Below are 57,671 nucleotides of genomic sequence, written 5' to 3'. Positions count from 1 at the left end.
CCACCACGCGTTTCGCACACCGGCCTTCACCAGATTAAGCGTGCCGGAACTTTGTGCACCGAAGTCAACGTCAATTCCCGTGATCTTCTTCCCCACACTGACGCCAAACAGGCCTTCACCAGCTGCTTTATAGAGGCCAAGCATGGCGAAAATAACCAACGCGATGTTCGCTGGCGCTTGCCACCCCATCATGTACCGCCACATATTTTCCACCAACGCCGTTGCCGTAGCCACGATTACGAGATCAATGATCAGCGCCGCGGCCCGGCGCGTCACCAGCGCTGGGGTTGATCCGAGTGCGCGTACCCATGGGCGTGTTGATTGCCGCCTGGTCGTGGAATCGTGAACTGGTTGAGGCTGATGGGGGTGTTGTGAGGGGTCGGCATCAGAATTCATGAGTGTTCTCCCCCTTTTGTTTTTTAATCTTGGTCGCAATGGTTGAGTGCCAGGTTAATATACCCGGTTGGTTTTTCGGGATTTTTACCGGCTTTCGCCCCATGTTGGGGTTGTGTTTTATGGTGGAACCATCCCCCATTCGCTCTGGTAGTTGATTGTTAGGTCAAGGAAGCAATGATGAACATCCCCACTGAACTGTTGCGCACGCAGTTTGATCCGATGAAGGTGTTGAGTTTCGATTTAGAAACTACGTCGGCTAATCCGTTTGAAGCCCGGATTGTTACGTCGGCGTTAATTCGAGTCGATTCTGAGGGAGCCCACCCGTACGAGATGTTGGCTGATCCTGGAATTCCGATCCCGGAGGCCGCCGCAAATGTGCATGGAATCACCACTGAGTATGCGCAGCAGCATGGTCGTCCGCACGCTGATGTGTTGGCGGAAACCCTTGAGAAAATTACGCAGGCGTGGGCTGATGGATACACGTTGATTGTGTATAACGCGGCCTATGATCTTACGGTTTTGCATTCGCTTGATCCGTCGTTTGTGGTTACCGGCCCGGTTTATGATCCGTTTGTTGTGGACAAGGTGCTTGATCCGTATCGCAAGGGTAAGCGCACGTTGACAGATTTATGTGAGGAGTACAACGTCCGGTTGGATAATGCCCATGAGGCGACCAGTGACGCGTTGGCTGCCGCGCGGATTGCGTGGGTTCAGGCGAAACGGCGGTTTGCGGCGCGGATTAAGGATCTCACGTTGGAAGAGCTCATGGAGTTTCAGGCGGTTGGGTATTACAACTCCCAAACGGATTTGAAGAAGTATTTGGAAAGTCGGGGGCGGGATGCCTCTGATGTTAATACCGCGTGGCCGATGCAGAATGCGGACTAGGTGGTGGTTAAAGGTTCCCGGCGTCGCGGCCTAGGATTTCGGCCGCTAGCCGCACGGTTTGCAGCGTGTGGGCGGCGTCGAAAAGTGCTAAGGAATCTACAAATGCGGCGGTGGTGAGTTCCGCTTGTTCGGTGATGGCGGTGCGGTCGAAGGATAATTCGTCGAAAAGCGAGGCAATCTTCTGCGCTACTTTCCGTGCGGATTCCGGGCGGGCGCCGGGTGACACGCATCCGAGGCTGAGTGAAATGCCGGCGGTGAGGAATTCCCCGACGCTATCCAACGTCTCGGTACCACGAATGGCCTGAAGCCCCAGCACCATAGCGTCGGGTCTGGCTAGCTGTGCGATATCGAGGACTGGGGTTGCACCAATTTGGGAAATTCGCACAGATCGGATCGTCTCATTCTTCAGTGTTGAGCACACCTCGAATAGCCGTTGCCCAAGCTCTTTGGTGTGGATTGGGGCGATCGTATCGAAGTCGGAGGTTCCGGGTACCGTTCCCGTTTCAAGCGCGTGAAGGCACGATTCCACCAGCAACACGTCGACCATGCCGCCGAACCTGCGGTTGAGTTGGGCGGCGTGTTTGGTAATTCCGTGACTGAGTACCTCAGTGATGTCGCGTAGTGCACCAGTGTCTGTGACTGCTCGGTGCCCATTGGGCAGTTCGACTGCGGTGGCCAACGCCCACGGGCCGAGCACTTCCAGTTGCACCGGTGCGGTTGAGCTGGCCCATTGTTCTTCCACGATGTCGCCGTCGCGTTGGATGTTGTCCCATAGCCTACGGGTGACCAACTGCGGTCGGGTGCTCAGCCGCCAGCCGCGCGGTCCAGGTTCCACGGGTAGATCCGGTGCAAGTGCGCAGGTGGCACCGACGAGGTCCGCGCCTAGTCCCCGGTTTGGTAGCCGGGGAAAGGTGCGCAGGTTCCCGGTTTCACCGGCGATGACATCTGCGGCGGCGATGAGATCGGCGGTTGTCTTTCCCGGCATTGGCCCGAGGTTATATGCGACAATACTCATGGTTATTCGGCTACGGGCTCATCGTCCAGTGCTGTGGTGGAGACTGTCCCGCAGATGGTGCCGGAGCCTAAAACAATGTCGCCGTGTTCATCGGGTAGGTATAAAACGGCGGCTTGGCCACGCGCCACCCCGGAGAGTGGTTTGTGTAGGCGCAGCGTCATGCGGTCGGCTTCGGTATCCACGTCGGCCTGGCATGGCACGACGGAGCCGTGGGCGCGTACTTGCACCTCGCAGGCAAAGCTGCCGCGCATCTTGGGGTGTAGGTATTTCAACCGGTCGGCGTGGATGATCCCCACGGCCAGATCCTCGCGGGAGCCAACGGTCACGGTGCCAGTTTCGGCGTCAATATCGGTGACGTAGCGGGGTTTGCCATCCACAGCAGGCTGCTTAATATCAAGGCCCTTGCGTTGACCGATGGTGAAATTCCAGGCACCATCGTGTTCTTTTAGGGTGTTACCGGCGGTATCGACGATGACGCCCCGGCGAATGCCGATCCGGTTGCCCAGAAACACTTGGGTATTGCCATCGGGGATAAAACAGATGTCGTAGGAATCCGGCTTGCTGGCCACCGAGAACCCTAATTCAGCAGCTTCCTTCCGAATATCTGGTTTGAGCGTATCCCCGACCGGGAACATGCAGTGCGCAATTTCGTGGCTTCCTAGTACGCCCAGCACGTAGGATTGATCCTTTTCCGGATCAACTCCGCGCCGCAGATAGCCGTCCCCACCGTCAACCGGCTGGGTTAACCGCGCGTAGTGCCCGGTGACCACGGCATCGAAGCCTAAGGCGATGCCGCGTTCCAAAAGTGCCGCGAATTTGATCTTCTCGTTGCATCGCAAACACGGGTTCGGGGTTTCGCCGCGTTCGTAGGATTCGACGAAATCATCAATCACATCCGCTTTGAATCGGTCCGAGAAATCCCACACATAAAACGGAATGCCTAGTTTGTCGCATACTCGGCGCGCGTCTGCGGAGTCTTCCAGGGAACAGCACCCCCTGGAGGATTCGCGGACGGCTTGGGGGTCTTGGCTTAAGGCTAGGTGTACGCCGACAACGTCGTGGCCTGCTTGGACTGCGCGGGCCGCAGCTACTGCTGAATCTACGCCGCCGCTCATGGCTGCGAGCACTCGCATGAGTTCTCCTTATCTGTTTTATTAATGTGGGAATGGTTGTTTCATTATTTGTGATAAGTGTCGGGTTTTGCAATTGAGGTTTGTGGTTAGCCGTGGTGGCGGTTGACGGGTTACCATAAGCGATCATGGGTAGAAAGCGTGGTAACCAGCGACGTTCGGCGTCGACAAGCGGGCGGGACAAGTCCAAGGTGGAACCTATCGCCGGGATTTACGAAACGTCGACGGGTACGGTGGAGCTGCGCCCGGATGCCTACCGCTCTGGGGCGTGGGAAATTTTGGTTAACGGGGTGCCGTCGAGCCATATTTCGGATGATCCAGCAAGTTTGGAATATGAGTACATGCGGTGGATTTCGATCGGCACGTCTGCGTTTATCGATGCCCACCTTGACGCAGACCGACTGCGGATTACCCATCTCGGCGGCGGTGCGTGCACATTGGCCTGGCATTTTGCCGACCGGTATCCGAAATCACGGAATACGGTGGTGGAGTTAGACGCAAAACTGACGGAGTTGGTGCGCAGTTGGTTTCCGATTCCAGCAGCACCTCGGGTGAAGATTCGGGTTGGGGATGCCCGCACGGTGGTGGAATCGGTGCAGCCAAACAGCAGGGATGTGATTATTCGGGATGTGTTTTCTGGCGCGACAACCCCACATAATCTAACAACCGTTCAGTTCGCACGGCTGGCCGCTCGGGCGTTAGCGCCCGATGGGTTGTATGCGGCCAATTGCGGCGACCATAAGGATTTAACGGTGGCGCGGTCGGAATTGGTGACGTTGGCGGAGGTTTTTCCGCATGTTGCTGCGATTGCAGACCCACCGATGTTTAAGGGACGCCGCTACGGCAATATTATTTTGTTCGGCTCCCATCTTCCGTTTCCGATCGCTGGTGATGCTACGGCAGCCGCGATGACCCGGCAGTTGCTTGGTGGTGGGGTGCCTGCTCATTATAAGGATGAGGCCGGGGTGCGGGAGTTCATGCGGGGCGGCAGTTTGCTTGTCGACGATTAACGGCGCGCGCGGCGAATCCGAGAATTATTTTTAACGCAGCGTAATCTTTCCTCCATGTTTGGCGATAGGCTATGTAGAACTTTGGTAGTGTCTTTAGACTGATTAGAAAAATTTTCTCATCGGAAAGGAATCCCATGCGGAAACTGGCTCTTGGCACAGCACTTACAGCGTGCATTGCGATGGCTGCTGGAACTGTGCCAGTGGTTTCGGCGCAAGAATCCACCGCCCCCTCGGTGGTGACGCCGGTGGAGGATACGACGCAGGAATCGGAAGCTGGTACCCAACCGGCACCTCAGGAAGAAGCAAACAGTGGGTCAGAGCTTTCCGATGGCAGCTTGTCCTCGGAAGATAAACCGAAAACCCAACCAGACGGTGCAACCGATCCTGAGGCCGCTACCGGTGACGCCACGGTCGACAGCACCCCGCTGGCCGACCGGATGCGCGCAGCAGCAGCCACCGCCCAGCCGTCGGTGCTTACCGCTAATCCTGCTGCGCCGCTCGTTCATGAATTCAACGACGAAAAGTGGCGCGATAAGATCAAGAGCTATTCGCGATCCACTGATAGCCAGGGTCGCCCCCGGGTGATGGAGTTTTCTGCGACGTCTCCTTCGATGAATAATCGCAGCATTCCGTTAGCGGTTATACGGGCTAAAGACCCGAATCGTCCGATCCTGTATCTGCTCAATGGTGCCGGTGGTGGCGAACAGTCCACCACGTGGTTGAGTTACAACGAGACCATTGACTTCTACCTTGATAAGAACATCAACGTGGTCATCCCGATGCGCGGCGCGTTCTCGTACTACGTGGACTGGGCCGAAGATGTCGATGGCACCGAATACATTCGTGGCCCGCAGCGCTGGGAAACCTTCCTCACCCAGGAACTGCCGAAGCCGCTGGAAAGCCACGAGCTTATCCAAGCCAACGACAAGCGCGGTATCGCTGGCCTGTCGATGTCAGCAACATCCTCGCTGCTGTTGGCTGCCCGCAATCCAGGTTTCTACGACGCTGTTGGGTCGTTCTCGGGTTGTGCAGCAACCTCGAAGACCTTGCCGTCGTTGTTTACCAAGTTCACGCTTGACCGGGACGGGATTAGCCCGCAACAGGTCTTCGGACCGAAGGGCAGCCAGCGCGCCATTGAACACGACGCGCTGATCCAGGCGGAGGGGCTTCGTGGATCCCAGATCTATGTTTCGAATGGTTCCGGTTTGATCTCCGACCGGGAGACCCTCAATGGCCTGATTAAGAACCAGGCGGAAGAAGCATCGTTGGCTGCGTTCACCACGTCCTCGGACATCGCCGTGGTCGGCGGCCTCATTGAGGCTGGCACCAATGCTTGTACCCACGATCTGCGGGTGAAATTGAATCGATTGGATATTCCGGCGGACTTTAAGTTCCGCAACGTCGGTGTCCACACCTGGTACTACTGGGTCAACGACATGAAGGATTCCTGGCCGACCTTTGCCCGTGGGTTCGGCATCGAAGGCGAATAATCCCTAAAAAGGGTTAAGCTACTACAAGAGCCGCTGTAATCGGAGAAAACTTCGATTACAGCGGCTTTTTAGTGGGGCTGCTACGCCATTCCCGCAGCTTTCGCCTGCGCGATAACTTTCGGCAAATGTTCAATAAGGTACGCGACATCCTCATCGGTGGTGGTGTAGCCCATGCTCAGCCGAAGAGTGCCACGTGCGAGACTTTCGGAAAGCCCCTGGGCCAGCAGAACCCGCGACGCACGGTTAACCCCGTTGGCGCAAGCCGATCCGGTGCTAGCCGCAATGCCGTGGGAATCCAAGAGCATAATCAGGCTATCGCCTTCCGTGCCCGGGATGCTGATATTGATATGGGTGGCAAGCGAATGCTCGGGGGTGTTTAAGCGCGCGTCGGGAATCGCCGCCTGGATGGCGTCGATAAGCGTGCATTTAAGCCTGTGGAGCCGCTGCTCATGGCTGTCCATCTCATCGCAGGCCTCCTGCAAAGCTGCGGCAAGCCCCGCAGCACCAGCCACATCGACGGTTCCGGAACGAATGCCGCGTTCCTGCCCGCCGCCGTGAAACAACGGCTCCGGGGCGGGTGACCGCCTGGCCACCAAAATGCCCACTCCGCGCGGGCCGCCAAATTTATGGCCACTTCCAGCCAACGTGGTGGCATTGAGGCTATCAAACTTGATGGGGAGTTTTCCCAAAACCTGAACCGCATCGATATGAAACGGCGTTCCGGTAGCGGCCAGCTTTTCACCTATCTGCGCCACATCTTGAATAGCACCGGTTTCGTTATTGGCCCACATGCAGGTGGCCACCGCCGCTGGCGTGTCCAAAACATCCGCCGGGTCGTAAACGAAACCAGACGAATCAACCGGCAATAACTCCAATTCAGCGCCGAGGGATTCTAAATATCGGGCGGTTTCAAACACTGCGGAGTGCTCAATCTCGGTGCTAATCACCCGAGGTGAAATTAAGTTTCGAGCCCGCCATAGGCCTTTAAGCGCGATATTGTCCGCTTCCGTTCCCGAGGCGGTAAAAATAACCTCGATTGGTTCGCATCCAATAAGCGCCGCGACTTGTTCCCTAGCGTCCTCCAGCACGCTACGCGCCCGCCTAGCCAATTGGTATTGACCAGCCGGGTTGAATTCGTAGCTCGCCTTATACCAGGCCTCCCGGGCGGACTCGCGCATGACGGTAGTAGCCGCGTGATCGAAGTATCGCATCGGTATTGTCAACAATCCTCGTTTTCTCCTCGCGCCCCGGCTCGCCGGTTATCCGCGTCGCCGGGCTATTTCCGCCACTACTTCCGGAACGATCTCGTGCAGATCACCCACAACGCCAAGATCGGCGATCTGGAAGAACGGCGCATCCTCATCGTTATTCACCACGATGATCTTATTGGCGGTTTGCATGCCCGAGGTGTGCTGAATCGCCCCGGAGACACCCAAGCCGATGTACACATCCGGGGAAACGGTCACACCGGTCTGCCCCACCTGGAATTGCGGTGGGTACCACCCCAGGTCGACCGCGTCGCGGGTAGCACCGACAGCGCCACCCAAGGCGTCGGCAAGCGGCTCCACGACGGAGTGGAAATTCTCCGCTGATTCCACGCCCCGACCGCCAGCCACGACAACCTTGGCGGCAGTAAGCTCCGGGCGGTCACCCTTGGCAGCCGGAACGAAATTGGTAACTGTGACATCTTTAACCGTCGCGGCAGGCAGCGCAAAGCTACTGAATGTGCCCGCACCAGCGGCACCTACAGTAGCTGTGATCGCACCGGGGCGAACGGTGTAGATCGGGCTGGTGCCGCCTACCGCTGCGGTGACTTCAATCGAATCACCAAAAATACTCATTGCGGCAGTCCGGTCGGCGTTAATACCGACGACGTCACACAACACACCCGAAGCAAGCCTAGCGGCCAAGCGGCCAGCGATTTCATTGCCGTGCGCACCGGCGTCCAGCACGATCGGGGCGGGCGCGCCCGCAGCCAACATACTCAACGCGTCAACCGCCGGTAGAACAATGCGCGTATCAAGGTCGGCGGCTTCCGCCGCAACAATCGCATCAGCCCCCATGGCGCGCAACTGGTCGTGAAGACCAGTGTGGGCGCCAGGAGCCGAGACGATAACTGCAGTCACTGCGCCGAAAACCTTAGCGGCGGCGATGAGATCCGCTGTGGTACCCAGCACCTGATCGCCGGAATACTCGACCAGAACATAAGCATTAGACATGAATAATTCTCCTCAAAGTCGTTTCTGATCGTATCGGGTTACAGCAGGTTCTCTGCTGCTAGGAAGTCAACAATCTTCTGCGCAGCTGTCGCTGCATCATCGCGAATTACATCACCCTGGCTCCGGGCGGGCCGAGCCTGCGCGGCAGTAACGGCGGTAGACGCGTGCCCCAAGCCGACCTGTTCGGCCGCCACCCCAATCTCGGCGAGACTCAACGACGCAATTTCTGCTTTCTTTGCAGCCATAATGCCCTTGAAATTCGGGAACCTGGGCTTATCTGCCTTGTCGGTAACCGTCACGATAGCAGGCAGTGGTGCCTCAATATCGTAATCACCATCATGGGTTTCCCGGACTCCCCGGACAACATTGCCGGACAACTGCACAGACTTACACGACGTCAATGCAGGCTGGTTCCGGTATTCCGCGAGGATTCCCGGAAGCGCCCCCATCGCCCCATCCGAGGAAGCATTGCCCGCTACAACAAGCGCAACGTCAGGAATCTGGTTAATCGCATTGGTCAGCGCCCAGGCAGTACCGATGACATCGGAACCTGCTAACGCCGGATCGGCCAATAACACGGCCCGATCCGCCCCCATGGCTAAGGCCTTACGCAGTGCTTCTTCTGAACCACCCGGGCCAGCCGACAACGCAACCACCTCAAAGCCAGCATCAGCGTTATCATCACGCAGCCGAAGGGCCTGTTCAACAGCAAATTCGTTAATTTCATCCAGTACGTTGTCCACCCCCTCCCGGTTCAGGGTGAAGTCCGAATCTAGCGTTCGAACCGACCAGGTATCTGGCACATTTTTCACCAACACCACAATCGCGGGCATGGGCAGTCACTCACCTTTCATAATTTTTCTCATCGCCGTTGGCTAATCACCGAGGCCATACCAGCACGTTTACTTGTCGCGCTTCAGTAATGTAACGGATATACCGACAGATTGTTTCCCGTTTTATTCACCAGCAATACGGTGTGACAGCGGCACGGCGAAAACTACCAATCGACAGTGTAGCCTAATAAAATCCCGGCGAACCACCACACCCGATAGTCGGTGTAGCGAAAAACCTACGGTCAGGCCCACTGCCTGGCCTTGCACACCAACGCCACACCCGCGCTCCCAATTCGGGTGAGAACAACAGCCAGTTTCGCGCTGCCCGTTAATTTAAGCTTCTTGCGCAATGCGTCCGGATCAATATCAAGTCCGCGCACCAAAATCTCCACCGACCCGCAATCATAGGAGTGCAAAACCGACTTCAGTTTCTTCAGAGACACCGTCTCCATGTACTCAAAACCGCTGGTACCGGCAGGAATGACGTCACCGGTGAGATAGGCGATGCGCTCATCAAGCATCCAAAGCCCTTCCCGGTTGGCATAGTGGCGCACCAAGCCCGCCCGCACAATCGCACCATCGGGGTCAATGATGAATTTTCCGGGCGCAGAAACCACCACCTCATCAGGGTGAGTGTCGTCGATAATGTCGCATTCCGCACGGGCACCGCGAATAATCACGGCTTCACGGCGCACCCCAAGGGAAAGACCCGGAGTGTACAGGCATGCTTCTTTCACACCGCCATTGAGACTAACCACGCTGACCAGACCGTCCCAGGAACTGAAATCCAGACCAGGCGCACACTTGATGGCAAGTTCCGGATACGGATAGGCGGAAATAAGCGTCGGCAACGGCGGAATCAGATCTTCCGGTTTGACTATTCTCCGACCACCCGACCGCCGCGCCGGGTCCGCGATAACCACCCCCGCGGCGTCCGCCACACCGGGGTTAAGCGCGTCAGATGCGACGATCCCACACCAACCAAGCTGATTAATCGTGGCCCGATTATCTAAAAGCTCCAGGTTGTATTTCGCCATTTTCAACCGGGAAAGATCAATGTCGCTGCCAAGGTAGTCCATGCCGTAGGAACGGATAGCCGCGCCTTCGGTACCGATGGAACAGGTGACGTCGTGGACAAGCGCGTCCGGCATAACCGCATGGATGCGGTCGGCGCGTATATCCGCCACGAGTAACGGGGTTGCTTGCTGGGCGGATTCGTTGCACATCAACCAATCGGCCGGAAGTTTTCCTGCACTTTTGCTGCGCGCGGTTGCCAATTCCAGCACAGCACGCCCATAATCCCCGTGCTGGTTCCGGAAGAAATCGGCGTCGGCCACGGCGATTTCTTTCGATAACCGTCGTTGGGAAAGTGTGGCTGCGATTTCAGTGGCGTGGGCGCGCAAATAGTCCACTTCGGTGGGAGTGAAACTCATGGTGTCGGCTACCGCTTTCTCTACACAGTGATCGATTAGAACTTGCCGTGGTGCACAACTTACGGTTTGTATGTAAACCTGCCTAAGCGGCCACTTTTACATGATAGTGCTGCGTTGCCGCCGCATTATCAAAAGCGTCTGGGTGGGGTGAAGCTGAAAAATTCAGCATACCGGGGATCATCAACCGGGTCACCAATAATCGGCTCCATCGTGGGATTTTCGATGGTTTTCATCAGCGACGACACCGAATCGTGCTCACTCAGCAGCAGCATGTGCGCCCAGGTAGGGATGACCAACTGCAGCAACCCGGCGCGCCAACCATCAAGGATCAACGATGGCGAAAACCAGCCGGTGGAGGCAGCTTCGCGGGTTTGCCCGTCGGGTTCTTGTCCGAAGGGCGGAACCGCAACGAAGGAGAACATGTCGAATTGGTGTGTGTCGGTCTGTGGGCTTACCCACCGCGAGCAGGGCCGCAGTAAGTCGGTGCGTACCATTAGTTCATTGCGTTCTAGTACTTGGGAAAACGACAATCGGTGGGATTCTAAGGCCAGCCGTTGGGGGTGGAACGGGGTGGCGTCGGTGATGAGTCGGCCGTCTTCGTAGGAGGCAAGCAAGGTGCCGGATTCTTCAAATAGTTCCCGACAGGCAGCCATGACGAGTGCCCTAGCTTTTGATCGGTTTGTGCGCAGGCGACGTGCCCATTCGTCGAGGTCTGGGCCGTGCCAGGTGGCATCGGGGATTCGGGGGCTTGAGTCCGCACCGATGGCATCGGTGGGTACGCTCACGTCGAGCTCGAAGTCGCGGGGGTCTACCCCGCCGCCGGGGAATACGGTGGCGTTGGGAAATGTGGGCATGGAGGAAACGCGCTCTTGCACATATACTTCGATGCCGGTTGCGCCGTCGCGCACGAGAACCACCGTGACCGCTAGCTTTGCGCCGCCATAACCTTCCACTTTCACCGCCACGGTGGTTTCGTCACCTCCTGTTGCCTGATGTTTGCGTATAACCGAGTGCAACGGACGTGTGTCAGCCGCAGTGTGGTCAGTGTCTTCATCACAGCATACCCAAGGCAAAGATGTGGGTTGTGCAACCACCCGCCGGAGATTCTCAGGTTGCTTTTCGACGCCGCCAGGTATCCGTTAGCGCCGGGTGTTGTTACTTCTTACGGTGGACCCCACCGCTGCGGAGTCTGCGGGCGAAGAACCGGCCGTCGATTTTATCCACCTGAATTGCCTGGTGGAAGGTGCGGGTGAGGTTGTCGGAGGTTAAGACGTCGTCGATAAGCCCCTGTGCGATCACTTCGCCTTCGTCGAGCAGCATCGCGTGGGTAAAACCGTACGGGATTTCTTCGACGTGATGGGTGATCATCACGATTGCCGGGGCATCCGGGTCGAGAGCTAATTGGCCCAAGTAACCGACCAGATCTTCGCGACCGCCTAGGTCCATGCCCGCGCTGGGCTCGTCGAGAAGCAATAACTCTGGATTGGCCATCAACGCCCGTGCCACCAGGACGCGCTTGCGTTCACCTTCACTGAGCGTGCCCCAGGTGCGATCCGCCAAGTGCATCGCTCCAACTTGTTCCAAGATGTCGTTCGCCCGGTCGAGGTCTAAGGATTCGTATTCTTCCCGCCACCGTCCCAAAATGGCATAGCCAGCCGACACGACCAGGTCTTCGATCTTTTCCCCGTCGGGTATGCGATTTCCTAGTGCTGATGAGGACACCCCGATCATCGACCGTAGATCCCGCATATCTGTCTTACCGACCCGCTCCCCCATGATCCACGCTTTGCCACCGGAGGGGAATTCCTCCGCGCCTGCTAGGCGAATCAGTGTTGTTTTACCCGCGCCGTTTGGCCCGATAATCACCCACCGTTCGTCCAATTCCACCTTCCATGTCACCGGCGCCAACAAGGTGCGCCCGTCACGGATGAAGGTGACGTCTTCAAAGTCGATGAGGGTATCGGGATCACGCTGGTTATCACCAAAAACGGGGGGAAGCATCGCACTACTCATAGGTACCATAATTACCCAAATTTACCTGCTGCGGTTAATCGGACACAGGTAAATCACCCCAAGAGCAAAGTAGCACGTTAACAGCCCACCCCCGCGCCGAATACGGGTCTTACTCATCCCGCCGCAACTTGTCGGCAACCGTGACTTAGTTTGCCGCTATCTGCCAGCCCCCTGCCACGAATAAAACCGAAATTGGTGCAGTAATCCAGGCACAAGAGCATACTGGAACCATAGAGGACACGTTAAGACGCAGATGTCGGCCCGAGGTGGAGTTACGGCAACCGCGTCTACCCCGGATAGAAAGAGAAACAGCAGTGACTGGAAGACTCGCCATCGAAGATGTTCGCCCCCAAATCTCCGGCCGCCTGTACCCATCGAAAGCAGTCGTTGGCGAACTCATCCCCATCAGCGCACAAGTATGGCGAGAAGGCCACGACGCCATCGCCGCAACCTTGACCATCAACGGGCCTAAAAACTCCCAGATTTCGGCCTATCCGCTCAGAATCACCATGCACCAAGACTCTGACAACCAGGATCTCGTGCACGCTTTCTTTGTCCCAGACGTGCCCGGCACCTGGACATTCCATGTTGACGCGTGGAGTGATCCCATGCAGACCTGGCGAAACGCAGTCACCAAGAAAATTGAAGCGGGCCAGTCCGCCGAAGAATTAGCGAACGATCTTGAACACGGCGCCGTTCTTTTTGAAAAGGCCGCCGCGCAAGTTACCGAGGAGATCCAGCAACAAGCGCTTCTTGCCGTGGCAGAGGAACTACGCAGCGACGCCCCGCTGAGAACCCGCGTCGCCCCCGGCTTATCGGTTGAGGTGCTGGAGATCCTTTCCGAGCACCCGTTGCGGGAATTGCTGACCAACGGGCTTGAGCACACCGTCAGCGTGGAGCGTCGAGAAGCACTGGTCAATTCCTGGTACGAACTCTTCCCCCGCTCTACCGGCGGCTGGGACGACCGGGGGCTTCCCGCCCACGGCACCTTCGCTACCACCGCCGCAGCCCTCGACCGGGTAGCCCGCATGGGATTCGACACCGTGTACTTCCCACCGATCCACCCCATCGGTGAAATAAACCGCAAGGGCCGCAATAACACCCTCACCCCGGAACCTGAAGATGTCGGATCCCCCTGGGCAATCGGATCACGCGCTGGTGGGCACGACGCAGTTCACCCCGATCTCGGCACGATTGACGATTTTGTCAAACTTCTCGCCCACGCCAAAGAGCTCAACCTCGAAATCGCGCTTGACCTGGCACTCCAAGCCGCACCGGATCACCCGTGGGCTGAAGAGCACACCGAGTTTTTCACGGTGCTTGCCGACGGCACCATCGCCTATGCGGAAAATCCGCCGAAGAAATACCAGGACATCTACCCGCTTAACTTCGACAACGACCCGCAAACCATCTACGCCGAGATTTACCGCGTGGTCATGTTCTGGGTGGAGCTTGGAGTCACCACATTCCGGGTGGACAACCCGCACACCAAACCCACCAACTTCTGGAACTGGCTGATTACCAAAGTCCACCAGACCCATCCGGAAGTTATATTCCTCGCCGAAGCCTTCACCCGGCCTGCCCGCCTATACGGCCTGGCGAAAGTTGGATTCTCCCAGTCGTACACGTACTTCACCTGGAAAACCTCCAAGGACGAGCTGCGGGAATTCGCCTTAGAGCTCGCAGCCATGGCGGACGTCTGCCGACCAAACCTCTTTGTCAACACCCCGGACATCTTGCACGAATCGCTTCAATACGGCGGCCGTGCGATGTTTGCCATCCGCGCCGCGCTAGCCGCCACCCTGTCGCCGGTTTGGGGAGTGTATTCCGGCTACGAACTGTACGAACACCAAGCTGTGGCGCCCGGCAGCGAAGAATACCTCGATTCCGAGAAATACGAACTGCGGCCCCGGGATTTCGCAGCTGCAGTCGAAAGCGGCGATTCGCTGGAACCGTATATCACATTGCTCAATTCGATTCGCCGCAAGCAACCTGCGCTGCAGCAATTGCGGCAAATCCAATTCCATCACACCGCAAACGATCAGATCTTGGCCTATTCCAAGGTTGATCCGGTCACCGGTGACGCGGTTCTGGTGGTTATCAACCTTGATCCAAACCACGCCCAGGAAACCACCGTCGAATTGAACATGGCGGCAGTTGGGCAGGATTACGGCGCGCAGTTTATTGCCCATGACCTCATCACCGATCAAGATTTCAATTGGTCGGAGAAGACTTTCGTTCGGCTTGATCCCAATCGGGATGTCGCGCATATTCTGACGCTGCCGCGGGTCGCTGGTGAGGCGTTGGCAAAGATCCGAGAGCGGGACGCACGCGATTACCGAGCCTAGGGTCTGTGGTTGCTCCATAACACAGCACCGCCGAAAACCAACACAAACGTCTTATATGTCACACCGTGGGGCGTCGACAAGCACAAACGCCCTAAGGTCGACATATATGTATTCGTTCAGCCCCTCCCCCTCCGGTAGCGTGAAATGTGAGAAATGTCGGTGTATTTCGCACCACAAACGTCGCCGGATGGTTACCGACTAAAAGTGTAAGGAAACTACAGATATGTCCAGCTCATCAGAAACACTGCACATCGACAATCACGACCGCACGCTGCTCACCCAATGCCGCCACCACGACCCCCATTCCGTCTACGGATGGCACCCGCTCGACAACGGCGACGCGATAGTTCGCACCCGCCAGATCGGTGCCAAGAAAGTCGAATTGGTGGCCAAATGCGGTAAAACCCGGGAGATGGAGCCGTTGGGCGATGATATTTTTGGGTTGTACATCAAAAAAGGCGGCTCGGGCGGCGGCTACGGTCTCCGCATCACCTGGGACAACGATGCAGTTACTGACACCTTCGATCCTTATTTCTTCCTACCTACGCTCGGTGAACTTGATATTCACCTGATCCGGGAAGGTCGCCACGAACGACTGTGGGAAGTGCTTGGCGCACACGTTCGCGAGATCGAAACCGAAAACTTCGGCCCGGTTTCCGGAACAAGTTTCGCCGTCTGGGCACCTAACGCGGCGGGTGTTGCCGTTATCGGCGACTTCTGCGGCTGGAACCCCAACCAATACCCGATGCGCAGCCTCGGCGAATCCGGGGTCTGGGAAATCTTCATCCCGGGTGTTGGCGATGGTGACGTTTATAAATTCGCCATCCACACCCAAGAAGGCTGGCGCTTAGACAAGGCCGACCCGATGGCCCGCCGCACCGAAGAGCCACCACGAACCGGCTCCATCGTCACCACCTCCACCTACGAATGGAACGACAACCAGTGGTTGGCAACTCGCGCCGAAACCGATCATCTAAGCAAGCCGATCAGCATCTACGAAGTGCATTTGGGTTCCTGGCGTCAAGGGCTAGGTTACAAAGAACTCGCGACCGAATTGGTCGCATACGTCAAGGACATGGGCTACACCCACGTGGAGTTCATGCCGATTGCCGAGCACCCCTTCGGTGGATCGTGGGGTTACCAAGTATCGGGCTACTACGCCCCCACTGCAAGGTGGGGCAGCCCCGACGAACTGCGCCAGCTTATCGACGCCTTCCACGCCGAAGGCATCGGCGTCATCATGGACTGGGTTCCCGCCCACTTCCCCAAGGACGACTTCGCCCTTGGCCGCTTCGACGGCCAAGCCGTGTACGAACACCCGGATTGGCGTCGCGGCGAGCAGATGGACTGGGGTACCTACGTCTTTGACTTCGGTCGCAACGAAGTACGCAATTTCCTCGTGGCAAACGCGTTGTATTGGCTGGAGGAGTTCCACATCGACGGCCTTCGCGTCGACGCAGTAGCGTCCATGCTGTATCTGGACTATTCCCGCAAGGAAGGCGAATGGCTGCCAAACCAATACGGCGGCCGGGAAAACCTGGAGGCTGTGCAGTTCCTCCAGGAGATGAACGCCACGGTACACAAACTGCACCAGGGTGTGCTCACCATCGCCGAGGAATCGACCTCTTGGCCGGGTGTTACCAGCCCCACCGATTTCAATGGCTTGGGATTCAATCTGAAATGGAATATGGGGTGGATGAACGACACCCTGGTGTACTTCTCCAAAGACCCGATTCACCGGTGCTACCACCACAACGACATCACGTTCTCGATGGTGTACGCCTATTCCGAGAACTACTGCTTGCCGTTTAGCCACGACGAAGTGGTTCACGGTAAGGGTTCCTTGTGGGATCGGATGCCTGGCGATGTGTGGAACAAGGCCGCGGGCCTGCGTGCCCTCTACGCCTACATGTACGCCCACCCCGGCAAGAAGTTGCTATTCCAAGGTCAGGAGTTCGGCCAGATCATGGAATGGAGCGAGGCCCGCAGCATCGACTGGGACGATATGGTCGGCTGGGAAGGTGAATACCACGTCGGTATCTCGCAACTGGTCAAGGACCTCAATGCGCTGTACGCCCAGTCACCTGCGCTCTACACCATCGACAATAACCCAGAGGGTTTCAGCTGGACCAAGTCCGACGATGCGGAAAACAACGTCTTGTCTTTCGTCCGCTACGGTTCCGACGATTCCAAGATCCTGTGTGTATTTAACTTCGGTGGATCAAGCCACCCGAACTACAAGTTCGGCGTTCCAGAGTCTGGCATGTGGAAGTGCATTCTCAACACCGACGCCGGCGTCTACGAAGGTGCCAATAACCTGTTAGAACAAGAAGTCGCCGCGTGGGATACTGGTTGGGATGGATACCAGCATTCCATCACCCTACACATCCCGGCTATGAGCGCCCAGTTCTACCGCTGGGAAGGCTAAACTAGCTGACGAAACCGGCAACCGTGGCAAGCGGTTGCCGGTTATTTTTTGCTTGTCGACGCCAAAAGCGGCGGTGGCTACTAATAGCATCACCGCCGCTCTACCAAGGCTTTACTTCTTAGGAATTGCCTTCGGGTTTGCCGGAGCAACTGGTTCCTGACCCAGAGGAGCAGCTGGGGCACCAGGGATCGTCCTCTTGATCACGTTGTAGATAACGTAGACCAGACCAGCAACGATCGGGACCACAAGCGCGATCCACCACAGGTTCCGGTTGGACGAACCTTCAGCCGCTGGCGGCTGGTTCGGGGTGGTCGACGGAGTCGTCGATTCTGGAGTCGACGGCGTGGTCGATTCGGAAGGTACTGGTGGAACAGTCGGTACCGGTGGGATGGTTGGCGCTGGTGGCGTGGTCGACGGAGTCGTCGAAGGCGACGTGCTTGGGGTTTGAGTGATCGCCGGGGAGTTCACCAAGTTGATAGCTACGTTGGTTTCACCTTTGATTGCAAACCGTGCCTTCTTGCCGTTATCCAGAATCTCAACGTTGTCAGCTGGGTTCGTCGACGCGAACACTGGATCAGCGAAGCTAACACCTGGAATCTTGTCGAGGTTGATTTCCTCTAGGGTGACGATGGTACCGGCTGGAAGTTCCTTCGAGCCAGAGACCGTGCCATCAACTGCGACTTTGACAACCTCGGACTCATTGATCTTACGAGCAGGATTGGAATAAGTCGCCTTAACCTCAAACATGGTGCCAGCTGGAACGGTCAACCCCGGTGCTGCCTTCTTGGTCAGCTGGAAGCTGCCCTTGTGCACGATGACGCCACTGATGGTGCCGGAGGAACGCTGGGTGCGGTAAATATGCTGATCAGCGTTCTTACCAAACACATACGAAGAAACGGAGTTTGTCGTGATATTGGTGTCATCACTGCCGATCGGAGCAGGCTGTCCCGTTGCGGTTTGGGAATAGTACATGATCCGGTAGTAGTGATCGGCTTTCCAACCACCTGCTGGCTTTTCAATCTCGAACTTTAAGGAGCCATCAGCTTCGATCCGTGGGTTACGTACCCGGTCGGTGATGTCGGTGATCTGCGCACCAGGGGTGTCTTCCTCTTGAATCACGCAGATTTTGTCGTCGCTGTCAGCTTGGCAGGTGTATTCCAATACCCGCAGTGACTGGTCCGAACCCTTCACGGTCGGGTCGAAGAAGGAGTGCTGAACTGCACCCCCCAGGGTGTCATGGAAATCGATGTTGTTATCTGGTGCGATTTCTCCAGGGAAGTTAATGGTCCACCGGGCTTTGGTGAAATCATCCTCGTACCAACCCTGCTTGTAGAACTCACGCCGCATGCGTAGATTCGGCTCGATGATTCCCTTTGTACCCGGAAGATCGATCTTGATCTTGGTACCAGCATTCAAAGTAGCTTCTACGTGATCGGTGTTTTTAACCTCGCGGGCTTGCACCTCGGTGGTCAGCGTCCCTTTAACGTTTTCCCGATCGACAAATGCCTTGTCGAACGTACAGGTGATCTGCCCAGCATCGGCATTGACGTCGCAGGTGCCGCCGCGGACATTGTCTTTATCAACTAGTGGGAAGCTTTCAGCCAAATAGACGTGGAATCCAGCAGGATAGCTGACGGTGAATTTTTGCTTCTCTTTAACACCGGTCGGAGCGCTCCATTCGATATTGAACTTAGCGAACTCCCACCGACGGATTTCGGGCACTTCGTTCCCTTGTTGCTGTGATTTCTCCACAGTCACCTTATCGACGACGATATTGGCGAAATTATCCTGTGCGGTGGCGCGGGGAACCGTAAAACCCGCAAAAATAACAGCGATTGCGGACAGCAGAACCACCATCGCTTTTCCTAAGGATGCCCGTTGGAACATGCCCGGACTCCCTCCTTAACTGATTTCCTCATTGATTTAAAAAGAAATTAATGCCTATTTAGATACAAAACCGGCATATTTCAGTTCTCATCCTAGAGTTCTGTCCATCAGCTAAAAACACGAGCAAAACCTTTAAATTATATTAAAATTTTACCCCCTGGCATTCATAAAACTTCAACCAGCAATAATGCAAACAACCTGCACAGATAGCATAAATGCAGCGATCCGGCGGCCACCTCACTTCGGGGGAAAATAATGTGCTGACTTAATTTTTACTAAAATTAATTAGGGAATTTCACTTAGCGGATCCACATTTAACCATCCACACTTCCCGATTTCCGAACGTACCCCACCATTAAACAGCCGTAAAGCTACCATGAACTGGAGAAATGTTTAACGGCAATATTCCCGATTGCCAAATAATGAAAACTAGCGGCTGAAAGAAACCTAAGCATTCAGCCAAGTTATAGCCGGAAAATGTCCTCATTTAAAGAAAAGCTATAAATTAGGTCATATTTACACTTTTAACATCTATTGCCGTCTATATTTAATTCACGATTCATTTTAATCGATCTGCTAAATATTTTAAAAGCAAAAGATCTACGATTTCTTACATCGATTATCATCGATTTTAATGTGGTGGTATTCCGGCAAAGTGTCAAAGCCAAAACCGACATCGGAGACTCTGGAAGTCCAAGCGGCAGTGACTGCCGGATATAAGAACGGAATGGCCGGGAGGTCAGCGACAATAAGCTCGTGCGCCTTGTTGTACAAAGCCATCGCTTCTTCTTCAGACTGCGCAGCATCAGCTTGTTTAAGCAGTTCATCAACGTGCGGGTTCGAATACTTGGTGTCGTTCGATACCCCATCAGAAGCGTAGTTATTTTCCAAATAATTACGAATGGATGGGAAATCAGCACGCCAACCGGTGCGATATACGCCATTAAACCGGACGTCATGGTAGTCATACCTGAACCTGGCATGGTCCGAACCCGGTTCCGGGAACGCATTAATGCCCAAGGTTTTCTTGAGTTGCTGCGCAACCTCCGGCCCCCATGCACGATTGTCCCCAGAATCCCAGTTGTAATGCACCGGAACTTCGAAATCAAAGGGATTTATCAAATCCGCTTGTGCCCACAGTTCACGGGCGCGCTCCGGGTCGTAACTTTTCACCCCGATCGATTCGTCCACACCTGGGATTCCCGGGGGCACGAATGAATACGCAGGCACGAACGTACCTTTCAATGTTTCTTTGGCAATCTTGTCCCGATCGATGCTCAAGGAAATCGCTTCACGACGCAATTTTCCTTCCGTCCCCTGAAAATGCGGAGTTTCGGAATGAATGCTGAGCTCCAAAACAGCAGCGCCAGGCTTGTTATAGAATTCAAACTCCTTGTGCGCTTGTTTGATATCAGAACCATTGACGCTATCGAAAACATCGAGGGTGCCGCGTTGCAATTCTTCGAACGGTAGTTTTCGACCGATGAAGAAACTCATTGTCACCCCATCGTTCTCGGGCTTACGGGGGCCGGTATACTCCGGATTCACTCGCAGTTTAAGCGATTGATTGCGCACCCATGTCTCGACCACGTAAGGCCCACTACTAACCGGAGTGAGAGTGAATTTCTGATCCGCCGAAAGCGCAGATGCTGGCTGCGCGGCAAAAACCGGGTGGCTTAATTGCATCAGGAAATCCGGTGTGGGCTGTGACAATTCGATCGTGAAACGAGTGTCGCTCGTTACGGTCAACCCCCGCATCGACGGCGTTTTTTCCGCAAAGCCTGCGATAGGCTGGAAAAACTCCGCATTCAATTCGTCAGTAGCGACAATAAAATTCCACGAATCGACGAAGCTACGGGAAGTAATGCGAGAACCGTCAGAGAACTTTAAACCTGGTCGTAGCTCAACGACATATGTCGTTGGTGACGTCTTTTCGATCGATTTAGCCAGATCCATAGCGACATTATTATCGGTGTCTAAATGCACCAAGCCGGAAGAGATCATCTTCAAAATTCGGAAGCCCGCCGCATCACGAGTCATTCCTGGCGTAACGCGCGCCTCCGGTTCTTCACCATTAACCTGGACAACACACGGATCAATGTCCGGTTCAAACACCGAGCAGGCAGTCAATAACGAAGCACTTGTTGCAACTGCGGTTACTACCGCTACAGTCTGTAAATACTTACGCATGGTTCACCAAGCTAAAACAGCGCGTTTGCCATTTGCGCGCGGGCCTTGAGAACGCGGGCGTCGGCGGCGTCGAAAAGCGCAAATAGTTCCAATAATCTATCGCGAATGCGCGCCTTCTCCTCAGGAATCTGGGTCAGTGCTGTAATCAGCCACCCGAATGCTCCTTCCGCATCCCCCATTGCGATCAAGGCGTCAGCTGCTGCGAAAACCCGCTCGATATTGTGCGGTTCTGCATCCGCTGCTGCGATCGGATCGGTATCGCGATCGGCCTGCTGCAGCCGCAATAGCAATCGGGCGTTATCGCGCGCAGCTTGTGCCTCGGCATTTTTCGGTTCATGTGCAAGGATCGACTCGTATACCTCAATCGCTCCCGCAAAATCACCAGCGCCTAGCATCTCCGTCGCTGGAGCGAAACGCGGATCCTCCGGTGATTCCGAACCGTCGGAAGGCTCAGCTGCTGCGGGCAGTCCCGGAAGCTGACCAGCAACGGCAGCAACAACGGCATCAGTCCATTGCTGCAACGCGGCTGTCGGTTGCCCGCCTTCAAAATTTGCGATCGGTTGTCCCGCCGCCAAAGCCACAACGGTTGGCAGCCCTGATATTCCGAACATCTGCGCTACCTGCGGCGTCGCATCGGCGTCGATATAGCGAAACACGAACGCACCACCAGCATTGTTCGCCAATACACTAAAATCCGCTTGTAATTGCTCTGAATCTGGGCTGCGCGGGGTGCCAATCAACACAATGACAGGCACTTGGGCAGAACGTTTGATTAGCTCGTCCTCGACGTTTTCCATCGTTAATGTTGCTACGAGCTCTACCCCACCCCCAGCGGCACCGCTGCTCTTCGCTGCGGCCTGCGCTTCTGCCTGGGCACGCGCCTCTGCCCGGGCTTTTACTTCTCCCAAATCGATGGCACCAGCGACGAAACGGTTAGGGGTGGAATTAGGAAGAGTCACAAACGATCCTTTTATCAATCGAACTATTACGTGCGGGAAAGAAGTTTTCTATAGTGGCAGAATACCCAAAACCAAGCGCCACTACACTATTTATTTCTCGAAACCAGAAAGGTGGCGCTCCACGGATTCCACTTTGCCGCGTAATTGCCCCGAAACGCCAGGGCGAATATCCGCTTTAAGGACTAACCCCACCCGCGGTGACACCGCCAGTACCGCCTCCGTAGCAGCCTTTACCACCGCCATAACTTCGTCCCACTCCCCTTCAATCAGGGTAAACATCGCATTAGTCTCATTGGGTAGACCAGACTCACGCACAATTTTCACTGCAGCGGCGACGGCCTCGCTCATTTCGGCTTCGGCATTGGGAACTTCTGTGGGGGCGACGGAAAAAGCAACGATCATGGTTTTTGATTGTATCTGGTTCTGCCCATGGTGCGTTCTGGGGTAAGGAATACCAAGCTTTTTATCTCGATAATTCGGCAGCTATGAATATTTGAGATTTTTCACAGCTCTACGGTAAGCATATCCGCCTGCGCACTACTACTATGGCGATTATGAGTCATGACATTTCTGCAATTGAAATCCCCCACGAACTTGTCATTTGTTTAGATCACGTCGGTATCGCCGTCCCTGATCTTGATGCTGCGATCGAGTTCTACCGCTCCGCTTTTGGTTGGGTCAACCACCACCAAGAAACCAACGAGGAACAAGGCGTGGTTGAAGCGATGATCGGGCCGAAAAACCTCGGCACCACGGACGGCATGATTCAGCTGCTAGCACCCCTAAATGAAGAATCAACCATCGCTAAGTTCATCGAGAAGAAGGGCCCAGGCCTGCAGCAAATGTGCCTGCGCACCTCTGATATTGACGCACTGTCCGAGCACTTGAAAGAACAAGGCGTTCGACTGCTCTACCCAGCACCAAAGGTCGGTACCGGCGGAGCAAAGATCAACTTTGTACATCCTAAAGATGCAGGCGGCGTGCTTCTCGAAATCACCCAACCTGTCGCCTAATAGTTAGAAAAGTTCCTTGGGCTTCTTCGGAAGAATTCCAAGGAACTTTTTGTTGTGCTTATCGACGCTCCCAACACGGCGAATGCCAATGCCTCCGGTCCTCAGCACCGCGGCCATAATCCTTCGGCCAAGCCACCACATGAGCAATCCCCGGCGGAATATTCTGGTTGCACCCCGGGCACACGTAAAATTTCACCGCAGCATGGCTGCCAATCCGCCGGACTAAGAACGTAGCGCCATTCGTCCAGCTCGGACCAATCACCTCACGAACCCCTAGGTAGCTGGCACCATCTGCTGGTAATGTCCGTGCGGTCTCTTCCCGACGTCGATTCTTTCGCGCCATCTAAAACAACCGCAATTCCGTCGACTCGATTCCCCGCAGCGAATCGTAATCCAAGACAACGCAACGGATACCACGGTCCTCCGCCAATGTGCGTGCTTGAGGTTTAATCTCCTGGGCAGCGAAAATCCCCTCCACCGGAGCCAGGAGAAGATCGCGATTTAACAATTCCAGATACCGACTCAATTGCTCGACGCCATCTATCCCACCTCGCCGCTTGACCTCGACGGCAATGGTGCCACCCCCACCATCACGACAAAGAATGTCCACCGGTCCGATTGGAGTCGGGTACTCGCGTCTAATCAGGTCATATCCTTCACCGAGCGTTTCAATATGCTCCGCCAAGAGTTCTTGAAGATGTGCCTCTACGCCGTCCTTGACCAGACCAGGGTCTTCGCCCAGATCATAGGATAGATCGGAATGGATGGCTTCCAGAGTTATCCGTAACTGCTCGCCTTTCTTATTCTCAACTATCCAAAAGGCAGCCATTTCTTCCGAACCGCCTGAATTCTCTGGACGATCAAGCTCCGTCAACGTGCACGGCGGCGTCATCCAATTCAACGGCTTATAGGCACGATCATCGGCGTGGATGGACACTGAGCCATCCGCTTTCACCATCAATAACCGATCGGCCGACGGCAGGTGCGCTTCCAGGCGACCCACGTAATCAACGGAACATCTAGCAATAACAAGGCGCATGCTGAACAAGCGTAGTCGAATTACAACCAGTGTTAGTGATTCTTGTGACGCATTCGGCGTTTTAACTCGCTCGGGCTGATCTTATCGGTGCGTGAATCCGGTGCCGCCTCCACCCATGAGACAAAAGCCATACGGCCGTGGGTGGACATTTGTGCTTCGTACTCCACCCCGTTGTGACTAAACATGGTGATAGGGGTATCAAACGGTACAAAGGGGGCTTCGTGTTCTTTTAAGTCTCGTTGACCATTCAGTTCAACCTCATAACGGTCGAAAACTGCGTCGGCGGCTGGGCTTAAGGACCTAATCTGATAAAACTTCACTTCTTTACCGGCATAGCGCAATAATCCATTGCGCCAACCATGATTGCCTTCGGCTGGCATGCGACGCATAATCACCGGAATTCCGCTTGAGCGAATTCGAAAAAACCGATAAGCCCCCAACCCCACGACGACGAGCAAAACCGCAGTCAACCCCCAATACGCTGCTGTAACCCACATGACGGTTGACATTCACTACACCCCTCACACCGCTGGATTTTTGTCGCCCACTCACACGCTTTTACACAAAACGAGACTGGAGTTTTTAAGGTTGCTCGTATATCCGCAAAGTTTACTCCGCAAATCAATTGCACGAAAAATCCCGATTATATTGATAGCCCAATATCCGTCAAAGGAATGACCCCCATTTCCACCACCCGTTAGGGTTGTGTGGAAATGGGGGTCAATCTAAACCGCTGGCCGAAGTTCAAAGTCTCAAGGAAATGAGACTTTAAGACTCCGCGCTCCTGCGGACTGCCTTTAGCTCAGCCTCAGCACGTGCTCGGATATCCTCATCGCTATCCTGCAGCAGCGACTCAGCCTGCGAGGCATCAACCTCATCAGCCCAGATCGCGTAATCCGCCAGGATAGTGACTTTTTCCTTATCGACGGAGAGATACCCGCCTTGCACTGCGGCAACCAGCTTGTCACCTTCGGTCGGGCGAATAGTCACGACGCCATTCTCGACAAGTTTACCGAGCAATGGCTCATGGCCAGGCAGCACACCGATCTCACCTTCGGTGGTTTGTGCGGTAACGATCGTGGCCTTACCCGACCACAACATACGCTCCACCGAAACCAGTTCAACGGTGACGTCAGCCATGTGCTCGCCTCCCCTACTTTTCGGTCATCTTCTTGTATGCAGCTTCAACATCGTCCAGGCCACCCAAGCCGTTGAAGGCCTGCTCTGGGTAGTGGTCGAAGTCGCCGTTGCAGATGCGCTCGAAAGCGTCGATGGTGTGGCTCAATGGAACATAGGAACCTGGGATACCCGTGAACTTCTCCGCCACGAAGAAGTTCTGGCCCAAGAACCGCTCTAGGCGACGAGCGCGCTGAACGGTGATCTTATCCTCTTCGGACAGTTCGTCCATACCGAGGATGGCGATGATGTCCTGAAGTTCCTTATTCTTCTGCAGAATGTGGATGACTCGCTGAGCCACTTCGTAGTGACGCTCACCAACGATGCTTGGTTCGAGAATACGAGAAGTGGAGGTCAGTGGGTTCACAGCTGGGTAAATACCCTTCGATGCGATGCCACGGTCCAATTCGGTAGTCGCGTCCAAGTGAGCGAAGGTGGTTGCTGGAGCAGGGTCGGTGTAGTCGTCAGCAGGGACGTACACGGCCTGCAGCGAGGTAATCGACTTACCCTTGGTGGAGGTAATACGCTCCTGGAGGATACCCATTTCGTCAGCCAGGGTTGGCTGGTAACCCACAGCAGAAGGCATACGGCCGAGAAGGGTCGAAACCTCAGAACCTGCCTGGGTGAAACGGAAGATGTTGTCGATGAACAGAAGCACGTCCTGGTGCTGGACATCGCGGAAGTACTCCGCCATGGTCAAACCGGACAGCGCGACGCGCATACGGACTCCTGGTGGCTCGTCCATCTGGCCGAAGACGAGGGCGGTATCCTGAAGCACGCCCATCTCTTCCATTTCGAGGAAGAGGTCGGTACCTTCACGGGTACGCTCACCCACACCAGCGAACACGGAAGTACCGGAGAATTCGCGGGCGATACGGGTAATCATCTCCTGGATAAGAACGGTCTTACCCACACCAGCACCACCGAAGAGACCGATCTTACCGCCCTTAACGTAAGGGGTAAGCAAGTCGATAACCTTAATGCCGGTTTCGAGGATTTCGGTCTTACCTTCGAGCTGGTCGAATGGTGGTGGATCGCGGTGGATGCCCCACTGCTCACCGTCGCGGCCCAAACCTGGCTCGTCCAAGCAATCCCCCAATGCGTTGAAGACGTGGCCTTTAACAACGTCACCAACTGGCACAGAGATTGGCTTGCCGGAATCAGTTACAACAGCACCACGGACAAGACCGTCGGTAGGTGCCATCGAAATGGTACGCACGAGGTTATCGCCCAAGTGCTGAGCAACCTCAAGGGTAATGGTCTTAGCGACTGCTTCGAGGGTGACCTCGACAGTCAGCGCGTTGTACAGGGCCGGTAGCTCGCCGCGCGGGAACTCCACGTCGACGACCGGACCGATGACGCGCACGACGCGGCCGGCAACAGCCTGCTGCGTGTTCTGCTCTGTAAGAGCTGTGGTCATAATCTAGTCACTTTCTCCGCTTTCGGCGAGCGCACCAGCGCCACCGACGATCTCTGTGATTTCCTGGGTGATCTGTGCCTGACGCGCCTGGTTAGCCACACGACTTAAGTCCTTGACCAATTCAGTAGCGTTGTCAGTAGCAGACTTCATCGCGTTACGACGAGAAGCCGATTCCGAAGCCGAAGCTTCAAGGAACATTGCGAACAAGGTGCGCGACACATACTGCGGAAGCAATGTTTCCATCAAGGTGTCTGCATCTGGTTCAAACTCATAATCTGGCTCAGGCTCGCCGACATTATCCAAAATGCCTTCGCCTTGCGGGATTTCCTCGATCTCCACAACCGGCACGATTGGCAGAAGCTGGTGAGCACGTGGGGTTTGGGTCAGCATAGATTCGAATTCGGTGTACACGATGTGTACAGAATCGAAACCTTGAACTGATTCGCCTTCCTCAGAATTGAGACCCTCGCGATACTTCGCGGTGCCATCAGAACCAGCCAGGAAGCCATCAATGAGGTGCCGACGAACTGCGTGAGTACCAGCCCATGTTGGATCTTGGGAAAATCCGGTCCATGCACCTGCGTAGTTGCCGCCACGGAAGTTGTAGTAGCCAACGCCCTTGTTGCCCGTAATGTAGCGAACTACTTCGTAACCTTTTTCGGTAAGGAGCTTTTCTAATTCAGCTGCCTTCTTGAAAACGTTGTAGTTGTAGCCGCCACACATGCCACGGTCACTGGAGACAACCAAGATAGCTGCGCGCTTGGCGTTGTCGCGTTCGCGCAACATCGGGTGGTCGAGTGAACTTGCTGAGGCCAGACGTTCCATCACCTTGTGGATTTCGGTGGCGTAGGGTTCAGAAGCTTCCACGCGGGCCTGGGCCTTGGTGATGCGCGAAGTTGCGATCAGCTCCTGAGCCTTTGTGATCTTCTTCGTCGAATTGACCGAACGAATACGGTTACGTAGTTCGCGAAGACTAGCCATATCTTAACGCCTCCTTCCTTTCGTTTGATGGGTCATCTTAGTAAGAACCATTCGTTACTTCTTGACCGTCAGCGTTTGTTTCTTGACCTGCTCAGCAGGCAAGGCATCTACCTCAGCCTCATTGATAACCGGGGTGCCATCGGTGGTCTGGAAGGACCGCTTGAAAGCATCGGTCTGAGCGATGAGTGTGTTCTGTGATTCTTCCGAGAGCTGGGCGCCACCGGCGATTTGCTCATACACCTCTGGGGCAGATGAGTGCAGGTGGTCGTGCAGCTCTGCCTCGAAGCGGCGAATGTCTTCGACGGGAACGTTGTCGAATTCGCCCTCACCCGCAAGCCAGATGGAAATGATCTGGTGTTCGACGGATTGTGGTGAGTTTTCAGCCTGCTTGAGCAGTTCGACCAGGCGAGCGCCGCGGTCGAGCTGTGCCTTGGAGGCTGGGTCGAGGTCGGAAGCGAACGTTGCGAATGCTTCCAAGTCGCGGTAAGCAGCAAGATCCAAACGCAAGGAACCAGAAACCTTCTTCATGCCCTTGGTCTGAGCTGCACCACCAACACGGGACACCGATACACCAACGTTGATAGCTGGGCGGACACCCTGGTTGAACAGGTCGGACTCCAAGAACACCTGACCATCGGTAATAGAAATCACGTTGGTAGGAATGAAGGCGGAAACGTCGTTTGCCTTGGTTTCGATGATCGGCAGTGCGGTCATGGAACCTGCGCCCATGTCGTCGGAAAGCTTTGCAGCACGCTCCAACAAGCGGGAATGCAGGTAGAAGACGTCACCTGGGTAAGCCTCGCGGCCCGGTGGACGACGCAGCAACAGGGAGATAGCACGGTAAGCTTCAGCCTGCTTGGTCAGATCATCGTAAATCACCAGCACGTGGTAGCCCTGGTACATCCAGTGCTGACCCAAAGCTGCACCGGCAAACGGTGCCAGCCACTTGAAGCCAGCGGAATCGGATGCAGGAGCTGCAACGATGGTGGTGTATTCCAGCGCGCCGTGCTCTTCTAAAGTCTTACGCACTGCGGCAATGGTGGAACCCTTCTGGCCGATAGCCACGTAGATGCAGCGCACCTGCTTGGTCTTATCGCCGGTTTCCCAGTTTGCCTTTTGGTTCAAGATGGTGTCGATGCAGACAGCGGTCTTACCGGTCTTGCGGTCACCAATGATCAACTGACGCTGACCACGACCAATTGGGGTCATGGCGTCAATAGCCTTGATGCCGGTCTGCATTGGCTCACCAACTGGCTGGCGCTGCAGAACGGAAGGTGCCTGCAGTTCGAGGACACGGTCCTCTTCAGCTTCGATGGCACCCAGGCCGTCGATAGGCTGACCCAGTGGGTTGATGACGCGGCCGAGGAACTTGTCGCCGACCGGGATGGAGAGAACGTCGCCAGTCCTCTTTACTTCATCGCCTTCTTTAAGTGTCTCGTAGTTACCCAGGACCACGACGCCGACGCGGTCGGTGTCAAGGTTCTGTGCGACGCCGATAACGCCGCCTGGGAACTCGAGCAGCTCATTTGCCATTACAGATGGAAGACCAGATACCTGGGCAATACCATCAGCGGTGGAAATGACCACGCCGACCTCCTCACGGGAGGCCTCCGCGGAGTAGCTCGAGGTGTAGTTCGCAATCGCGCTACGGATCTCATCGGAGGAGATCGTAAGCTCCGCCATGTTCTTCCTGCTCTCGGTAGTTTATTCCAGCAATTACTTCGTTTATTTAAAAAGTCGTGTCTTAGACGAGGTTAGCGCGCAGCCGCTCGAGTTTGCCCGAGGTGCTGCCGTCAATCAATTCGTCGCCAACGCGGATAACCATGCCACCGAGGAGGCTGGGATCAACCTCAGAGTGGATGGACATCGCACGACCATAGATGCGCTCTAGCTTCGTTGCCAGTGCCTGGTTCTGTGTGTCATTGAGCGGCGCTGCAGAGACAACGTAGGCGACTTCACAGTCCCGCAAGGATGCTGCGAACTGCGACAGTGCGTCAATGTCGTCTATTGCGTTGTTTTCTGGGCGGCCAATAACTTGAAGTGCGAGGGCTTCTGTCACCGCAGTGACCTTGCCGTACAGCACCTTCGCCAACAGGTCGCGCTTAGCGGCACGATCCGCACTGCGGTCGTCGAGACGCAAAGTCAATTGTGGTTCCTTGTCTAGGAGCCGAGATAGCCGGAAGAGTTCTTCCTCTACCTGCATGAGTTGACCTTGTTTGTCTGCGGACCGCAGGAGTGCGCGGCGTCCCAATTCCACTAAACCTGCACGGAATTCCCGTGGGGTGGACCACACTTGACGAGCTGCAACGATAAGCAACTCGAGAGTGAATTGGGAAACCTTACCGGCGAACACAGCAGAAACCAGACCGGAACGTTGTTCGGATTTAAGCGCGGAATCTGCGACTGCGATCCGCAAGGTGCGGTCACCGTCGAGAGTGTCCACGATGCTGAACAGTTCGCTGCCAGTCTGGGCGGCAACAGCTACGGCGTTACCTGACTCGTACAGTGACTTGTCGAGGTATTCAGATACATACGCCAATGCGTCGCGGCTTGCTGCGTGCATGGTGCCTACTTTCCTGCTGGGGCTACGGTGTCGAGTTCGGCCAAGAAGCGATCAATAGTGCCGGAACGTTTGACGTCCTCTGACAGCTGCTCGCCCATGAGGCGTTCAGCCAAATTGATAGCGTTCTGTCCCATCTCGCGGCGAAGCTCTTCGACAACCAGCTCACGTTGTGCTGCCAATTGCTTCTCACCGGACTCGATGATGCGGGCGCTCTCCTCGGTAGCCTTCGCCTTCAAGTCAGCTTCAATCTGCTTGCCTTTTTGGCGTGCTTCCTCGCGGATCTCTGCTGCTTCAGCGCGGGCTTCAGCGAGCTGAGCATTGTACTTCTCAAGGGCTGCCTTTGCTTCAGCTTGTGCAGCTTCGGCGCGTTGGATGCCGCCCTTGATCCGGTCCTCACGCTCGGTCAGGACTTCCTGGAACTTCGGGAGAACGAGCTTCCAGAAAAGAAGCCCAATAACAACGAGCACAACGAGGGACCAGACGATGTCGTATGCAGCTGGCAGAAGAACATTTGGCTGCTCTTCCAGCGGGAGGGATTCGCCTCCGGCTGCCATAATGTTGATGACGTTCGTCATGAATCTCTTGCTTTCGTGTGTCGTTGGGTATTAGAGGATGAAGCCGGCAGCGAGACCGATGAGGGCAAGAGCCTCAACGAAGGCGATACCTAGGAACATGGTGGTACGCAGCTGGCCAGCCATCTCAGGCTGACGTGCCATACCCTCGAGAGCCTTACCGACGAGGATGCCGATACCCAAACCTGGGCCGATGGTTGCCAGGCCGTAACCTACGGTAGCGATGGAACCGCTGATACCTGCTTGCGCAGCTTCCTGAGCCAGAATGACTTCGTTCATGAGAGTGTCGTTCCCTTTCTAGTTGCCCAACGCATGTGTTGAGCTATGAGTTTTGGTTTGTGTAAGACTTGGTGATCCGATTGGATGCACTTAGGTCAGTGTTCGTCTGCGTGCAGGGACAATTCGATATAGACGGCTACCAGCAGGGCGAAGATGTACGCCTGCAGGAAGATAACCAGCATTTCGAAGAGTGTGAACGCAATGCCCGCAATGATTGTGATAGCGGACATCGAGGTCCAACCGTTGAGCTGCCAGAAGAAGAAGTTTGTAGCAGAAAACAGCAGTACCAAGATGATGTGTCCAACAAGCATGTTTGCCATGAGACGCACGGTCAACGTGGCAGGACGCAAGATGAACGTGGAGAGGAACTCCAGCGGAATGACCAAGATGTGAAGAAGCGGGTTGATATTTGGAACAACCACGGAGCTCTTCACGTACTTGAAAAAGCCATAACGCTTAGCACCTGCGTAAATGAAGGCGATATATCCGACCAGCGCCAGCACTAATGGCATACCAATTCGTGCGTTCGGCGAGATATTGAGAAACGGAATAATCGAAGGCACATTCATGAACAACACGACAAAGAAGATGGTTGCCAAAACCGGCAGGAATCGGCGACCTTCCTTTTTGCCGAGGATTTCTTCAGCAATGTGAATTCGAACGAAATCCAGCATGATTTCGCCAACGTTTTGCAAGCCTGAAGGAACCAGCTTCGGGTTCCGCATTGCAACGAGGAAGAAAATAGCTAGAATCGCTGCCATTAACAGGCGGACGAACATCAGACGGTCGATTGTGAACCAGCCATTCGCCACATCGGCGAACCACAGGGCATCCGGGAAAAATTCGTGTCCGAGCGAGGGTGCGTGGAACTCACCCTTGAAGGACAAAGTTGTAACGCTCAGCGTTCTCTCCCGTGTTCGGGCCGCGACTTTAAGTCAAAAGCCACGGTGCGATGGACGTCTATAAACTCTCTGCGACCACCACGGACTCCGTCGCACATCAGCATGGCGATCACAGGGGACAATTGTCGGAATATCCCACAAGGCTGCGAATATTCCAAATAAACCCACCGATTAGACTAGCAGCCTAAACCCAATATTTCCCACATGTTTCTAGGGGTAATTCACCCCCGATAATCAGCATCTCAATCAACCCCCACTGAACAGGGAAGAACGTCTAATTGTAAGCTTTATCACAAAATCCCGCGGGGGTAGTTTTATTACCCCTAAAACTCCCGTTTTTATGTTTTCGCGGCGCTTGCCGCGCGCATCGTCCTGATTGATCAACCCCATTAAAAGGTATCACTATCTGCGAACCTTCCGTCCCAACCAGATTTCCCACCCCTGCCCGACTCTCCCCTGTTGGGGGCATGAAAGAAAAAATTCCCACCGCACAGCTACACATTGCAAGCTTTATATGGGTGGGATTTAACCAGTAAATAGGATGTCAGTTAACTAATATATGTGACCTTCGAGGTGATAACTCCGTAAACCTCGGTCCCCAACACCACGACCAGCGAAACAACGACCGTGACAAACAATGCAATTGGGTCATAGAAGGTTTTGTCTTTAAGGAAATACAGAACGATAAAGACAACAACAATCTTCAACAACCAGCCGCCCAACACCACCGCACCAGTTACAGAGGCATTCGTCTTAGCGGTAATCAGGACGTTAACGACGGTCAAAAGTACGAAACCACCGCCGATCGCCGCCCCGACGAGCACTCCTAAAATTCCTGGTAAATCCCGGATCGAGCCCCAAATGGCGAGAGAGATGATGGTGATAATGACCAACGCTACCGAGCCAAATTTCAGGGCTCGGAAAAGCGGACGCCGTTGATCGTCGTATGGCGAGTCCGAATCGGTGGTTGATAAAACGTCGTGATCGGAATTGTTGTTGCTGCTAGTCACACCGGGCGATTCTACCCAACCCCCAAAGCTTTGGCTAAACCTTATAGTTACGATTCGCTTTTCGACGTTCGCGGCGGCCGGTGCCGCACCACCTTCATCGTCGGCGGCGGGTTTTCTACCCGTGCGCGTCGAACCGGACCGCTCGTAACGATGGTCGCCACGACGATGGCGATGATAAAGCTTACGGTTGCCACTGTCGGCGGAATGATAGAAAAGCTCACCGCGCCGAACGCCACTACCGAAACCCACAGGTACAAAACGAGCACCACTCGCCGGTGAGTGTGCCCCAACGACAGCAACCTATGATGTAGATGCATCTTGTCCGGGCTAAACGGCGATTTACCGTTCTTTAATCGACGCACCACGGCTAGGAATAGATCAAGCAATGGAACAAACACGGCGGCAAAAACAACGATGATGGGCGACATCAACGCCACCATATCCACTGCACCGTATAAGCCCATATTGATCTTTCCGCTCGCGGATGTAGATGCCGCCGCCAGAAGCAGGCCGATTAGCATCGAACCAGAATCCCCCATGAAGATACGAGCTGGCTCAAAGTTATGGGGTAAAAATCCCGCACAAATCCCCACCAAAGCGGCGGCGATGATTGCCGGTGGATAGGCAGAAACCATTCCGCCTTGGTCGTGCAAAATGGTGAGTGAGAAGATGAGAATTGCTCCACCGGCGATCATTCCCAACCCGGAGGCCAAGCCATCGAGCCCATCAACGAAGTTAATGGCGTTAATCAAGGTGACCGTGAAAAACACCGTGATTAGTACCGACCAGAATTGGTCGAGCAATAACGTGGTTCCGCCGCCAAAGGGCACGAACAACAGGGTCCAATTAAGGCCCAATAAACTCATGACTACAGCGCCGAGGACTTGGCCGATTATTTTGGTCAACGCATCCAACTCAAGAAGATCATCAAGAACGCCGACGATGACAATGACGAAACCACCCCACAGCACCGCATTCATCTCAGGCGTTATCGGCTGAAACCCCCGAGTCAAGGCTGGAAGCTGGTCGGCAAGAAAGACTGCGCCGACAAAGCCGGAAAACATGGCGACTCCACCCAGCCGTGGTTTCGGAATCGAGTGGACGTCTCGTTCCCGAATTTCTCCGACCTGACCAGACCGAACCATGCTGTGTCGCACGAGTCCAGTGGTGAGGTAGGTTAGCGCAGCAGCGACCAGAACTATAAGTCCTAATTCGCGCAGCGGGACGCCCGCAACCCCCGTGCCCATTTATTTCAGGCTTTCTGGGGTTACCTTCAACACACTAGCGATACGATCTGCGGAGATAGCTCCCTCCCGCAGCAGTCGAGGCTGAGGCCCCGAAAGGTCGATGATTGACGAGGCGACTCCTTCTGCGCATTCGCCGCCATCAAGGTAGACGTTGACTGCAGTTCCTAACTGTTGTTTCGCCATCGCCGCGGTCGTTGCTGGTGGTTGGCCCGAGATATTGGCACTCGACACGGCCATAGGGCCAGTCTCCCGTAGGAGTTCGATGGCGACCGGATGCAGCGGCATCCGCAGCATGACAGTGCCATTGGTATCGCCGAGATTCCACATCAGCGATGGTGCTTGCGGCACCACGATGCTGAGTGCGCCAGGCCAAAACGCCTCAATGAGAGTACGAAGTTGCTGGTCATAGGAATGAACAAGACCGCGTGCGGTCTCCCAGCTTCCGACCAGGACAGGCACTGGCATGTCCGGTCCACGTTGTTTGGTATTTAACAGTCGATTCACCGCGTCGTTGTCGAAAGCATCGCAGCCGAGTCCGTAAAGGGTATCGGTTGGCAGAACGACCAGACGACCAGATGTGACCGCCGAAACGGCTTGTTTAATTCCGGCAGCACGAGTGTCAGCGTTGGCGCAGTCGTAGATTCTGCTCACGGTTTAATCTTCCTCCATGTGGTCGCGATTATTGCGAGATGCGGTTATAGCTTAGTCGCTGTGACAAATCGGGGTCGCCCAGCGAAGTCATTATGGCCAACAACCTGTGCAAACCCGTATTCCGCCAGGCAATCAATAACGGCGGGCTGCGTGGTGTCATCGTGTTCAATTGCGGTCAACCCACCCGGGGCACATAGCTTGTCGACGACCCCCGCCAGGCGGGGAATCACCGTCATCCCGGTCGTTCCGGCGAACACGGCCATATGTGGATCGTGATACACCTCCGGGTCGAGTTCCAAAGTTTCCGGAACGTATGGCGGGTTGCTGATCACCAAATCCGCCTGACCAATCAGCTCAGGCGGATAGGTCGCGATGTCACCGGCATCACCGATAATCACCTCAACCTGCCATCGTTCCAGATTGGTTTTCGCATAAGCCGCCGCCTCTGGCGATATCTCGACGGCGTGGATTGCCGCGGGCAGGTTGGCGTCGAAAAGCTCGGTCGCGATATACGCCGCGATGGCCCCGGAGCCGGTGCACATATCAACCACAACCAACGGTTCGCCCCTATATCGGCGCTTTAATTGGCTAACAGCCCACTCCGCCATGAGTTCTGTTTCCGGTCGGGGAACGAATACCCCAGACCCGACTGCCAGTTCCACCTGACCAAACCACGCCTTGCCGAGGATATGTTGCAATGGGATCCGTTCGGCGCGCCGCTGAATCGCCGACGCAAAAGCCGAAAGGAATTCTGCCTGGTTATCCTCGGGCAAATCCGTGAGCCTGAACATCGGAACGGCTAGCGGCTCGATATCTAACAGCTCAGCCGCAATCAGCTGGGCGTCGTTACGCGGCGAAGCCACCCCCGCCGCAGCGAGAGTGGCTTGAGAAGATCGTAGGATTTCCCGCACGGAAACTATTCCGCTTCCAGGCGGGCGGCGCGCTCCGCATTACGCAACGCGGTGAATAAATCTTCCAAGTCGCCATTGAGCACGGAATCCAAAGTGTTGGCTTTGTACCCAATCCGGTGATCGGAAATGCGATTTTCTGGCCAGTTATAGGTACGGATGCGTTCCGAACGATCCAAAGTACGAATCTGAGCCGCACGGCCTTCCGCAGCTTCCGCCTCTGCTTGCTCCTCCGCGAGAGCCTGCAGCCGGGCTGCGAGCACCTGCATAGCACGCGCCTTATTCTGAATCTGGGAGCGTTCCTTCTGGCAGGTAACAACGATGCCAGTCGGAAGGTGAGTGATACGCACCGCCGAGTCGGTGGTATTAACACCCTGACCGCCCTTACCGGAGGAACGATACACGTCCACCCGCAGGTCTTTTTCGTCGATCTCTACCTCGGAGACCTCGTCCGGTTCCGGGTAGACCAAAACACCAGCTGCCGAGGTTTGAATCCGACCCTGCGACTCCGTCACCGGAACCCGCTGCACGCGGTGGACGCCGCCTTCGAATTTGAATACACTCCAGGCGCCGTCCCGCGATGGCTGCTTCGAGCGAATGGATAACGTCATATCCTTCACCCCGCCCAGATCGGATTCGGACAAATCCAGGACTTCGGTGCTAAAGCCGTGCTTTTCGGCATAGCGTTGGTACATGCGCACCAATTCCCCAGCGAACAACGCGGCTTCTTCACCACCAGCGCCCGCCTTGACCTCCATGACGATATCGTCACCGTCATGCGGATCACGAGGGGCAAGGAGATCAGCCAACTGTTCTTCAAGTTCGACGATCTCGCCAGCGAGCCGCTCCGCCTCGGCCTTGAATTCTGCATCTTCATAGGCCATTTCCGCTGCGACTTCGTGGTCGTCGCGCGCCTGAACCAGCTTATTATTCACCCGAATGATCGGTTGCAGCTCTGAGTAGCGCTTCGACAGCTTCCGAAATAGCGCTTGATCGCCCATCGTCTCCGGATCCGCCATTTGGGCTTCAATGCCCTGGTATTCGGAGACGATATCGTCAACCGCAGATACTTGGTTCGCCACCAATTACTCAACCTCCTCGCCATCTTCGGTGTTCATGATGGCAGACGAGGCGACCTGCATGAGGAACTCGCGGTTGTTCTTGGTCTTCTTTAACTGCTTGATCAAAAGATCGATGGCCTGCTGGTTATCCAACGCGGACAGAATCCGGCGAAGTTTGTGCATAACCTGCGCCTCTTCCTTCGGCATCAGCAATTCATCTTTACGGGTACCGGAAGGATTAACATCGACCGCTGGGAACACTCGACGTTCAGCGATCTTCCGATCCAGCTTGAGTTCCGCATTACCGGTGCCCTTGAATTCCTCAAAGATCACGGTATCGCCAGCGGAACCGGTCTCAACCATCGCCGTAGCGATGATGGTCAACGAGCCACCGTTTTCGATATTTCGAGCAGCACCGAGGAACCGCTTCGGCGGGTACAACGCATTGGAATCAACACCACCGGAAAGAATACGGCCAGAAGCAGGCGACGAGTTATTGTAGGCCCGGCCCAATCGGGTGATCGAGTCCAGCAGAACAACAACGTCTTCGCCCTGTTCAACCAGGCGCTTTGCCCGCTCAATGGCGAGTTCCGCAACAGCGGTGTGCTCTGATGGTGGGCGGTCGAAGGTAGAAGCGATCACTTCGCCCTTGACGCTGCGCTGCATGTCGGTGACTTCTTCCGGCCGTTCGTCGACCAAAACAACCATCAAATAGCACTCTGGGTTATTCGTGGCAATGGCATTCGCGATGTTCTGCAGAATCGTGGTCTTACCAGCCTTCGGCGGCGATACGATAAGCGCGCGCTGCCCCTTGCCGATCGGCATGATTAGATCAATAACCCGGGTGGTCAAAACCTTTTGTTCGGTTTCAAGGCGCAGACGCTGATTCGGATACAGCGGAGTCAACTTAGCAAATTCTGGGCGTGCTTTTGCCTCGTCAACGGTCATGCCATTGACGGAATCAACCCGCACCAATGGATTGTACTTTTGCCGATTGCGACCCCGGTTATACCCGCCCCGGTTGTCGCTGTGGTCGTGCATACGAACTGCACCGACGATGGCGTCACCGGAGCGAAGTCCGAGACGACGCACCATCTGGTTATTGACGTACACATCGGCTGGGCCGGAATGATAGCCGGATGTCCTCAGGAATGCGACGTTGTTGTCAACAACATCCAGAATGCCTGCGACGTCTTGTAATTGCTCTTCACGCTGCTCGCGGGATTCGCCTTCGTAACCGTCGCCATCGCGGTCACGGCCCCGGCGGTTCCGACGCCCACGCCGACCCCGGCGGTCGTCGTCACGCTCCCGGCGGTCGTTCCGGTCTCCCCGGTCGCGGCGCTCCGAGCGTTCGGTTTCGGACACCTCAGCATTGTCGCTGGTCTCCGGCGCGGTAGGGGTTTCCGGCGCAGAATCGGCATCGCCATCGGCGTTGTCTGTCCGACGTCCGGAACGATTTTCCCGGGCTTCCCGACGTGCCCGGTTCCGGCGAGCGCGTCGCGCTGCGGAGCGGGAACCGTACTGGTTGTCGTTGTCCTCAGAAGAACCAGCGGATTCAGCAGAGTCCGAAGCATCGGTAGTTGCGGAATCTGCCCGTGATTCAGTTGTATTTACGTTTTGTTCTTGTTCAGCATCAGCTTGCCGAGAGGTCACCCGACGGCGACGCGGCTTAGTTTGTTCCGCTGCTGCAGCAGGTGCTTCGTCTTCGATGACTGTCGTTTCAGCGGCCATCGATGCTTTGGTCGCGCGTCGACGGCGCGGTTTGGATTCTTCACCAGCAACCGGTTGGTTTTGGGCTTCCTTCGCGGCAGTTTTTGCCGGAGCTGAAGATTTAGAAGCACGCTTCTCCGGTGTCGCGTCCCCCGCCGATGCAGAATTAATGGTGGCGATCAATTCACCTTTACGCAGTCCTGATACGCCTTTGAGCCCCATGTCAGCTGCCAGTTTCCGCAGCTCGGGCAGACGCATTGCAACGAGATTACGTGGTGCGCCATTATCTGTTGTGGTCACAGATGTCCTTTCATTGGCTTGACCAGCTGGAACAACAAAAAGCCGTTAGTAGTGGTTTTAGTAGCCACAAACATGTCGCGCGGCTTGGTTCAGCTGGAAGCTCCCATGTGTAATTTAATCTGATGGTCTGTGCATCTTTTCAAGAAACCTACGAAAAAGACCGCACGAGAACCAAAACTTTCACAGCCTAAAAGCGTATTAGGCAGTTGAAACAGCAAGTTTTCCGTGTTTCACACCGAAAAGGTGGGTAACATTCGCTCGACTTGAAATGACGCTCAAGCACACAATCGCTACCTGTAAACAGTCGTCGCATGTCGATTAAATAATGAAACCTTTAAGTGATGTGAAGGAGTTGAATACTCACGCTAATCGAATGTGTTGCGCTTTCGTTTTACCAACTATAGAAAACTCGTACCTTAAGTGTAGCGCAACATAAACCCCCGGTAAAAAAGTTAGCGCGATAAATATCGGTGATGTGACCCAATTAGCAAGCAAAACCACCGCTTTATTGGGGAGATCCTGCTAAAACCACAGAACCTTAGCTAGAGTTTAGGGCATGCTTTCAACGATGCAGGATTTGCCGCTTAACCTGTCACGTATCCTCAACCATGGCGCTACAGCGTTCGGTTCGACAAAAGTTACCACGTGGGAAGCCGATCGGCTCCATGAGACAACATTCGCGGATATTGCGGCGCGGGCAGCTGCCTTCGCCCATGCGCTTAACGACGAATTAGGGATCACCGGTGACCAGCGAGTAGCAACCTTCATGCATAATTGCGCTGAACATTTGGAGGTGTTATTCGCCGTTGCGTGCAAGGGCGCGGTTTTCAATCCGCTGAATAAGCAATTGATGAATGACCAAATCGCGCACATTATCAATCACGCGGAAGACAAAGTTATCGTCGCCGATCAACGCCTGGCGAAACAACTCGGCGAAATTCTTTCCCATGGTTGCCCCAGCGTCGAGGCCGTGGTGTTCATCGGCCGCTCAGATGTTTCCGCCCCGGCCAAGTTCCTGCCGGAAACCGTGCGGTGCTATTCCTACGAGTCGCTTCTCGACGGCCGATCCACCATTTACCATTGGCCAGTCTTAGCCGAAAACACCGCAGCCGCATTGTGTTATTCCACCGGCACCACCGGCGCACCCAAGGGCGTTGCGTATTCCCACCGCTCCTTGTACTTGCAATCGCTAAGCTTGCGAACCACCGATTCGCTTGCAATCAGCCACGGCCAGTCATTTTTATGCTGCGTCCCGATTTACCACGTTTTGTCGTGGGGCGTTCCGGTGGCGGCGTTCATGTCGGGTGCCCCACTCGTCTTCCCCGGCGCGGATGTCTCCCCTGCCGGGTTGGCCGATCTGATCGCGACCTGTCACCCGCGGGTGGCACATGGCGTTCCGACCATTTGGATTCAGCTCATGGTGCATTACATGCATAATCCGCCGGATCGGATGAGTCTGCAGGAGATCTACGCTGGTGGCTCCGCGGTGCCGCCCATTTTGATCCAGCTGTGGGAGGAACGATACGGCGTGGATATCGTGCACGTCTGGGGAATGACGGAGACTTCGACGGTGGGGACGGTAGCCCGGCCACCTGCTGGGGTGTCGGGTGAGGCGCGCCAAGCGTATCGCATCAGCCAAGGCAGATTCCCCGCATCGCTGGAGTATCGGGTGGTTAACGACGGCGAAGTAGTCGCCGCGACCGACCGCAATCAAGGAGAGATCCAGGTTCGGGGCAATTGGGTCACCGGATCGTATTATCACTCCCCAACCACGGAAGCTGGTGGTGTGGCGAGTACATTCCGCAACGAACCAGTCGACGATGCCGCCGAGCAGTTCACCACTGATGGCTGGCTCCGGACCGGCGATGTCGGGTCTGTTACTTCTGATGGGTTCTTGACCATTCACGATCGAGCCCGGGATGTTATTCGTTCTGGCGGCGAGTGGATTTATTCGGCATTGTTAGAAAATGAAATCATGGCGGCGACGGTTGTGGTGGAATGTGCTGTTATCGGCTATCCCGACCCCAAGTGGGGTGAGCGCCCATTGGCGGTAACGGTTGTCGCTGACGGAATTTCGCGCGATAAGGAAACGGCGGAACGGTTGCGGGATAGGTTACGAAAGAATTTCCCCTCGTGGATGCTCCCCGAGTACTGGACGTTTGTTGATTCCATTGATAAGACTTCGGTGGGCAAATTCGACAAAATAGACCTGCGCCAGCACCTTGCCGATGGGGATTTTGAGGTGATTAAACTTCAGGGGCCGGGGCAGCGTTCGGCAATTGAGAATGCCGACTAGACCCCATTTCACCCCTTAAGTGGCTTCTGCTTGTAAAATGTCTAAACTTTAGGTTGATTTCATCCAAAATTAATGCACACCCAAACAAAATGCAGTACTTTGTTTAAAACACCATAGCCACTTATTATTTTTCTCTCATTTCTTCTCGGAGCGCACCACATGACAAAACCCGCACGGCCCCGCCCAGCTTTTGAGCTGTTCCCGGAATCGCTGAGTCTTAGCCTTAAACAGCGCGCCGTTTTAGATGTTCTCAATAATTTTCCGGATGGGGCGCGGGTCTCCCAGGTTGCTGAAACCTTAGGGATGCACATTAATACCGCCCGGGGCCACCTTGATGAGCTTGTGGAACGCAAGGCTATTTTTGCCGAGACTGCACCGGCAACCGGACGAGGTCGCCCGTCGTTGATTTATCGGCTCCGCATCCCGGATAACCGCACGGTGGCTAATGAGTATCTCACCTTAATCAATGTTATGTCCAAGTACTTGGGCGAGGGAGATCAAGAACAAGCCCATAAACTTGCCCAGCGGATTGGGCAGGAGTGGGGCGAGAAAATGATAGAGGACGGCTTCAACGCCGACAATATCAATGATGCCGTTCGTTCCTTATGTGGGCACCTCCAGCAGATGGGGTTTGATCCGGAGATCAAGCGGGATGCTAAGAACAGCCATCACGTTGACGTCTGCATGCACTCGTGCCCCTTTGTCAATGATGAAGGCGAGCTTGGTGATTTCATGTGCGATATCCATCAGGGGATGTTGCAGCACCACCGTAATCTTTCGCCGCTTCGGATCGATCTGCAGCCGTTGATGGAAAACGGTAAATGCATGATTTCCATAACTGAGCCAGAAGTCGAAACTGAAAAATAATTCTGTACAGTGCGCAAACGTTGAGCGGCCACCTGTATTTCAAGGCGGCCGCTCTTTTCTTGTAGACCCTAGGTTATGGTTGCAGGACCCACTTGGCGGATTGTTCTGGTTGCGTGAATGTCAGCACTTGGTCGGGTGCTACCTCCCACATACGTGGGCCCGCAGATTCAGAGCATAGATCAATCGCCGCCTGATCGTATGTGAGAGTTTTTATCGCGCCACCAGTAATGCTGAGAATATAGTTCTCGCCTTCCGGAACGCTCAACTTGTAGTTGTCGCTGATAACCGCGGCGATTTCCGCTTCGGAGACGTTGGGGCAGGCGATAACGTAGCGATCTGCCCCACGCAGGACGTCTTTGAGCATCACTTGCGTCTTTACGGATCGCTCCCCCAAATATTTTTCGAGGGAGTCGCTAGAGCCAAAAAGCCATACGAGCGAACCCACACCGATGGCGAGCAAAACAATAACGGTGATGGCTAGTTTGCGCAGCATAGGTTGTATTCTCTCCGTATAGTTTTAGGTTTCGACCGTTACTTCTACCGGCCCGGCGACGGTTAGTTCGATGACTCGCAACCCGGCGGCGCGGGCGTCGTCAAGTATAGCGGCATCTATCGGATCGGTCGTCAACACCATGCAGGTGGGGCCCGCACCTGACAGGTAGGCGGCGTAGCCACGATTGCGCAGTCGGTTGACCCATTCGGCGGTGACTGGGAGCACGTCCGCCCGATACGGCTGATGCAGGCGGTCGCGCGTTCCCTCCCACAACAGTTCCGGGTGATGTTGCAACGCGACCGTCATCACTGCGACCCGGGAAACATTGAAACGAGCATCGATATGGGTCACGTCGGAGGGCAATACCCGCCGCACCGCCTCCGTGGATGCGTGGAAATCCGGAACCAGCGCGATCGCGGTGATCGAGTCATGAACCGGAATGCTCACCGCTTTATATTGTGGTTCCGTCCGGCCATCAACTGGGATTTCCGTCCACGACACCACCGCGTTTCCGAGCACCGAGGCGGCCGCGTTATCGGGATGCCCTTCGAATGCCGAGGACAGCTGCACCACTTGTTCGTCGGTCAGCGGAAAATCACACAAACCATTGGCGGCGGTCACCCCTGCGACGGCGGCGGCGGCCGACGATCCCAGGCCTCGCGATTGCGGGATCGTATTGTGGCAGACTACTCGGAGTCCCGGTGCATGGGCATCGGCTGCTTTGAGCCCCGACCGAACCGCTTTAACTACCAGGTGGGAGCCGTCGAGCGGCAATTCCCCTTGCCCTTCGCCGAACACTTCCACTTCAAGCCCAGCCGGAATGATTTCTACTTCCACTGTGTCGTAGATGGATACGGCCATGCCGAGGGTGTCGAATCCGGGCCCCAGGTTGGCGGAGGAACCGGGAACCGTGACGGTCACTTTCTTGCCGACTGGCAATTCGATGGGCATGACTGGCTATTCTCCTGCGAGTCGAATGACGGAATTGACGTTGAGCACGGCAGAGGTTTCGGCAAGTGCTGCGACGGTGGCGGAAAGGTCCGCTTCCCGGGCCGTGTGAGTGATAACCAGCAACCGGGCGCTTTCTTCTTGTTCTTCTTGGCGTACGGTGCGCAGCGAAATGCCGTGGGCGGCGAAGATTTGGGTGAGCTCCGCAAGAACACCTACCCGATCTTCGACGTTCATGTCGATGTGGTAGCGGGTAGGAACATCGCCGAAGTCGGCGATCGGTAGGTTCGCGTAGGTGGATTCACCAGGTGCACGGCCGCCGAAAACCTTGTTGCGGGAAGCGCCAACGATATCGCCCAACACCGCTGAAGCGGTTGGGTTTCCGCCTGCGCCGTTGCCGTAGAACATCAGCCGCCCAGCCGCTTCAGCTTCGACGAAGATTGCGTTGAAGCTCTTATTCACGCTCGCCAGCGGGTGGCTGCGTGGTACGAGAGTGGGGTGTACTCGGGCGGAGACGGATTCGTTGCCGTTGTCGTCAACGAGACGTTCACAGATTGCCAGGAGCTTGATGGTGTACCCGGCAGACTTAGCCACATCGATATCGGCGGCACTGATCTTGGTAATGCCTTCGCAGTACACGTCGTCAGCGGTTACCCGGGTGTGGAAGGCAAGTGAAGCCAAGATGGCTGCCTTCGATGCGGCATCGTGTCCTTCGACATCGGCGGAGGGGTCGGCTTCGACGTAACCGAGCCGGTCTGCTTCGGCGAAAACGTCTTCGTAGGTAGCACCAGTGGAATCCATCGCATCGAGGATGAAGTTGGTGGTGCCGTTGACGATACCTGCGACTTTGGTGATTTGATCGCCGGCCAGGGAGCGGCGCAGCGGGCCGACCACCGGGATCGCGGCAGCGACTGCTGCTTCGAAGTAAAGGTCCACGCCCGCCGCGTCGGCAGCTTCGGCCAATTCGGCCGAGTGGGCTGCAACCAGGGCTTTATTCGCCGTGACGACGGATTTACCGCTGCGCAGCGCCGCAAGCACCAGCTCGCGTGGGTAGTCGATACCGCCGATGACCTCGACAACAAGGTCGACGTCGTCGCGGGCGATGAGGCTGCGGGCGTCGTCGGTAAGCAAACCTTTGGCGTCGGCAAGGCTGCCTTTATGCTTTTCGACGTTGGAAACTGCTACACCGCGCACCTCTAACGGACCGCCTGCCCGATGCGCGAATTCATCGGCGTTTTCCAGCATCAGTCGCAGCACTTGGGAGCCAACGGTGCCATAGCCTAAAATTGCAACGCCGACGGCAGAACCTGCGCCTTTGCCGGGGTTGAATGTTGATGGTTTTTGTTGCTCGGTCATGGTGCTCCCAAAGGTGATGTGTTGGTTGTATTTGGTACGCCAGGGCGTTGTTGTGCGTTACGACGCCTTAGATGCGACAAAACTATAAGTGCTACTGTGCGTCGTGCAACACGCAACATTCCTAAAATTGTAGAGGATTGCGCGCGGAACTTACGTCTTTCTCCCCCTGATTTCATTCACAATCTTTTAAAAGCTTGACCAATGCTACTCCCCCAATCTGTGTAATCCGGGTTCTATCCCATAACAATGTGCGCATAATAATAGGCATGAAATCTTCCCCATTCGTGCGCGCCGGTGTTAAAGCCGCGCTTGTCATCGTCGCAACCTCCACCTTGGCCTCGTGTAGTTTATTAGGGCCTACTGCCAGCGGAGCTGACACCACCGACCCCGATTTTTCGGCGGCAATTGATAACGGCGCAACCATCATCGATGTGCGCAGCCCCGAAGAATACAATTCCGGTCACATTCCTGGCGCGTTGAATTTCGACGTCGAGGACCCCGAGTTTGGCAATAAAATCCTTGAGCTTGATAAGTCGAAGGAATACGCGGTGTACTGCCGATCCGGCAACCGTAGCTCCGGCGCTATCGCCGTCATGGAACTGGCAGGCTTTTCCAAAATCGCCCACTTAGACGACGGCATCAACGCCTGGACTGGTGAATTAGAAAAATAGTCGGCTACTTCTTTCGCCGGTCAACAAAATCGGCGAAGAATGCGTACAGGGTTTTGGCTTTGAACTTCAACATGCCAGCCCGAGTGACCGCATTATTAGCCACAAGAATCTGCCCCTGCTCAAACATCCGCTCCAATCGGCTTTGCCGCTTCAGCGGAGCAATCGGCGGGGTCTTATCCATGAGATAGGTAATTTCCGCCACGGTATGCGGAAACCTGATTCCGGGTCGGGCGTCGAACTGTCGCGCTAAGCCTAACGCAATATTGGCGCACCATTCGCGGGCCTGGGTGACGGTGGGGCCTTCGATGTCCGGCGCCGATCCCCACGGCAGCTCGGAACCATCAAGCGTGCAACCAAGTTGCCGGTCATCGTTTGGCAGCTGGTCTAAGAAAAAAGCGACGGAAGCCGCCAGGTTCATGAGCACCCGAGGCGATTCGGCTTGCTTCCACCACTGGACGTACCGCGAAAACAGCACCAACCCCAGTTCCAGCCGAAGAGGTCTGCCTGCGGCGCCGGAAAGCCCCAGGTAGACGAAATGGTCGGGAAAATGATCGAGAAAAATGGGGCTTTCGATGTCTCTGGTTAATGCATCAAGGTGAGCTTCGATTGCCACGCAATCCGCGCCGGTTCGAAGCCACGGCGTGAGCAACGAGAGATAGAGGTTTTCTGGTTGCGCATCGCACAACAGGTCGGGGTTTTCCAGGGCCTTTTCGCCAACTGCTACGGCCTGTCCCCAATCGCCAATAGCGGCGTGCATTTTCACCACGTACACCGGATCGCAGCCGGTGCAGTCGGATAGTTTCGAGGGCGGGGTGTTAATCCATAACTCGCGTAGTTCGGCGGCTTCTTGTTCCTCACCGAGTTCTTTATGCACTTGATAAGCCCTGAGGTAGTAGCTCTTCATGTCGTCGTTAAGTAAGATGTAGAGCTCTTTCATGCGGCCGAGTGCGGCGTGGAGGTCGTCGGCCGGAGTGGTGGGATCGTCGGTAAGCGCCTGAATGTAGTTTCGGTAGTGCCAAGCGAAGTGTTCTAAAAACTCTGGGTGCTGTTCCACACCCCAGGAGTCGTAATAATAGTCCTCCACTAACTCGAAAACCGCTGGCACCCGGTGCAGTTGCCCACCCATGGCTAAGGCATCGACGAGGTTCAACCGCGCTGCGGCGGGACCAGCCGTGTCAGCGGGCGCCATGAGTTCCTGGCGTTTGACGCATTCTTCCCAGATAGCGATCTGCAGCGGGCCGTAGGGAACATGGAACGGCAAACTTAGTAGCTGGTTGATGGGGAGGGAATCGAGTCTGCCAAGGATGTCGTCGCTGTTTTCCGACAAATAGCGGATGGCGGCGGCATCCAGGTCACGTAAAAAATCGTCCCTGTCAAAGCCGTCGCCCCACGCTGGATAATCCTTGGCCATCGTTGTGCAGTCTTTCTTATAGGTCCCATGTGAAGTGGTTAGTTTCGGTAAACGCTGCACCTTAATTTATAACCACACATATTCGGCGATTTCAGCACTTTCACTAAAATAATGGGTTCTTTTCAAAAAGACCGCCGGGTCGTTACGTTTCTTTCAGATTCACCCGCGGCTAGTTCTCCGGGGATTCCAGATTGAGGAAATCCTCGATGGTTTCCCGCCGCACCATTAGTTCAGCCTTGCCGTCACACACGCTCACGATCGCTGGGCGCATCATCATGTTGTATCGGCTCGACATGGAGTAACAGTATGCACCGGTTGCCGCCAGGGCTACCAGATCACCGGTGGCGATATTATCGGGCAGGGATTTGTCGTGGATGAGAATGTCGCCGGATTCGCAGTGCGAACCGACAACTCGGGTGGCAATCAGGCTGCCATCCTTAAAACCATCGACGACCCGAATGTCGTATTCAGCTTCGTATAACGCCGGGCGAATATTGTCGCTGATACCGCCGTCGACGGAAATATACCGGCGGGAAGCATTATCGTCCACCGTTACATCTTTAACGGTGCCTACTTGATACATCGTCACCGTACTTGGCCCAGCGATGGCTCGGCCGGGTTCCACCATCACCTGTGGTAATGGAATGTCGTGGCGGCGGGCGTAGCTTTCCACCCGCGAAAGCAGGTCAGCGGCGACCCCGTGGACATCCAGCGGCGATTCTTCCTCCACATAGGCGATGCCGTAGCCACCACCTAGGTCTAGGATGTTGAATTCTTCGCCAACATTAGTTTCGGCACGCACCTGGCCATAGAGCTTCAACACGCGTTCTGCGGCAAGGGAAAACCCTTCCGCGTCGAAAACTTGCGAACCGACGTGACAATGCAATCCGACCAACCGAAGGTGCGGCAATTCCACTGCCCTACAGGCAGCCTGGAAGGCTGAGCCTGAGGCGAGTGAGAAACCGAATTTTTGATCCTCATGAGCGGTCGCGATGAACTCATGCGTGTGTGCGTCCACGCCTGGTTTCACTCGAACCAGCACGTCTTGCACTTTCCCCAAGGAAGCCGCAACCTGGTTTAGCTCTTCAATTTCCTGGTGCGAGTCTAAAATGACGTGGCTGACGGAATTTTCCACGCAGGTGCGCAGGAACTGCTCACTCTTATTATTACCGTGTGCTGCGATTCGGCTTGCCGGGAAGCCTGCGTGCAGTGCCACTTGCAGTTCCCCGAGGGAAGCAATGTCGAGCGCCAGCCCTTCTTCGTTGACCCACCGGGCGATCCGGGAGGTGAGAAACGCTTTCGCCGCATAGTGAACATTTTCAGCTCCGTTGAAGGCGGCTGCCATGTCCCGACACCGGGAACGGAAATCGTATTCATCGACCACAAACACAGGCGTTCCGTACGTCTCGGCGATCTCGCGTAACGGCACCCCGCCGATGGAAATCTCCCCGGATTCCTCCCGGATCGCAGTCCGCGGCCACACATGGGCGGGTAGACCGTTGAAACAACCGACGCTATGATCGCCTGCCACGTTTTTAGGATTCGCCGAGCGAACGCGGGCAACCTTGGGGGCTGCTTTAACGTCGTCGGCACGCAAGTGATTACGGTTCGACATTTTTTACATCCGCTCCGGTGCGGTGACGCCAAGCAAACCAAGCGCATTGGCCAGAACCTGTCGCGAGGCCATGGCCAGGGCAAACCGGGCGGTGTGGATCGGTTGGATATCCTCGCCTTGCTTCGGCAGGATCTGACAGACGTCGTAGAACCGGTGGAAAGTACCAGCAAGTTCTTCCGCATAGCGGGCAATTCGGTGCGGTTCCCGCAGCTCTGCCGCAGCGTTGACCACGGCTGGGAATTCGCCCAAGGTCCGAATGAGATAGCCCTCGCGCTCGTGGGTTAGCAGAGACAAATCTGGGTTCTCGGCGGTCACGCCCGCATCTTTGGCCTTACGCGCCACCGAGCACAGCCGCGCATGCCCGTATTGGACGTAGTAGACCGGGTTATCGGAGGATTGCGACGCCCATAGCTCCAAATCGATGTCGAGGGTGGAGTCTACCGAGCTACGTGCCAACGAGTAGCGAGCACCGTCGATGCCAATTGCTTCCACCAGATCGTCAAGGGTGATGACTGTACCGGCGCGTTTACTCATCTTCACGGTTGCGCCGTCGCGAACCAGGTTGACCATTTGCCCGATCAGAACTTCGACGTGCTCTGGGTCGTAGCCCATCGCGGCTGCCGCGGCACGAAGACGAGAAATATAGCCGTGGTGGTCGGCACCGAGCATGTAGATTGCCAGATTGAAGCCGCGATCAAACTTATCTGCGACATAGGCGATGTCACCGGCAATGTATGCGGCGTCACCGTCGGATTTGATCACAACCCGGTCTTTGTCGTCGCCGTAGTTGGAAGAGCGCAACCACCAGGCGCCGTCATGCTCGTACAGGTTGCCGTTTTCCTTGAGCTTTTCGACGGCTCGGTCGACCGCGCCGGATTCGAAAAGGGAATTTTCGTGGAAATACACATCAAAGTCGACGCCGAATTCGTGCAAGGATTCCTTGATGTGACCGAACATCATCTCGACCCCCTCAGCGCGGAATAGCTCCTGCATTTCCGCCTCGGGAAGCTCTGCGAAGTTCGGGTGCTTTTCGACGATAGCGGCAGCGTATTCCTGAATATATGCACCCCCATAGCCGTCTTCTGGGGTCGGGAGCCCCTGGGCCGCAGCAATCAGCGAATTGCTAAACCGATCAATTTGACGGCCGTGGTCGTTGAAGTAGTACTCCCGGGTGACCTGCGCGCCCGTTGCCGCAAGCACCCGCCCCAAGGAATCGCCGACCGCAGCCCACCGGGCGCCACCGAGGTGGATGGGTCCGGTGGGATTTGCAGAGACGAATTCCAGGTTGACAACGGTGCCTTGATAGCGGGTGGAATGCCCGAATTTTTCGGCTTTGGCGAGAATGTCGGCGACGATTTTACCCTGGGCCGCAGCGGCGAGCCGGATGTTAATAAAGCCGGGCCCTGCGATTTCGGATGTTTCAATCGCTTCGTTCTTCCCCAAAGCTTCCGCCAACGATTGACCCAGCTCGCGTGGATTCATCCCCACTTTCTTTGCCAGTTGCAATGCGAGATTTGTGGCATAATCGCCGTGCTCCGGGTTACGCGGACGCTCGACCGCAACTACATCTGGAAGAACTGAGGTGTCCTGGCCGTAGAACGATAAAACTTCCACGGCGGTATCTTTAATAAGCTGTGCCAAATCCGCTGGTGTCATAACGAAAGAGTGTAACCTACCGACGGTTGAAGAAAAGAATGCGTGTTGCCAGACGACACCGCTCTATGCCACCATCGGAACGGTTTTATTCGATAAAAGTTCCGAGGAAATTTGAGATATATATCACTCGCAACAACCGAGATGTCGTGTTAAAGACCATCGAATATAGCTACCCTAAGCTTGGTTTTTCGCAACCCACACCGCAGTCGGACGCCGATTGTGGGGCGTCGAAAAGCAAAAATAGTTACCGGATCCAATAACAAGAATTTATACCTCACAATTACACTTGAATCCGATGTGTGAAGTAACTTATATTTTTCCAAGCAAGAGATTTGCACTACAAACTTGCAAAACTCCCTGTTAAAACTCAACACACAGCCCATTTGACCCATCAATGTCTGTTAAGGAGTTACAGTGAACACCTTCACCGCTGTGACCGACTCAGTTGGCGGCAGCCTTGGCTTATCTGCCCTGGTTGCGTGTATCCCGCTGTTGGCCTTTTTCATCATGCTCATCGGCGTTAAGGCCCGCGCACACGTTTCTGCAGCAGTAGCTACTCTAGCCGCGATCCTCGTTGCAATTTTCGGCTTCAACATGCCGACCGACCTCGCCCTCATGTCCGCACTACGCGGCGGCCTTTTCGGACTGTTGCCCATCGTATGGGTAATTGTCATGGCCATCTGGTTCTACCAAATCACGGTAGCCTCCGGCCGCTTCGAAGATCTGCGTCGCACATTCGACAAACTAGGCGACGGCGACGTGCGTATCCAGGCCATCCTCATCGCGTTCTGCTTCGGCGGTCTGCTTGAAGCCCTCGCCGGATTCGGCGCCCCGGTCGCCATTACTGCAACGATGATCCTGGCACTCGGCATCAAGCCGCTGAAGGCAGCGATTGTTGTTCTGCTGGCAAACACCGCTCCGGTCGCTTTCGGTGCCGTCGCTATTCCAATTACCACCGCTGGTGAGGTCTCCGGCCGTACCGTCGAACAAACCGAAAATATCGCTGCAATCGTCGGTCACCAGGCTCCGCTAATCGCGGTATTCGTTCCCGCGATCCTGCTGTTCATCCTCGACGGAATGAAGGGCGTTAAGGAAGCGTGGATTCCGGCATTCGTTATCGGTATTTCCTTCGCTATCGCCCAGTGGGCAACCTCAAACTACTTCGCATACCAACTCACCGACGTCGTCGCCTGTATCGTTTCCCTTGGCGTTGCCTTCGTATTCCTGCGTTTCTGGAACCCAGTCGGCATTGACGAAATGCGCAAGCGGATGGATCTACCACCAGCAGCCACCGCAGAAGAACTACCTGCCCGTCGGGTATGGATGGCGCTGATGCCATACGCAGTGGTCACCCTGATCTTCGGTGTTGCCAACCTCGGCTCCACCATCCCAGCGCTCCTGAAGACCCCCAAGATCTCCTTCGATTGGCCGTTGCTATCGGAACGCCTGGTCACCGCATCCGGCGAACCAGTGAAGTCGGCTTACACCTTCTTCCTGATCCACAACCCTGGTTCCCTCTTGCTCATTTCCGGAATCATCGTCGCTATCGTGTACGCGATCTTCAACGAGAACGGCAAGTACTCGCTCTCCGCTGCTCAAGTAGTAACGGAATTTGGCTCCGTGTGGTATCGCATGCGCTGGTCGGCAGTAACCATCATGTTGGTTTTGGGCCTGGCCTATGTCATGAACTACTCCGGTCAGACCATCGCCATCGGCCAGTACGTAGCCTCGCTCGGTGCCATCTACGCCTTCCTCGCACCGACCTTGGGTTGGGTGGGCACCGCAGTAACCGGTTCCGACACCTCGGCCAACGCTCTGTTTGGCAATCTGCAGGTCACCGCAGCTCAGCACGCTGGGCTGAACCCAGACCTGATGCTGGCCGCCAACACCACCGGTGGTGTGGTTGGCAAGATGATTTCGCCACAGTCTTTGGCCATCGCAGCAACCGCTGTATCCATGGAAGGCAAGGAATCCGACATCTTCAAAGCCGTTGTCGGTTGGTCCTTCCTGCTCCTGTTTGTGGTCTGCTGCCTGGTATTCCTCCAGACCAATGTACTTTCGGTTATGGCACCAGTAGTTCCATAGTTCCACCCTTCTTCAAACCCCCACAGCTGGCCTGTGACAAATCACACTGTGATGAGTCCGGGCCAGTTTTTTCGTGTTCCGAGGCTGCCCCACGCCGGTGGGCTAGCGGCCAGCTTCGAAAACCCGTCTGCGGTAACGAATCGTCGATAAAACTTTGCCCACGTAAACAGACCGAATCCCACATTGCGCAACAATCGCTTAGATAGGCGGTGAATTTTCCAATTTTAGAAACATAAGTGTTTCGGATATACCAGCAGCTAGACGCTAAGTTTTATGTTCAGCTAATTGAGGGTATCCTAGCTAAAATTTGCACCGGTTTTTGGGTACATTAGAGGGCATACCGTGGCGCATTAGGCCTCTGGAAAGTTTGAGCACGATGACGAAAATGTGGTTTTTATCCGAAAACCTCCATTCGTAACGGAGCCACTGACCAATCGCCGCCGCACTCCACGACACAACGTATTAAATTCTCCCACTTAAAAGGAGCTTCGCCTCATGAAAGTAGCGCTCTTTTCCACGTGCATCGGGGATGCAATGTTCCCCGATGCATCTAAGGCAACCGCGCTGATCCTATCCCGGTTGGGATACGAAGTGGTTTTCCCTCAGTCACAAACTTGCTGCGGTCAGATGCATGTCAACACTGGTTACCAAAAGGAGGCAGTGGGACAGATCAAAAACTATGTCGATGCATTTTCCGATCCATCCATCGACTACGTAGTAGCCCCTTCTGGTTCTTGTGTCGGTGCGGTACGCGAACAACACGAACACGTAGCAAAACGCTACGGCTCCCCCGCCCTGGCAGATGGTGCCGCTAGTTGCGCGAAGAAAACCCTCGACCTGCCAGAGTTTCTCATCGACGTCGCTGGGGTAGAAAACGTTGGTGCATTCTTCCCGCACAAAGTCACCTACCACCCGTCGTGCCACGGCCTGCGGTTTATCAAACTTGGAGATCGACCATACCGACTGCTACAAAACGTTGAAGGCCTCGAACTTATCGAGCTGCCCAATAAGGAAGAATGCTGCGGCTTCGGCGGTACGTTCTCGTTGAAGAACGCAGAAACCTCAGCCGCCATGGTCTCAGATAAGTGCCGCAATATTGAGTTAACCGGGGCCGAATATGTCACTGGTGGCGACTCCTCCTGCTTGATGAATATCGCAGGTTCCCTTTCCCGCCAGCACGTCGGTATCCGTGCTATCCATCTCGCCGAGATCTTGGCTTCGACCAAGGCACATCCGTGGACCCCAACCTCGGCCGCTTACTCCAAGGAGGCAATGCTATGAGTGTCAACCTCGGAATGCCCACGATGCCACCTCGGGCATCGGATATTTCCAATCTGCGCGGCGACAAGCCATTTCCAAAGAATGCGCATAACGACCTCAACAACGTCACCCAGCGTCGCAATCTCACCAAAGCCACCACCACTATTCGCAATAAGCGCCAAGCGGTCATCGACGAAATCGACGACTGGGAGGCCCTGCGAGAGGCCGGCTCGACTACCAAGCGGTACGTCATGGCTCACCTACCCGAATTGTTGGAACAATTCGAAGCAGCTGTGACCGCCCGTGGTGGCCACGTCCACTGGGCACGGGATGCCAAAGAAGCTGGACAGATCGTAACTGAGCTGGTTAAGCAGACCGGCGAGAAAAAGGTTGTCAAGATTAAGTCGATGGCGACCCAGGAAATTGCACTTAACGAGCAATTGGAAGCAGAAGGCATCTTCGCCCAAGAAACCGACCTCGCAGAATTGATCGTTCAGCTCGGTGAAGATAAGCCCTCCCACATTTTGGTTCCTGCTATCCACCGCAACCGCGCGGAAATCCGCAGCATCTTCCTGAAGAAGATGGATCATATCGATGAATCCATCACCTCTGAGCCTGCCGAATTAGCCGAAGCAGCTCGGCTCTATCTGCGCCAACAATTCATGGAAGCCAAAGTCGCCATCTCGGGTGCCAACTTCGGTATCGCCGAGACCGGCCACGTGACCATCGTGGAGTCTGAGGGTAATGGCCGTATGTGCTTGACCCTGCCGGAAACCTTGATTTCGGTCATGGGTATCGAGAAAATCCTGCCGACGTTCCGCGACTATGAAACCTTCTTGCAATTGCTGCCACGTTCCTCCACCGGTGAGCGGATGAACCCGTATACCTCCCTGTGGTCTGGTGTCACTGAAGGCGATGGACCGCAGAACTTCCACGTCATTCTCCTCGACAACGGCCGTACCGCGGCGATGGCAGACGAAATCGGCCGGGAAGCGCTCAAGTGCATTCGTTGCTCGGCATGCCTGAATGTATGCCCTGTGTATGAACGAGCCGGAGGCCACGCGTATGGTTCGACCTACCCGGGTCCGATCGGCGCAATCTTGACACCGCAGCTGACCGGCATTGATGATTCCCACGATCCGAACGGCTACCTGCCGTATGCGTCGTCGCTGTGTGGTCGATGCAATGAGGTCTGCCCGGTGAAGATTCCTATCACCGACGCGCTTTTGGAATTGCGGCATAAGAAAGTCAAGGAATTCAAGCCGAAAATCGAAGGTTCTCTGCTCGGAAGCATGCAGTTGTTGTGGGGCAATTCCAAGCTGTGGAACACCGCCACCCGGATGGTATTCATGGGTCGCATTCTCGGCGGTAGGGACGGCAAGATCACTCATATGCCAAGCTTCCTCGCTGGCTGGACCGATGTTCGTGATACGTCTGTGCCACCGAAGAAATCCTTCCGTCAATGGTTCAACTCCCAAGAAGCTCAGGATCTGCTTGCTCAAGCACGGGAAGAAGGGCTGCCGGAAAATAACGTTAAAAAGGAAGCCGAGGAGCAGTAATCATGGATGCAAAAACTGAAATGCTCACCCGCATCCGGAACGCTCAACAGTTGTCCAATATGCCCAGCGACGTAGAGATTTCGCGGGAATACAACATGGACAAGACCGCTGAGTTTTCCCGGGAAGAACTCAAGGAAGTTCTTATTGACCGGTTATTGGACTACAAGGCTATCGTTCACGAAGTCACGGAAGATAATCTGGGTCAGAAAATCGCCGAGATCCTCCACGAACGCTCCGCTAAGGAGATTCGGTATGCAGAGGGTCTTGATAAAGCGCTTTTCGACGCCTTCGACGGCACCGCAACCCCAGACGACCGCAGCACCGATCCCCGTCTGCTTAACGACGTCGACGCGGTGGTTACGGACTCGCATGTAAGCTCTGCCCAAACCGGTACGATCTGCTTGGAATCGAATCCCGTATGCGGTCGTCGCGCCCTTACTTTGGTGCCTGACTGCCACGTGGTCATCGTGCGAATGGACAATGTCGTTTACGGCGTTCCGGAAATGATTGGTCGCTTGGGGCAAGAAAAACCCATCACGATGATCTCCGGCCCATCCGCAACCTCCGACATTGAGCTTAACCGGGTGGAAGGCGTTCACGGTCCACGTACATTGATCTGCGTAATCGTGGATTAGTTATCAAATTGTAATGCTCCTTTGTATCAACAAAGGAGCATTTTCCACATATAGATAAATAAAAATACTAGTATTTTCAGCCGAGCCGTTTGCATTGTCGTCTATATCAAGGAGGCTCGCTACGTTATGCGTTCTTTTTCCAAGATGCTTACATCCATAATCGCAGCTAGCGCCGCAGTTGGTTTAAGCGTGGCGGTTCCAGCGCACGCCGATACCCCGGTTATAACGTGGGAAAACTGCCCCAAGTCCGCCGTTCGGCCAGGTTTAAGCTGTGGCCGGATTGACGTCCCCCGCGATTATTCGAACCCTCACGGAGAGAAAATTTCCATTGGTTTCGTCCAACATACGGCAACCAAAACTGCCAAAGATGTAGTCTTCGTCAACCCTGGCGGACCAGGTAGCGATGTCTATGATTTTCTCGGCGACACTGAAGTAATGGAGTTTCCTGAGGAATTTTTGCAAAACTTCACAATCATCGGTGTCCAACCCCGCGGAATGCATGGATCCACTCCCCTGACATGTACCGATGACCAAAAAGCTGATGTGCTCCAGACGATTACCAATTCCGGCGGCCAATTGCGTGCCGCGTGCGAACGAACAAATCCTGGGTATTTTCCCCACATAACAACGGAAAATACCGCGCGTGACTGGGAGGAAGTACGAAAGGCTCTGAAGAAAGACACCATTTCCATCTACGGTGTCTCCTACGGCACGCTCCTAGGATCGACCTATGCGACGCTATTTCCTGAACGCACCAATAAAGTACTGCTCGATTCCGGGCTGGATCACACCAAAAAGTGGACCGACTCCTCCAAACAACAGGAAACTGGCTTTATCCGAGTCCTTCATGATTTTTTCGAATGGGCCGCAGCTCATGACGACACGTTTCACCTAGGGGCGACTCCCTATGCCGTATACACCACATGGGCTGAGACTATCCAACGCCAATCTGGAGTATGGCCATCAGTGATGCCGCCGCGCGCCACCGAAGCCGATTTACCACCCCACCTCAAAGGACTTGGGCAACCAGCAGTTGACGCTATGAATAACACCGCACGTGCCCAAGCCGAATCTAAAAGCGTGGGAACCGCAGCCGCCGCGGGTGGATCAAGCCAGAAACTGTCATCCGTATTGGTTATGACACATCTTTCTCTTCAGATCCCCAAATACTGGAAGAACATAATCGGATACATCCAGTCACCTGAATTGGCGGATCAAGATCTAGGAAAGCGGAAAGCCCAGTTGACTGATGAGTCAGAAAAGGACGCCATCGCAGCTGCATCCGTAGTCAATCGAACTATCATGTGCAATGAGGCTGTACAACCATGGGATAGGAATCTTGCCCTCCGCGCGGTCTGGGCCAATTGGATCCTTCAAGATCAGTTTTCCGGCGCACCGGTTGCCAGCGCATGGGGCTACACCTGCAACGGAGCTCCACCGATCACTCACGGTGTGCCGCTGGACGGTTCAAAGCTAAAAACCCGCCCGTTACAGATCCAAGGCACAAGCGACCCTCGAACTGCCTTGGAAAATTCCCAGGAATTGCGCAGCTCCATGAACGCCCATTTGATTACAGTCCATGGGCCCGGACACGGACATTTCGGTGCCGGAAATAAGCAAGTCGATCGCGTTGCATTGGATTACCTTTACACCGGCAATGTAACCGTCACCGACGTCCCTGGATATTTTCAGCAATAGTGAGGTTTTCTCACCAGAGCTTCTTGTGGTTGAGGCGTAGGACAACAAGTGCG

At 55.2% G+C, this 57,671-nt stretch carries 50 protein-coding genes (1 of these 50 running past the window's edge); 14 read left to right on the top strand and 36 right to left on the bottom strand.

Annotated features, from left to right (window positions below; genetic code table 11):
- On the bottom strand, nt 1–396 hold the 5' portion of the coding sequence (locus tag Q4D85_RS06860; protein ID WP_303199182.1) for an RDD family protein. The gene continues 183 nt to the left of window position 1, outside the view; the window shows 396 of its 579 coding nt (coding positions 1–396); the start codon lies at nt 394–396; its stop codon lies off the left edge, out of view.
- A 177-nt stretch (nt 397–573) separates the two neighbouring features.
- On the opposite strand from Q4D85_RS06860, the gene Q4D85_RS06855 reads away from it, so the two are divergent.
- Complete coding sequence (locus tag Q4D85_RS06855; protein ID WP_303199232.1) at nt 574–1,281, top strand: 3'-5' exonuclease; 708 nt, start codon at nt 574–576, stop codon at nt 1,279–1,281.
- A 7-nt stretch (nt 1,282–1,288) separates the two neighbouring features.
- Here Q4D85_RS06855 and Q4D85_RS06850 read toward each other — a convergent pair whose 3' ends face one another.
- Entirely contained in the window at nt 1,289–2,296 is a 1,008-nt protein-coding gene (locus Q4D85_RS06850; protein ID WP_303199181.1) for a hypothetical protein, read from the bottom strand.
- 2 nt (nt 2,297–2,298) lie between these two features.
- A complete protein-coding gene (gene mnmA / locus Q4D85_RS06845; protein WP_303199180.1) occupies nt 2,299–3,429 on the bottom strand; it encodes a tRNA 2-thiouridine(34) synthase MnmA in 1,131 nt (376 codons plus the stop codon).
- 125 nt (nt 3,430–3,554) lie between these two features.
- On the opposite strand from mnmA, the gene Q4D85_RS06840 reads away from it, so the two are divergent.
- Both Q4D85_RS06840 and Q4D85_RS06835 read left to right on the top strand, forming a co-directional pair.
- Nucleotides 3,555–4,436 (top strand): spermidine synthase, encoded by an 882-nt coding sequence (locus tag Q4D85_RS06840; protein ID WP_303199179.1) that lies wholly within the window; start codon nt 3,555–3,557, stop codon nt 4,434–4,436.
- Between the two features lie 134 nt (nt 4,437–4,570).
- Nucleotides 4,571–5,926 (top strand): alpha/beta hydrolase family protein, encoded by a 1,356-nt coding sequence (locus tag Q4D85_RS06835; RefSeq protein WP_303199178.1) that lies wholly within the window; start codon nt 4,571–4,573, stop codon nt 5,924–5,926.
- An 80-nt stretch (nt 5,927–6,006) separates the two neighbouring features.
- Here the strand turns inward: Q4D85_RS06835 and Q4D85_RS06830 are convergent, their stop codons facing one another.
- The 6 genes from Q4D85_RS06830 to Q4D85_RS06805 all read right to left on the bottom strand — a co-directional run bounded on the left by Q4D85_RS06830 (nt 6,007) and on the right by Q4D85_RS06805 (nt 12,433).
- The gene (locus Q4D85_RS06830) at nt 6,007–7,143 is read right to left on the bottom strand and encodes a cysteine desulfurase family protein (protein WP_303199230.1); all 1,137 of its coding nucleotides are present in this window, start codon (nt 7,141–7,143) and stop codon (nt 6,007–6,009) included.
- Between the two features lie 42 nt (nt 7,144–7,185).
- The gene (locus Q4D85_RS06825) at nt 7,186–8,145 is read right to left on the bottom strand and encodes an electron transfer flavoprotein subunit alpha/FixB family protein (RefSeq protein WP_303199177.1); all 960 of its coding nucleotides are present in this window, start codon (nt 8,143–8,145) and stop codon (nt 7,186–7,188) included.
- A gap of 38 nt (nt 8,146–8,183) precedes the next feature.
- The gene (locus tag Q4D85_RS06820) at nt 8,184–8,978 is read right to left on the bottom strand and encodes an electron transfer flavoprotein subunit beta/FixA family protein (RefSeq protein WP_303199175.1); all 795 of its coding nucleotides are present in this window, start codon (nt 8,976–8,978) and stop codon (nt 8,184–8,186) included.
- Between the two features lie 242 nt (nt 8,979–9,220).
- Nucleotides 9,221–10,411 (bottom strand): SAM-dependent methyltransferase, encoded by a 1,191-nt coding sequence (locus Q4D85_RS06815; RefSeq protein ID WP_303199172.1) that lies wholly within the window; start codon nt 10,409–10,411, stop codon nt 9,221–9,223.
- A gap of 128 nt (nt 10,412–10,539) precedes the next feature.
- On the bottom strand, nt 10,540–11,376 hold the full coding sequence (locus Q4D85_RS06810) for an NUDIX hydrolase (RefSeq protein WP_303199170.1): 837 nt from the start codon (nt 11,374–11,376) through the stop codon (nt 10,540–10,542).
- A 190-nt stretch (nt 11,377–11,566) separates the two neighbouring features.
- The gene (locus tag Q4D85_RS06805; protein ID WP_303199169.1) at nt 11,567–12,433 is read right to left on the bottom strand and encodes an ABC transporter ATP-binding protein; all 867 of its coding nucleotides are present in this window, start codon (nt 12,431–12,433) and stop codon (nt 11,567–11,569) included.
- 305 nt (nt 12,434–12,738) lie between these two features.
- Here Q4D85_RS06805 and Q4D85_RS06800 point away from each other — a divergent pair, with 305 nt between their 5' ends.
- Nucleotides 12,739–14,772 carry an alpha-1,4-glucan--maltose-1-phosphate maltosyltransferase gene (locus Q4D85_RS06800; protein WP_303199167.1) on the top strand — a complete coding sequence of 678 codons (2,034 nt, stop codon included), beginning with the start codon at nt 12,739–12,741 and terminating at the stop codon, nt 14,770–14,772.
- Nucleotides 14,773–14,995: 223 nt separating this feature from the next.
- The gene (glgB, locus tag Q4D85_RS06795) at nt 14,996–17,200 is read left to right on the top strand and encodes a 1,4-alpha-glucan branching protein GlgB (protein WP_303199166.1); all 2,205 of its coding nucleotides are present in this window, start codon (nt 14,996–14,998) and stop codon (nt 17,198–17,200) included.
- Between the two features lie 111 nt (nt 17,201–17,311).
- On the opposite strand, the gene Q4D85_RS06790 is transcribed toward glgB, so the two are convergent.
- The 4 genes from Q4D85_RS06790 to Q4D85_RS06775 form a co-directional block, all read right to left on the bottom strand.
- Nucleotides 17,312–19,087 (bottom strand): Ig-like domain-containing protein, encoded by a 1,776-nt coding sequence (locus Q4D85_RS06790; protein ID WP_303199165.1) that lies wholly within the window; start codon nt 19,085–19,087, stop codon nt 17,312–17,314.
- A gap of 600 nt (nt 19,088–19,687) precedes the next feature.
- Nucleotides 19,688–21,277: an ABC transporter substrate-binding protein gene (locus tag Q4D85_RS06785; protein WP_303199164.1), complete on the bottom strand. Its 1,590-nt coding sequence runs from the start codon at nt 21,275–21,277 to the stop codon at nt 19,688–19,690.
- Nucleotides 21,278–21,288: 11 nt separating this feature from the next.
- Entirely contained in the window at nt 21,289–22,236 is a 948-nt protein-coding gene (locus Q4D85_RS06780) for a tetratricopeptide repeat protein (RefSeq protein WP_303199163.1), read from the bottom strand.
- Between the two features lie 90 nt (nt 22,237–22,326).
- Entirely contained in the window at nt 22,327–22,638 is a 312-nt protein-coding gene (locus Q4D85_RS06775; RefSeq protein ID WP_303199161.1) for an MTH1187 family thiamine-binding protein, read from the bottom strand.
- A gap of 152 nt (nt 22,639–22,790) precedes the next feature.
- Here Q4D85_RS06775 and mce point away from each other — a divergent pair, with 152 nt between their 5' ends.
- Nucleotides 22,791–23,249, top strand: a complete 459-nt coding sequence (gene mce / locus Q4D85_RS06770; protein WP_303199160.1) for a methylmalonyl-CoA epimerase — start codon at nt 22,791–22,793, stop codon at nt 23,247–23,249.
- A 58-nt stretch (nt 23,250–23,307) separates the two neighbouring features.
- Here mce and Q4D85_RS06765 read toward each other — a convergent pair whose 3' ends face one another.
- From Q4D85_RS06765 to rho, 17 genes are all read right to left on the bottom strand, one after another.
- Nucleotides 23,308–23,592, bottom strand: a complete 285-nt coding sequence (locus tag Q4D85_RS06765; RefSeq protein ID WP_303199158.1) for a hypothetical protein — start codon at nt 23,590–23,592, stop codon at nt 23,308–23,310.
- The gene (gene nucS / locus Q4D85_RS06760) at nt 23,593–24,288 is read right to left on the bottom strand and encodes an endonuclease NucS (protein ID WP_303199156.1); all 696 of its coding nucleotides are present in this window, start codon (nt 24,286–24,288) and stop codon (nt 23,593–23,595) included.
- Between the two features lie 32 nt (nt 24,289–24,320).
- Nucleotides 24,321–24,797 carry a DUF2550 domain-containing protein gene (locus tag Q4D85_RS06755; RefSeq protein WP_303199154.1) on the bottom strand — a complete coding sequence of 159 codons (477 nt, stop codon included), beginning with the start codon at nt 24,795–24,797 and terminating at the stop codon, nt 24,321–24,323.
- A gap of 259 nt (nt 24,798–25,056) precedes the next feature.
- The gene (locus Q4D85_RS06750) at nt 25,057–25,428 is read right to left on the bottom strand and encodes a F0F1 ATP synthase subunit epsilon (RefSeq protein ID WP_303199152.1); all 372 of its coding nucleotides are present in this window, start codon (nt 25,426–25,428) and stop codon (nt 25,057–25,059) included.
- A gap of 13 nt (nt 25,429–25,441) precedes the next feature.
- The gene (gene atpD / locus Q4D85_RS06745) at nt 25,442–26,884 is read right to left on the bottom strand and encodes a F0F1 ATP synthase subunit beta (RefSeq protein ID WP_047261796.1); all 1,443 of its coding nucleotides are present in this window, start codon (nt 26,882–26,884) and stop codon (nt 25,442–25,444) included.
- 3 nt (nt 26,885–26,887) lie between these two features.
- The gene (locus tag Q4D85_RS06740; RefSeq protein WP_303199151.1) at nt 26,888–27,865 is read right to left on the bottom strand and encodes a F0F1 ATP synthase subunit gamma; all 978 of its coding nucleotides are present in this window, start codon (nt 27,863–27,865) and stop codon (nt 26,888–26,890) included.
- Between the two features lie 54 nt (nt 27,866–27,919).
- Complete coding sequence (atpA, locus tag Q4D85_RS06735; RefSeq protein WP_047261794.1) at nt 27,920–29,548, bottom strand: F0F1 ATP synthase subunit alpha; 1,629 nt, start codon at nt 29,546–29,548, stop codon at nt 27,920–27,922.
- A 61-nt stretch (nt 29,549–29,609) separates the two neighbouring features.
- Nucleotides 29,610–30,428, bottom strand: a complete 819-nt coding sequence (locus tag Q4D85_RS06730) for a F0F1 ATP synthase subunit delta (RefSeq protein WP_303199149.1) — start codon at nt 30,426–30,428, stop codon at nt 29,610–29,612.
- 5 nt (nt 30,429–30,433) lie between these two features.
- Nucleotides 30,434–31,003: a F0F1 ATP synthase subunit B gene (locus tag Q4D85_RS06725; RefSeq protein WP_303199148.1), complete on the bottom strand. Its 570-nt coding sequence runs from the start codon at nt 31,001–31,003 to the stop codon at nt 30,434–30,436.
- A gap of 30 nt (nt 31,004–31,033) precedes the next feature.
- Nucleotides 31,034–31,279, bottom strand: coding sequence for an ATP synthase F0 subunit C (locus tag Q4D85_RS06720; protein ID WP_047261791.1), 246 nt, complete (start codon nt 31,277–31,279; stop codon nt 31,034–31,036).
- A 95-nt stretch (nt 31,280–31,374) separates the two neighbouring features.
- Nucleotides 31,375–32,166, bottom strand: a complete 792-nt coding sequence (atpB, locus tag Q4D85_RS06715; protein ID WP_303199145.1) for a F0F1 ATP synthase subunit A — start codon at nt 32,164–32,166, stop codon at nt 31,375–31,377.
- Nucleotides 32,167–32,729: 563 nt separating this feature from the next.
- Nucleotides 32,730–33,191 (bottom strand): hypothetical protein, encoded by a 462-nt coding sequence (locus Q4D85_RS06710; RefSeq protein ID WP_303199144.1) that lies wholly within the window; start codon nt 33,189–33,191, stop codon nt 32,730–32,732.
- A gap of 47 nt (nt 33,192–33,238) precedes the next feature.
- The gene (locus Q4D85_RS06705) at nt 33,239–34,438 is read right to left on the bottom strand and encodes an MraY family glycosyltransferase (RefSeq protein WP_303199143.1); all 1,200 of its coding nucleotides are present in this window, start codon (nt 34,436–34,438) and stop codon (nt 33,239–33,241) included.
- Nucleotides 34,439–35,089, bottom strand: coding sequence for an L-threonylcarbamoyladenylate synthase (locus tag Q4D85_RS06700; protein WP_303199142.1), 651 nt, complete (start codon nt 35,087–35,089; stop codon nt 34,439–34,441). It abuts the gene before it with no gap.
- 44 nt (nt 35,090–35,133) lie between these two features.
- Entirely contained in the window at nt 35,134–36,009 is an 876-nt protein-coding gene (locus Q4D85_RS06695; protein ID WP_303199227.1) for a HemK/PrmC family methyltransferase, read from the bottom strand.
- Entirely contained in the window at nt 36,006–37,079 is a 1,074-nt protein-coding gene (prfA, locus tag Q4D85_RS06690; RefSeq protein ID WP_303199141.1) for a peptide chain release factor 1, read from the bottom strand. Before prfA ends, Q4D85_RS06695 begins: the two co-directional genes overlap by 4 nt.
- A 3-nt stretch (nt 37,080–37,082) precedes the next feature.
- Entirely contained in the window at nt 37,083–39,068 is a 1,986-nt protein-coding gene (gene rho, locus Q4D85_RS06685) for a transcription termination factor Rho (protein ID WP_303199140.1), read from the bottom strand.
- A gap of 556 nt (nt 39,069–39,624) precedes the next feature.
- Between rho and Q4D85_RS06680 the strand changes: the two genes are divergently transcribed.
- Nucleotides 39,625–41,364 carry a long-chain fatty-acid--CoA ligase gene (locus Q4D85_RS06680; RefSeq protein WP_303199139.1) on the top strand — a complete coding sequence of 580 codons (1,740 nt, stop codon included), beginning with the start codon at nt 39,625–39,627 and terminating at the stop codon, nt 41,362–41,364.
- A gap of 159 nt (nt 41,365–41,523) precedes the next feature.
- Nucleotides 41,524–42,231, top strand: coding sequence for a metalloregulator ArsR/SmtB family transcription factor (locus tag Q4D85_RS06675; RefSeq protein WP_303199138.1), 708 nt, complete (start codon nt 41,524–41,526; stop codon nt 42,229–42,231).
- Nucleotides 42,232–42,304: 73 nt separating this feature from the next.
- On the opposite strand, the gene Q4D85_RS06670 is transcribed toward Q4D85_RS06675, so the two are convergent.
- From Q4D85_RS06670 to Q4D85_RS06660, 3 genes are read right to left on the bottom strand one after another with little or no spacing between them, the layout of a single operon-like run.
- A complete protein-coding gene (locus Q4D85_RS06670) occupies nt 42,305–42,724 on the bottom strand; it encodes a hypothetical protein (RefSeq protein WP_303199136.1) in 420 nt (139 codons plus the stop codon).
- Nucleotides 42,725–42,748: 24 nt separating this feature from the next.
- Complete coding sequence (gene thrB, locus Q4D85_RS06665; RefSeq protein WP_303199135.1) at nt 42,749–43,675, bottom strand: homoserine kinase; 927 nt, start codon at nt 43,673–43,675, stop codon at nt 42,749–42,751.
- 6 nt (nt 43,676–43,681) lie between these two features.
- On the bottom strand, nt 43,682–45,028 hold the full coding sequence (locus Q4D85_RS06660) for a homoserine dehydrogenase (protein ID WP_303199134.1): 1,347 nt from the start codon (nt 45,026–45,028) through the stop codon (nt 43,682–43,684).
- A gap of 266 nt (nt 45,029–45,294) precedes the next feature.
- On the opposite strand from Q4D85_RS06660, the gene Q4D85_RS06655 reads away from it, so the two are divergent.
- Nucleotides 45,295–45,699, top strand: a complete 405-nt coding sequence (locus Q4D85_RS06655; protein WP_303199133.1) for a rhodanese-like domain-containing protein — start codon at nt 45,295–45,297, stop codon at nt 45,697–45,699.
- A gap of 4 nt (nt 45,700–45,703) precedes the next feature.
- Here the strand turns inward: Q4D85_RS06655 and Q4D85_RS06650 are convergent, their stop codons facing one another.
- From Q4D85_RS06650 to argS, 3 genes are all read right to left on the bottom strand, one after another.
- Entirely contained in the window at nt 45,704–47,110 is a 1,407-nt protein-coding gene (locus Q4D85_RS06650; RefSeq protein WP_303199132.1) for a hypothetical protein, read from the bottom strand.
- Nucleotides 47,111–47,279: 169 nt separating this feature from the next.
- Nucleotides 47,280–48,725, bottom strand: a complete 1,446-nt coding sequence (gene lysA / locus Q4D85_RS06645) for a diaminopimelate decarboxylase (RefSeq protein ID WP_303199131.1) — start codon at nt 48,723–48,725, stop codon at nt 47,280–47,282.
- 3 nt (nt 48,726–48,728) lie between these two features.
- Entirely contained in the window at nt 48,729–50,381 is a 1,653-nt protein-coding gene (gene argS / locus Q4D85_RS06640; RefSeq protein WP_303199130.1) for an arginine--tRNA ligase, read from the bottom strand.
- Between the two features lie 414 nt (nt 50,382–50,795).
- Here argS and Q4D85_RS06635 point away from each other — a divergent pair, with 414 nt between their 5' ends.
- The 5 genes from Q4D85_RS06635 to Q4D85_RS06615 all read left to right on the top strand — a co-directional run bounded on the left by Q4D85_RS06635 (nt 50,796) and on the right by Q4D85_RS06615 (nt 57,618).
- Nucleotides 50,796–52,466, top strand: a complete 1,671-nt coding sequence (locus Q4D85_RS06635) for an L-lactate permease (protein ID WP_303199128.1) — start codon at nt 50,796–50,798, stop codon at nt 52,464–52,466.
- A gap of 495 nt (nt 52,467–52,961) precedes the next feature.
- Nucleotides 52,962–53,747, top strand: a complete 786-nt coding sequence (locus Q4D85_RS06630; protein WP_303199127.1) for a (Fe-S)-binding protein — start codon at nt 52,962–52,964, stop codon at nt 53,745–53,747.
- Nucleotides 53,744–55,285: a LutB/LldF family L-lactate oxidation iron-sulfur protein gene (locus Q4D85_RS06625; RefSeq protein ID WP_303199126.1), complete on the top strand. Its 1,542-nt coding sequence runs from the start codon at nt 53,744–53,746 to the stop codon at nt 55,283–55,285. The genes Q4D85_RS06630 and Q4D85_RS06625 overlap by 4 nt, the downstream gene beginning before the upstream one ends.
- Nucleotides 55,286–55,287: 2 nt before the next feature.
- On the top strand, nt 55,288–55,920 hold the full coding sequence (locus tag Q4D85_RS06620; RefSeq protein ID WP_303199125.1) for an LUD domain-containing protein: 633 nt from the start codon (nt 55,288–55,290) through the stop codon (nt 55,918–55,920).
- Between the two features lie 126 nt (nt 55,921–56,046).
- Nucleotides 56,047–57,618: an alpha/beta fold hydrolase gene (locus Q4D85_RS06615; protein WP_303199124.1), complete on the top strand. Its 1,572-nt coding sequence runs from the start codon at nt 56,047–56,049 to the stop codon at nt 57,616–57,618.
- Nucleotides 57,619–57,671 lie beyond the last annotated feature (53 nt).

Source organism: Corynebacterium sp. (assembly GCF_030532965.1).
Lineage (GTDB): Bacteria > Actinomycetota > Actinomycetes > Mycobacteriales > Mycobacteriaceae > Corynebacterium.
This window is presented reverse-complemented; position numbering and strand designations above follow the sequence as displayed.

Bases quoted from the DNA above. Each gene is read 5' to 3' on its own strand.
- Q4D85_RS06850 (WP_303199181.1), bottom strand. From the start codon at position 2,296: ATGAGTATTGTCGCATATAACCTCGGGCCAATGCCGGGAAAGACAACC.
- argS (WP_303199130.1), bottom strand. From the start codon at position 50,381: ATGACACCAGCGGATTTGGCACAGCTTATTAAAGATACCGCCGTGGAA.
- Q4D85_RS06625 (WP_303199126.1), top strand. From the start codon at position 53,744: ATGAGTGTCAACCTCGGAATGCCCACGATGCCACCTCGGGCATCGGAT.
- Q4D85_RS06620 (WP_303199125.1), top strand. From the start codon at position 55,288: ATGGATGCAAAAACTGAAATGCTCACCCGCATCCGGAACGCTCAACAG.
- Q4D85_RS06670 (WP_303199136.1), bottom strand. From the start codon at position 42,724: ATGCTGCGCAAACTAGCCATCACCGTTATTGTTTTGCTCGCCATCGGT.
- lysA (WP_303199131.1), bottom strand. From the start codon at position 48,725: ATGTCGAACCGTAATCACTTGCGTGCCGACGACGTTAAAGCAGCCCCC.
- Q4D85_RS06705 (WP_303199143.1), bottom strand. From the start codon at position 34,438: ATGGGCACGGGGGTTGCGGGCGTCCCGCTGCGCGAATTAGGACTTATA.
- Q4D85_RS06765 (WP_303199158.1), bottom strand. From the start codon at position 23,592: ATGGCGCGAAAGAATCGACGTCGGGAAGAGACCGCACGGACATTACCA.
- Q4D85_RS06630 (WP_303199127.1), top strand. From the start codon at position 52,962: ATGAAAGTAGCGCTCTTTTCCACGTGCATCGGGGATGCAATGTTCCCC.
- Q4D85_RS06785 (WP_303199164.1), bottom strand. From the start codon at position 21,277: ATGCGTAAGTATTTACAGACTGTAGCGGTAGTAACCGCAGTTGCAACA.
- mnmA (WP_303199180.1), bottom strand. From the start codon at position 3,429: ATGCGAGTGCTCGCAGCCATGAGCGGCGGCGTAGATTCAGCAGTAGCT.
- Q4D85_RS06650 (WP_303199132.1), bottom strand. From the start codon at position 47,110: ATGGCCAAGGATTATCCAGCGTGGGGCGACGGCTTTGACAGGGACGAT.
- Q4D85_RS06855 (WP_303199232.1), top strand. From the start codon at position 574: ATGAACATCCCCACTGAACTGTTGCGCACGCAGTTTGATCCGATGAAG.
- Q4D85_RS06805 (WP_303199169.1), bottom strand. From the start codon at position 12,433: ATGGTACCTATGAGTAGTGCGATGCTTCCCCCCGTTTTTGGTGATAAC.
- Q4D85_RS06820 (WP_303199175.1), bottom strand. From the start codon at position 8,978: ATGCCCGCGATTGTGGTGTTGGTGAAAAATGTGCCAGATACCTGGTCG.
- Q4D85_RS06660 (WP_303199134.1), bottom strand. From the start codon at position 45,028: ATGACCGAGCAACAAAAACCATCAACATTCAACCCCGGCAAAGGCGCA.
- Q4D85_RS06740 (WP_303199151.1), bottom strand. From the start codon at position 27,865: ATGGCTAGTCTTCGCGAACTACGTAACCGTATTCGTTCGGTCAATTCG.
- Q4D85_RS06680 (WP_303199139.1), top strand. From the start codon at position 39,625: ATGCTTTCAACGATGCAGGATTTGCCGCTTAACCTGTCACGTATCCTC.
- thrB (WP_303199135.1), bottom strand. From the start codon at position 43,675: ATGCCCATCGAATTGCCAGTCGGCAAGAAAGTGACCGTCACGGTTCCC.
- Q4D85_RS06730 (WP_303199149.1), bottom strand. From the start codon at position 30,428: ATGCACGCAGCAAGCCGCGACGCATTGGCGTATGTATCTGAATACCTC.
- Q4D85_RS06840 (WP_303199179.1), top strand. From the start codon at position 3,555: ATGGGTAGAAAGCGTGGTAACCAGCGACGTTCGGCGTCGACAAGCGGG.
- Q4D85_RS06675 (WP_303199138.1), top strand. From the start codon at position 41,524: ATGACAAAACCCGCACGGCCCCGCCCAGCTTTTGAGCTGTTCCCGGAA.
- Q4D85_RS06835 (WP_303199178.1), top strand. From the start codon at position 4,571: ATGCGGAAACTGGCTCTTGGCACAGCACTTACAGCGTGCATTGCGATG.
- nucS (WP_303199156.1), bottom strand. From the start codon at position 24,288: ATGCGCCTTGTTATTGCTAGATGTTCCGTTGATTACGTGGGTCGCCTG.
- atpA (WP_047261794.1), bottom strand. From the start codon at position 29,548: ATGGCGGAGCTTACGATCTCCTCCGATGAGATCCGTAGCGCGATTGCG.
- mce (WP_303199160.1), top strand. From the start codon at position 22,791: ATGAGTCATGACATTTCTGCAATTGAAATCCCCCACGAACTTGTCATT.
- atpD (WP_047261796.1), bottom strand. From the start codon at position 26,884: ATGACCACAGCTCTTACAGAGCAGAACACGCAGCAGGCTGTTGCCGGC.
- Q4D85_RS06725 (WP_303199148.1), bottom strand. From the start codon at position 31,003: ATGACGAACGTCATCAACATTATGGCAGCCGGAGGCGAATCCCTCCCG.
- Q4D85_RS06790 (WP_303199165.1), bottom strand. From the start codon at position 19,087: ATGTTCCAACGGGCATCCTTAGGAAAAGCGATGGTGGTTCTGCTGTCC.
- Q4D85_RS06815 (WP_303199172.1), bottom strand. From the start codon at position 10,411: ATGAGTTTCACTCCCACCGAAGTGGACTATTTGCGCGCCCACGCCACT.
- glgB (WP_303199166.1), top strand. From the start codon at position 14,996: ATGTCCAGCTCATCAGAAACACTGCACATCGACAATCACGACCGCACG.
- Q4D85_RS06720 (WP_047261791.1), bottom strand. From the start codon at position 31,279: ATGAACGAAGTCATTCTGGCTCAGGAAGCTGCGCAAGCAGGTATCAGC.
- Q4D85_RS06755 (WP_303199154.1), bottom strand. From the start codon at position 24,797: ATGTCAACCGTCATGTGGGTTACAGCAGCGTATTGGGGGTTGACTGCG.
- Q4D85_RS06750 (WP_303199152.1), bottom strand. From the start codon at position 25,428: ATGGCTGACGTCACCGTTGAACTGGTTTCGGTGGAGCGTATGTTGTGG.
- Q4D85_RS06655 (WP_303199133.1), top strand. From the start codon at position 45,295: ATGAAATCTTCCCCATTCGTGCGCGCCGGTGTTAAAGCCGCGCTTGTC.
- Q4D85_RS06825 (WP_303199177.1), bottom strand. From the start codon at position 8,145: ATGTCTAATGCTTATGTTCTGGTCGAGTATTCCGGCGATCAGGTGCTG.
- Q4D85_RS06775 (WP_303199161.1), bottom strand. From the start codon at position 22,638: ATGATCGTTGCTTTTTCCGTCGCCCCCACAGAAGTTCCCAATGCCGAA.
- Q4D85_RS06615 (WP_303199124.1), top strand. From the start codon at position 56,047: ATGCGTTCTTTTTCCAAGATGCTTACATCCATAATCGCAGCTAGCGCC.